The sequence below is a fragment of the Prolixibacteraceae bacterium genome, assembly GCA_019720755.1.
Classification (GTDB): domain Bacteria; phylum Bacteroidota; class Bacteroidia; order Bacteroidales; family Prolixibacteraceae; genus Halosquirtibacter; species Halosquirtibacter laminarini.
Window position 1 is genome coordinate 3,553,529 of the sequence record CP081303.1, and the last position, 57,671, is coordinate 3,611,199.

Here is a 57,671-nt window from a genome sequence, read left to right on the forward strand (position 1 = left end):
TCCTGCACCTGCACCAGTAGGTCCCATTGTTCCGAATCCATGAGCATCGTCAACTAAAAGACGAAACTTGTATTCATTCTTCAATGCAACGATCTCATCAAGTTTTCCAAGGTCTCCTGCCATTCCGAATACCCCTTCAGTTATAACAAGGATTCCTCCACCTGTCTTTTCTGTTAAGCGAGTTGCGTGATTCAACTGCTTTCTAAGGCTATCCATGTCATTATGTTGGTAAACGTAGCGTTTCCCCATATGAAGGCGTACACCATCTAGAATACAAGCATGAGACTCTGCGTCGTAAACGATCACATCGTTTCTACTGACAACTGCATCGATGATTGAAACCATTCCTTGGTAACCAAAGTTTAACAAGAATGCATCTGGTTTTCCTACGAAATCAGCAAGTTGCTTTTCTAGCTCTTCGTGTTTGCTTGTCTGGCCTGACATCATTCTAGCTCCCATTGGATAAGCCATTCCATATTCTGCTGCCGCTTCAGCATCTGCTTTGCGAACTTCAGGATGGTTTGCCAATCCAATGTAGTTATTCAAACTCCAAGTTAAAACTTCTTTTCCTCGGAATTTCATACGAGGTCCAATCTCTCCCTCTAGTTTAGGAAAAGAAAAGTAACCATGAGCCTGTTTCTGATACTGGCCAATATTACCTTTGTCGGTTTTTATTTTTTCAAAAATATCCACGATCGTATCAGTTTAAATTTAAACAGTGCAAAAGTAATCTTTTTTGAGTGGAAACCAAATGATAGAAAGGGGCTAAAAGGTGTAATTTTTGTCTCACTGTGATAGTTCTAGAGATATGTAAATAGGAAGTTTATTATGTTCCTATCATCTTATATCAACGTTTCGTGCCTACTTAGTAGTTACTTTTAACTATCAGAGATTGCATCTTTATGAATGAATAAGGTTGTGTGTACACTCTTTTTTATTCGTATGAATAATGAACATTAAGTAATTAGTTTTTTCATTATGTTGCTCATAATAACCATTGCTTCGAGACTAAACTTGTTTTAAATATATGACTAAAGGGGTTCAAATCGATATATTTCTTAAGCTCATCTATTGTTTGGATTTTATATCTGTGTTGTATGATTTAGTTTCTATTGAAATAATTGACATTGATTTCACTGATAATTTTATTGGTATCAGTAGGTGAGACTTTTTTGATCTTTTTAAATAATATTTATAGTTGTATTTTAATTTCATGTCAAATTTATCCTCTTAATTACTCTTGCTCATTCATCTTCAGGAAACGATTTTTTTTGATCCTGTAAAGTGTTGAATATTATCTATAATGGATTAATGAATAGTTAAAGTCTTATCATAAGCCATTTTTTCTTTCCTTAGTTCTTTTTTTTTTGTTAGTTTTCGTTGGTTTTCTGTTTTTTGTACAAAAACAATGGAACTTTAAGAAGTAATTTTTATGAAATAATATATCTTTGCAGAATGAATCGTATTTTTCGTTTTTTATTGATCGCATTTTCAGTGGTTATTGTTGTCTCTTGTGGAGAGTATCAAAAGGTGCTAAAAAGTACTGATTATGAGTATAAGTATAAAAAGGCACGTGAGTATTATGATGCCAAACAGTATGCTAAGTCTGTAACTCTATATGAAGAGTTGGTACCTATCTATAGTGGTACAAGTAAAGCTGCTGAGTCTTATTACTATTTTGCCAAGAGTTATCTTGGACAAAAAGACTATTATAGTGCAGCGATGTACTTTCGTTCTGTCTTGGAGAAATATCCTCGTTCAGAATATGCTCAAGAATCACAGTTCTTGGTGGGTTACTGTTTTTATAAATTGTCTCCTTATGTGCGATTGGATCAGTCGGATACCAATATTGCAATAAGTGCATTGACAAGATATATGATGTTGTATCCAGAGACTGAAAATGCAAAGGAAGCGGAGCATATGGTTCAGAAATTGAATGAGAAGTTGGTTTATAAAGCGTATCTTAATGCAACGTTATATTATGACTTAGAGGATTATAAAGCCGCAGTTGTGTCACTTAATCAGTGCTTGCGTGATTATCCAAAGTCGACGTATGAAGAAGATTTGATGTATAAGCTTTTCCGTTCAAAGTATTTGTTGGGGAAAAATAGTGTGGTAGAGAAGAAGAGAAAGAGAATGATGAATGCGATGGATGAATATTATCGTTTCATTGATGCTTTCCCAAATAGCAAACATCGTAAAGAGGTGGATAGAGCATTTGCGAATATCAAAAAGATGTTGAACCTAAAAGAAGAAGATTTAAATATCAAATAAAGTCATGGTAGATTACAAAAAGACTAAGGCTGCACAAAGTACGGTTGCAAGAGACTTAGAGTTATTGGGAGACAAAACTGGGAATATTTATGAAAGTATTGCTATTGTTTCAAAAAGAGCTAATCAAGTTGGTGCTGAGTTGAAAGACGAATTAAACCAAAAGCTTCAAGAGTTCGCATCTGTTACGGATAACCTAGAAGAGGTGTTTGAAAATCGTGAACAGATTGAGATCTCTAAATATTATGAAAGACTTCCTAAACCATCTTTGATTGCTTATCAAGAGTTCTTAGATGATGAAGTTTACTATCGCAACCCTGCAAAGGAGAATAAAGAAGCATAGTTTTTTAATTTCTAAATTACTATTTGCATGCAACTGCAAGGAAAAAATATTATAGTGGGAATCACGGGAAGTATCGCAGCTTATAAGGCTGCGACTCTTGTTCGTGGCTTAGTGAAAGAGGGGGCTGAAGTGGTCGTTGTAATGACTCCTTCATCCAAGGAATTTATCACCCCTGTAACGCTTTCTACTCTTTCGGGGAAACCTGTAGTGAGTGAATTTTTTGATTCGAAAGATGGGAAATGGCATAGTCATGTTTCTCTAGGCTTATGGGCTGATTTGATGGTTATCGCACCAGCATCTGCTTCTACTATGGGAAAAATGGCAAATGGTATTGCAGATACGCATCTCGTGACAACTTATATGTCTGCTAAATGTCCAGTTATGGTGGCTCCTGCAATGGATCTAGATATGTATAAGCATCCTGCCAATCAGCGAAATATGAAAACACTTCAAGAATATGGTAATATATTGATTGAACCTACGTCAGGAGAACTTGCAAGTGGTTTGATTGGAAAAGGTCGTATGGAAGAGCCTGAGGTGATTGTTTCTCATGTTATCGATTTCTTTAAAAAAAAAGATCTTTAAAAGGTAAAAAGGTCATGCTAACTGCTGGACCTACGCATGAGAAGATTGATCCTGTACGTTTTGTTGGTAACCATTCTTCAGGGAAGATGGGGTATTCTATTGCTGAGGAGTTGGCTTCTCGGGGTGCAGAAGTGACACTTATTTCTGGGCCAAGTCAATTAAAAGTTAACGATACTTCGATAAAAGTGACCTCTGTTACTTCTGCAAAAGAGATGTATGAGGCTTCCATGGCTTGTTTTGATCAGATGGATGGGGCAATAATGGCAGCTGCTGTTGCTGATTATGCTCCTGCAGATTATTCAGACAAAAAGATAAAAAGAGATGGAGAGGAGATGGTTATACGTCTTGTCCCTAATCCTGACATTGCAGCTTCTATTGGAGAGATTAAACGAGATAATCAAGTTCTAGTTGGTTTTGCATTGGAAACCAATGATGCCGTAGAAAATGCTAGTAAGAAGTTGAAGAAAAAGAATCTTGACTTTGTCGTAGTGAATTCTTTAGAGAATAAAGGAGCCGGTTTCCAAACAGATACTAATATTATTTCGATTATAAATCGTTATGGAGATAAAACAGATTATCCATTAAAAGTAAAATCTGCAGTGGCAATGGATATTGTTGACTATTTGGAACAATACTTTTAATATAAGAATAGGATAATGAAAAGAGAGAATACAATTTGTGTATTCTCTCTTTTTTTGTTCTATACTAAAATTGTAAATATTGCGTTTATAGAGTAATTACAAATGGGCTACTTTTTTTTGAATAGTTAATTATGATACGTAAATTTTTGTTCTGTATGATTCTTCTTTTTATAGGATCTTTTGCTGGTATATCTCAAGAGTTAAGATGTAGTGTCAGTGTTTCTGGTTCTGGAATAGAGGGGGTTAATCAAGAGATATTTGGGCAGATGCAGAAGCAGATTTCTGAATTTATCAATAATACCCAATGGACTACAGATAAGTATCGAACAGAAGAACGTATTGTTTGTAATATTACGATACAGTTGACTAATCAATATTCTGATGATGGTTTCAAGGGGTCTATTCAGGTGCAGTCACGTCGCCCCGTATATGGATCAAGTTATGAGTCAACTATGCTAAATCTTAAGGATAATGATTTTGACATTCGTTTTGATCCATACAAACAGATTGAGTTTTCTCAAAATAGTCAAGGAGATAATTTATCTAATATACTAGCATATTATGCTTATATCATCTTGGGTGTAGACTATGACTCTTTCTCTAATATGGGAGGACAGTCCTATTTCGAGAAAGCTATCGAAATTGTAAATAGATCACAAAATAGTAGAGAGAGGGGATGGAAGTCATTTGAGAGCGATTATAATCGATATTGGTTGGTAAATAATATAATGAACTCTTCTTATAGTGATTTTCGAACACTTCAATATGAGTATTATCGTAATGGGTTCGACATGCTTTCGTCAAAACTAGAGTTGGGACAACAGAATATTGTTGAGAGTCTAAAGAATCTTCAGAATGTAAATCGCGTTCGATCTGGTTTGTATATTGTGCGTGCTTTTTGTGATGCCCATCGTAATGAAATTGTATCTATGCTTAAAGGTCTTGGTGGATCAGAGAAGAACGTTGTATATGAAATAATGATGGAGTGTGATCCTTCCAATAGTAGTTCTTATGAAAAAGCGATGGAGTCGAAGTAGTTTTATCTCGGATTCATGAAACATTTGGCCCTTTTTTAATATTTTTGAGTCTACTAAATTTACATGATTTAAGTATGCTCAAACATCTTTCTATTTCAAACTATGCGATTATATCAGATTTGTCTCTCGATCTTGGGAATGGTTTTTCAATCATTACTGGAGAAACAGGTGCTGGTAAGTCTATCATTTTAGGTGCTCTTTCTCTTTTGATGGGTGCACGTGCAGATGTATCTGTCTTAAAAGACAAGCAGAGTAAATGTATTCTTGAGGCTCAATTTGATGTTGATGCTTATGGTTTACAGTCTCTTTTCGAATTATATGATCTGGATTGGGATTCAATTTGTGTGATTCGTCGTGAAATAACCCCAAAGGGTAAGTCTCGAGCATTTGTGAATGATAGCCCTGTAAGTCTTAAAGTACTGAAAGAGGTTTCTGGAAGGCTTATTGATATTCATGCGCAAAATGAAGCATTGAAGATGAATGAATCGGATTTTCAATATGAAGTATTGGATTCATCTTTGGCAGATACTTGTTTGCTTGCAAATTACAAATCATGTTATAACCAGTGGCGAAAAATTACTTTAGATCTAAAAGAGAAAGAAACTGCTTTAGAGAAGGCATGTGCCGATTTTGACTATTATCAGTTTCAAGTAGATCAGTTAAGTGAAGCTTCATTAAAAGATGGAGAACAAGAAGAACTAGAGCAAAAGAGAGATTCAATGGAAAATGCTGAGGCGATTCATTCTGCTCTTTATCAGACGGCGAACGGGCTCTCAATGGATGATGTGGGGATTACTTCTCGTATTAAAGAGATCTATCATCTTATTTCTAAAGTAGAGGATCACTCTCCTGAGGTGAAAGAACTGAGTAGCCGTATTGAGAATGCGTTATATGAACTTCGTGATATAGCGAATGAATCTGAATCCCTGACTACTAGTTTTATTTTCAACCCAGTAGAATTGGAGGATATCAATCAACGTCTTGATTTGATCTATACATTAGAGCAGAAGCATAGAGTGAATAGTGTTGCTGAGCTTTTAGATATTGAGTATAATTTTTCTCAAAAGATTGGTTCTGTATCCGATCTTGAGGAGAGTATCGCTTCGTTAAAAAGTGATTTAGAATTGAAATTGGTAGAGTTGACTCACTTGGCATCATGTCTAACAGATTCAAGAATGGGTATAGTGGAAGCTGTTGAGATATATGTACATGATATACTTCAAGATCTGGGGATGCCAAATGCCCAATTTAAAGTTAAAATAGATATTCAAGATGGATTCAACCAATGGGGACAGAACAATATTGAATTTTTACTTTCAGCAAATAAGAATCAACTATTGGAACCAGTAAATAAGGTTGCATCAGGTGGCGAAATTTCTCGTTTAATGTTAGCATTAAAATCACTTTTAGCACAGAAAAAAGCACTTCCTACGTTGATTTTTGATGAGATTGATACAGGTATTTCTGGAGATATCGCAAGAAAGATGGGATTATTACTAAGAAAAATGGGGACATGTATGCAGGTTATCAATATCACTCATCTTCCTCAGGTTGCCTCTCTTGGAGATCATCACTTTTTTGTTTATAAATCCGATTCAAAGACGGAGACCAACTCACATATTCGAGAGCTTAATTATGATGAGCGTATCGTGGAAATTGCAAAAATGCTCAGTGGAGAGGTGGTTACTGAAGCAGCTTTGAACAATGCAAAGGAGTTATTGATTGTTTCATAATTTGGGTTTTATTAGATTTACTTAGAAAATTTAATAGATATGTTAATGAGTATTCTTCTGCGTTAAAGTTTTTCATCTTCTTGATAAAAGTGGACTTTTTATTAATTCTATTTTATACTTTTAAAGAAGATAATAACCAATAAAACTGAAATGAAACATTTAATATTAAAGTCTTTTGTGGCGTCCCAAGTCTTATTATTTGGAGCTGCTGATGCTTTTTCTCAGGAGAGTACTAACCCCAATGTCATTTTTATCCTTGCTGATGATTTAGGATATGGAGATGTCGGGTATCTTGGTCAATCTAAGTTCCCAACACCCAATATTGATAAGCTTGTTTCAAAAGGAGTTGTTTTTACACAACACTACTCTGGATCTACGGTGTGTGCTCCTTCACGCTCTGCTTTGCTAACAGGATTTCATACGGGACATACCCCTATACGGGGAAATGCAGAGGTAAGGCCTGAAGGACAGAAACCAATTCCCTCTTCTTCTTTCACTATGGGAGAACTATTTCAAAAGCATGGTTACTATACAGGAGTTTTTGGAAAATGGGGGTTAGGATATCCAGGATCAGAAGGAGTGCCATCTAAACAAGGGTTTGACTACTTCTATGGTTATAACTGTCAGAGAATGGCACATAATTACTTTCCCGAATATCTTTGGGAAAATAACCATAAGGTAGAGTTGAAAGGCAATCTTAACAATCAAACGAATGATTATGCCGTAGATCTTATTCATGATAAGGCCATTGATTTTATTCGTGAGCATAAGAATGAGCCTTTTTTTATGTACTATGCAACACCACTACCTCATGCTGAACTTTTTATGCCAGAGAAGTATATTGATCCATTTAAAGGGAAATACCTTCCAGAGAAGAAATATAAGGGGGTTGACTCTGGTCCAATGCTAAAACAGGGTGGCTATCGTTCACAGAATAATTGTCATGCTACTTTTGCTGCAATGGTCACTTTATTAGACAAACAGGTTGGTGATATCATGGCTGAAGTGAAGCGTCAAGGTTTAGAAAAGAATACAATTATTGTCTTTACCTCAGATAATGGTCCTCATATGGAAGGAGGTGCCGATCCAAGATATTTTGATAGCAATGGTCCATTTAAAGGATTTAAAAGAGATCTATATGAAGGAGGTATTCACGTACCGATGGCAATTGTTTGGGAAGGTAAAATAGCTAAAGGTAGTTCATCTGATCACTTATCCGCTTTTTGGGATTATATGCCGACTTTTGCCGAGCTATTAGATGATGATACAGATATTTCTTATGATGGAGTGTCTATGTTACCTTCTATATTAGATAAGGGGCGACAAAAGAATCATGACCTTCTTTATTGGGAATTTCATGGTGTTAACGGTCGTATTGCTTGCCGTAAAGGAAAATGGAAACTCGTTATCTATGACGTGACAAAGGCGAAAGATTCAAAAATATTTTTATATAATCTAAAGAGTGATCCTTATGAAAAGACTGATTTGGCTGCTAGTCATCCGTCTATTGTAAAAAGAATGTTGAAAGAAGTGAAAGCATCTCATACTAATAGTAAGTTATTCCCAATGAATAGTATCTACTTTTAATGAGTCTAAGAAACATAAGAGGTATATTTTCAATACACCTCTTATGTTTTTGTATTAAGTATCTTTTACTTGAAAAGTTTACTTAACTTATTTATTGAGTGAGGAAGACAAAATATGATAACTCGATCGTCCTGTTGTACTTGAGTCGATCCATTTGCGATAATACCTCTTTCACTTCGAATTACTCCACCGACACTAACCCCCTCTGGAAGTCGAATATCCTTTAGAGGTCCTTTGGTGATCTTAGAGTTCTTTTTGGCAACAAATTCAAAAACTTCAGCATCTGATGCAGTAAGACATTTGACATGTGTTACTTCTGTATTCATTGTAAAACGATAGATATAACTTGCAGCAATACGTTTTTTATTGATTACCCCTCCGATACCAATGTTTTCAGCAAAATCAAGATAATCCATATTCTCGACTTCTGCTACCGTACGTTTGACACCCATCTTTTTTGCCATTTGACAAGATAGAATATTTGTTTCGGCATTTCCAGTAACTGCAACGAAAGCATCTACTTTTTCAATTCCTTCATCTTTTAAAAGATCTAAGTCTCTACCATCTCCATTGATTACCATTGTATCATCAAGTTTCGACGCAATTTTATGACTCTGTTTTTTGTCCACTTCAATAATGGTTACTTTGAATTGATCTTTCAATCGTAGTGCTGTTTTAACCCCGATTCGGCTTCCTCCAAGTATCATTATATTCTTGATTTCATACTTCGTCTTCCCTGCCTTTTTAAGTATTTCATCTACTTTGTTTTTCTCTGAGATAAAGAAAACAAGGTCGTTAAGAAGAATTTGATCTGATCCTGTAGGAATTATTGTTTCTCCATATCTGCTGATCGCAACCACTCTAAAGTCTGAGAGTGTCTTAGACATCTCTTCTAAAGTTTGCCCAACAAACTCTCCACGTTCACGTATTTTAATACCAAAAAGAATAAGTTGTCCTGATGAAAACTCAAGAACCTGTCTTGTATTTGTCAGTTTAATATATTCTACAATTTCTTTGGCAGCAAGGTGTTCTGGATAGATAAGTTCATCGATCCCCATTCGAACAAACTTCTCTTTGTTGTGAGAGAAAAGGTATTCTTGGTTGTCAATTCTTGCAATTGTTTTCTTTGATCCAAGATCTTTCGCTAGTTGACACGCAATGAGATTTCTCTCCTCGTACGGGGTTACAGCAATAAAAAGATCTGCTTGAGCAGCACCACTTTCACGTAAGTCTCTAATAGAAATGGCAGAGCCTTCTACAGTCATTAGGTCTAAAGAGGATGCTAGCATAGTTAGCTTTTCTTCATCTTCATCGAGAACGACAATTTCATGATTTTCGAAAGTGAGCATTTTAGCAAGATGACTTCCTACTTCACCAGCTCCTGCGATTACAATATTCATAATAAGTTACTCCTAAAATAAAATGATTCTAACTCTAGGTCACATTGTAATGACAAATATATGTTTTTAGATGGACATTATCTCTTTACCGTCCTTTATTATTGGTTCGTAATATAATTACTTAAAGAATTATTTAACTGTTTTGTTTGGGATGGGAATATTTTGTTTTCCTGCCATGGAATTGTTTGATCTATATTTTCAATTGTCCATGTGTTCGTTTTGCAGTCTTTCTGAAATATCTTAACTGAACGAGGATATCGATCATTTATAAATATTAGGTACGGATATTCTTCAATTATTCCGTTTTCTTCAATAGAAGTAGAGTCAATAGACAGAGTTATCTCTTTTGAAAAAGGTTTTTGATAAGAAGTTAAAAATGGGATGATTTTCTCTTTGTAATAGGGGATATTTGGATGTGTTTGTGTTGGTTTTACCCATAATTTAGCTCTGTCTCTTTTTATAATCATTACCCAATGTTCTGTCGCATTATTCTTCCAGACAATTATAGGCCTACTGTTTGGAATTGGAATCACTATTGCCCAAACAACTAAAAGCACATAAATGCAACCTCTTCTATATTGTTTTCTTAATGGAATAGATAAAACAATAATAGTGAACAAAAGTATGATTGACTGTAGTATGTTTATGTTAAATGACTGTAACCCGTGCGGAAATATTGAGTCTATATAATGACATAAATTAAAGAATATTTCAGTACATCTATTTATGATATTGGATAGAAGTAGGTCTAAATTATGAGGCAGTAGTAATAGTATAAATCCTGAGTATATCTCTAGGGTGACAAATGGGATTGCAATAAGATTCCATATTATGGATAGAGGATTCCATTGATTGAAATAGTATAATACAAGTGGAAATGTTGCTATTTGTGCTCCTACAGAGGCTAAAATCATCCTTATTATCATTGGAGAAGTCTTGTTCTTATACATTTTACTCTCAATCATAGGGACAAAATATATAATACCCAAAACTGCCGCTATAGACAGTTGAAAGGAGACTGAGGTGATAATATATGGTTTGATAATCAGTATAATACAGACAATCAATGACCAGATATGTAAAGGCGATTTTTGTTTTGATGAAAGGGTGAATAGTATTCCAATTAAAAGCATCCATGTTGCTCGTTCTAATGAGGGAGTTACATGGATCATATTTACATATATCAGAACTGCGACACCTGAAAGTATCATTGCTATTTTTTTGCCCCAATATAATTTCCTTAGTGGAAATAGTATAAGCATTATTAAGGTCCAGATAATACTTATATGCAGTCCGGACATGGCAAGAACATGTGATATTCCGAGTCTCCTAAAAAGATCTGTCTTATCTCTTTCTAACTTACTTCTATCACCCAATAATAGTGCATTATATAATGCACTCTGTTCTTCTGTTAGCACCTCGTTATTCCATTGTCTGGCAACGAACTCTTTTAAGGGATGGTGTGTATGGGGAATATTATTTGTAGATATTTTTTTTATGTAATATCCATAATAAGAAGAGACTATATTTTTGCTGTGTAAGTAATGTTGGTATCTGTCATTATTTTTAACCGAACATATTTTTTTTTTGAAAGGTTGAATGTTCGCAGATATTATTTCTCCTTTATTGATCTTATGCTTTCTTCTTGTAATAAGTATAATCTTTGTCTGACTATTTAATAGTTCTACGAGATATGCATTTGAATGTTTTCCTTCTTTCTCTTTTTGAATAACCTTAAGTAGACATCTCTCTTTTTCGGGCATCTTAAATAAATTGTTTGGATAGTGAAGATATCCCAATGTAAATATACCTAAATGGAGTAGTATATATTGTAATGAAAGGCTTTTGGATTGCATCATAAACAACAGTAATAAGATACAACCAATCCCTATAATTATTGCCAAATGGTTAAACTGATAAGCTACTGCAATTAACCCAAAGCTAAACATTATACAGAGGCTTATTATTGGTGCTGGTTTTGATGTCATTCCTCTATCATATTATGCTTGTTTAGGTTAAACAATTTTGTAATAAAACTGTTTAACTTTTCTTTTATTTAATGCACAGAACATTACTTTGCTATTCAATATATCTCAATGGTCTTTCTCTTGTTTTTCGTCTATGTCTGTATGATTTGGGCTATTTATAATTTTCTATTTTGTGTCTTAATTTATAGTCTATTGATAGTTCTGTTTTTTAATATCCTGTTAATATTGAATCTTGATGGTTTATTTATAGTTGTTTTAAGAATATATTATACAAATACAATGTGATGTTAAAAAATATAAAATATATCAGTATACGCTTTATGGCTAATTTAAGTATCTTTGTTTTTAAATTATTTAATCTATTTAAATGCTAAATATAACACCTGTGTATAGTTCTATATATGCAAGTACAAGTAAAACTCAATATGAAAGTATATTACTGTTTTGGAGATTATATTAACATAGCAAAAGCCCTCAGAGAAGCCGTATTTGTTATCACTCCATGGGGTGAAATACTTTATTGTAATTCGTATGGAATCCATATGTTTGGTTATGATAGTTTGGAGCATATTCGGAATTTTAGGGTAAAGGATCTCGTGCCAGATGAATTTGCAGTCTATTTTCCCAATGAAATCTCTGATGAACATCTAACTAATAATGAGTATTTAGATCGAGTAAATAAAAAGTTTGAAGGTACTGAGTTTGGGTCTTATGTGAAAACTATTAAAATTGTGATAGATAATACAATATATATAGAGACTCGAGTCAGGTACAGAGACGTGGTTGATGAGTCTAATTTAAGTAGAGATAAATTAGAACAACAGGTTCAACTACTTTCTTGTGAATTGAATGCTGAAAGAAATCGTTTGATAAGATTCGTTGGAAATAAAGAGATGAAGTATTGGGACCATATACTTGTACGTAAGCTTTTAAATTATGAACCAACCCTTTCTGAAAGTGAATGTAAATTAGCAAGTATGATTTACCACAACTTTAATAGTCACGAAATTGCTCAAAATCTAAATATTGCGACAGATTCTGTCTATACAGCAAGAAAGAGATTAAGAAAGAAAATTTCAGTTCCACAAGGAGATGATCTAAAATCATTTTTATGGAAGATTTCTCAAAATAGACTCTAAATAGTAGTAATATAAACCTTCGCATTTCAACTGGCCCTTGTTCCCGATGTTTTAACGTTATATCTATAAAATATATTTTGTAGTTGATTGGTATTGATGTCAATTCACATTATTTATAATATAAGATATAATTATTTAGACCTTGTCCCTTTATTGTACCTATCAGGGCTTGTTCATGAATTATTTAAATGAGAAAAGGTCGACTATTCATATTATATTTGGATTTGTAAAAACAGATATAAATTATGGATAACGACCTTTCAAGTGCCGAAATTAGAAGATTTTATGAGAAATTACAAGTCAAATTGGTAGATAATAGGAGTCATGTAGGACTTAAGCACGAATTGGCTTTTGTTATCACTCTTTTTATTATCTCAATTCTGACAAGTTATGGTCATCTAAGTATGAATAAAATTCATCGCAATATGGTTCGTCATTACGAGAAACTATGTATCTGTTTGCATAAAGATATCGACAGTTGTATAAGTCGAGTTCAGTTAACAAGAATCCTATCTGAATTTGATTATGATTCCTTTTTGACAATTTGTGATGAAGTATACTCTTCTACAGAATGGATATCTATTGATGGGAAGGAACTTCGAGGAAGTATAGATTCTAAAAGCAATAAAAAGAGAGGGTTAAGTATTGTTTATTCTATTGGTCATAACACAAATATACAGCAGTTATTAGGCTTTTATGATGGAACAAAAGAGAGTGAAAAGAACATTGTTTATGATCATATTCTTGAGTTGCCAGAGAAGGCAAAGGTAACACTAGATGCAATGCATAATTCAGAAAATCTGTTGTCTAATATTCACCAAAATAGTCGATTCTATTTAACTCAAATAAAGTCCAATCAGCAGAAATTAAAGGATGACTTAGTACATACATCCAATCATATAAAAGTAGATGATGTGATGACAGAAATAGACAAGTCACATGGAAGAATAGACTCTAGGAGGTACGAAATATACCCAATAAATACAGAAATGTTAGATCCTAGATGGTGTAATAGTGGCATATGTAATATGATTAAAGTGACAAGAGAGAGTTATAATGTAAAGAGAGATAAAAGGAGTACAGAAACACGATATTATATCACAAATTATAATGGGAAAATTGATGAAATTGCTGGAGCTATTAGAGGTCATTGGAAAATAGAAATAATGAATCGTATTCGTGATGTTAATTTTGGAGAAGACAAATTAAAGTCTTTAGATCATGGATTGCAAAAATCGATATCCTCTATTATGTTATTTATATGCAGTAAGTTAATGGAAATAAATAGTTACAACAACTTAAATATTTTAAGAGAAGAACTTGTGCACAATACTGATAAAATACACGATGTCTTCGCTGCTTAAATTTCATGAACAAGCCCTGTTGTACCTATAATAGAATATTATATAAGTCAAATAAGTTGTAAGTTTGTACCTCATTATTGATGAAACAATCAAGTTTTTGATATATATTAAAAAAATACACCTCAAATATCCCTTGCTTTAACATCACAAGTTAAAGCTTAATGAGTCATCCAATTAGATTTATTATCTTCTTTATGACCTTTAAATTTAAGAATCGAGAGAGAAACATATTGTTTTCTCTCTCGCCGTTTAGACAGTTTCCAATTATTCTTATTAAATTGCTAATCACTTCAAGTCTCCTGTATTTGAAGGATTCTTACTGTTGTAATAGACGGAATTTTAATACAAACAATCAATTTACATGCTCTTCTCATGATGTTTTAAAAGTTTCATATTAAATTTATAATATAGGAATTCTTGTTGAATTGAATGCTTTTTTTCTTCTCTATATAGAATGTAATTTTTTTTTTTCTTTTATACCATAGTAATATTATTTTAAAATCAATATATATAGAGAGATGGCCCCTCTTTTGTGCAATTCTTCATGTTGCTATTTTCGTTGGATGTGTAACTTTGCTGCGTGTTTAATGATAACCAAGTTAGTTTGAATGGCTCTAGTTAATAATACTATGATTATCAGGCGTCAGCTTATCTCAAGGTTGGCCCAACTAATCAGACAAAAAGAATTGTCTAAAATAATTGATCGCATTCCTTTGGAATTGGCTCCTCGTAATATGGAAGCACAACGTAGATGTTGTATCTTCAAGGAGCGTGCAATTGCACGTTATAAGACTTTCCCTCTGTTAGGTTTTATACCTAATGATGAGGATGATGAACTCATAACACTTTCTCAGTTAGTAGAGGATGCTTGCCAAAGAGAAAAACCATCTTCAAAGATTTTAACTGTTGTAGATGAGGCATGTAGTAACTGTGTAAAGGTGAATTATGTGGTTACTAATTTATGTAAAGGTTGTGTCGCGAGTCCTTGCTATATGAACTGTCCTAAGAGTGCTATTCATTTCAATCGAAATGGGCAGGCTGAGATTGATCATGAAAAGTGTGTAAACTGTGGTATTTGTCAAAAGGCATGTCCTTATCACTCGATTGTTTATGTTCCAGTTCCTTGTGAAGAGTCATGCCCTGTTGGTGCAATATCTAAAGATGAGAATGGGAATGAGCGCATTGATGACGAAAAATGTATCTATTGTGGTAAGTGTGTAAATGCATGTCCTTTCGGATCTATTTTTGAGATCTCTCATATTATTGATATTTTTCGTGCTATGGAAATTGGAGAGAAGGTAATTGCATTACCAGCTCCTTCTATTATGGGTCAATATCGTGAACCAATGAGTAAGATTGCTACTGCATTAAAAAACCTTGGTTTTCATGACGTAATTGAGGTAGCTGAGGGTGCTACAATTACAACCAATAATGAGTCTGTTGAACTTCAAGAAAAGTTAAATGAGGGGCAGTTATTTATGACTACTTCATGTTGTCCTAGTTATGTTCAAGCTGTAGAAAAGCATATGCCTGGAGTGAAGCCATTTGTTTCTCATACTAAATCGCCTATGTATTATGCTGCGGAGATTGCTAGAGAGAAATACCCTGATGCTAAATTGGTCTTTATTGGACCTTGTATTGCGAAAAGAAAAGAAGCACAGCAAGATCCTAATATTGATTTTATCATGACATTCGAAGAAGTGGATGCGTTCTTTGATGGTTTCAATATTCGTGTATCTGATCAAGAGATGTCTAAATTAGAGACTATTGACCATGAGAGTCGAAATTACGGTCAGTCTGGTGGGGTTGCTGCTGCAGTATTGGCACGTGATCTCAAAGTAGATGTCAACGAGATGAAGATTAATGGTATCAATAAAAAGTCGATGGCTCTATTGAAGTCCTTTGCTAAAGGACGTGCTACGGCCAATTTTATTGAAGTAATGGCATGTGAAGGCGGTTGTGTCGGTGGACCTTCTGCTAATGTAGATGCTGTGAAAGGGCGCAAACAACTTGATGCGTCAATAAAACAGTGTTATTCTGACTAGAAGAATTGAATTATAACGATAGATATAGAACGTCTTATGTGTAAACATAAGACGTTTTTTATTACATATTAAATAGATTGTCAATCTCGAATAAATGCTCCGTGATATTTCATCTGTACTTTACATCTTCTCTTTTTTACTTCCTCTTTATAAAACACAAATAGGTCTTTTATTCTCTTGTTAATTTAAGAGAATGGAATGATTCAATTTGTCTCTTTAATGACATTTGAGAATATGCCAATAAATGAAAAATGTTATCGTAAGTGATATATAATTAGGTTATTGTGTGTGTTGCTTTAATTCTGTTGTTCTCTTTTGACTAACTGTCATTCCGAAACTAAGATAGTGTGTTTTCTCATCTCTTTGTCTCTGAATATTTTTTCGTTTTATTTGTTAAATGGTTCATTTGCGTAATTTATCAACAACTATAAATACACTATATTTATATTATATTTAAAAATGTTAATTATTAGTGTGAGTTGAAAGCTTATATTTTGTATCTTTGTATCATTATTGGTTTCATTATGCTTTTTAGCGTAAGGATTAAAAGGGAATACCGTTAGAATCGGTAACAGTTCCCGCTGCTGTGAATCCTGTTTAGAACGTGAATGTTTTGAACATGATTACTAGAGTATTAACCACTGTTCTCTCGTAGAATGGGAAGGTTCTAGTAATTGGGATAAGTCAGAAGACCTGCCAATGAATATGGATTTCTACAGTCTGCGGTGAACAGATAGAGGATCAGTACTTCATAATGAGATACATTGGCGCGCACTCCATGCTATTCATTGTTACTGTAGAGATAATTTTATAATTAACCTAATTATGTAATAATGAATCGTGCTTATGATTTCTTCTCTACCTCTGACAAATCGTTATCGTGTATGGAAATACTTTATCTGTATTTTCCACAAGAACGAGTCATTCCCACTTCATATTACAGTATTTAACTTTTTTAAAGAGTAAATAAATTGTAATTACGTGATGAAAAAGATTTATGCTTTTATAGTCGTATTGGTGTTTGTCCTTAATGCTGAGGCACAAAACCGTTTTCAGTTAATCGCAAAGATTCGTAAAGAATCAAGAGAAGTTGCCTCTTTTATCCAAGAAGATGTCGATACTTATAAATATTTTAATGGTTATTTTAAGGATAGGGAACTGCAAAATTTTGGTTCTATCTATGCTGTTGTGGATCAGGTTGTTTATACATTTAAAAGTGGAGTTATTTGGGGTTATAGTCTTCAAGATGGAGAGAATGTATTTAAGAGTGACGTGCTTGGTGTAACATCTACATATCCATCATTCCTAAAATACAGTCGTGTCAATAATTCGCTCTATTTAGGGTTTACCGTTTATGGTGATAAAGAAGACTATGTTTATCGTTTAAATTTAACTAATAAGAATTGGATTCAGGTAGCTAAGTTGCCTTGTAATTTCGATTTGGATATATTCGGCGACAAAATCTATATCTCTGGTCTAGGCTATTCTAACTGGAATGGAAAGACCGATAAGAATAGTATCTGGATGATGCCTATAGATGGGAGTTCCGAACTTAAAAAGATTATTGAAATTCCGGGGAATTCCTGTGGTTTGGCTATCTCTTCTAATGGTTCGATTGTTTGTGGTTCTTATGATCTTGCAAACAACTCTTTTGGAATCTATATGTGGCCTTGTGTTGCCGATAATAGGAATAAGTTAAAGGGCCGTACTCTTACGATCGAAGATGCTGTCTGTATTGCAACACTTCCTTGTGGTATTTATGATTGCGTGTTCGATAAATACGATAATCTGTATTGGAATATGAATAGTTATAGTGCAACCTGTAGTGTGGTTAAGTGGGATGGTGAATCACCTGCAAAATACATCAAAGTAGCAGAAGCTCCTGCGGGGACATGGTTTACAACCCTTCTCGCTTCTAGTGGTAACAACGATTTTTCTTTGTGGGCAGACTCTTTTATGAATTCTCCTGTGAAGATCTCTCATAAACAAAAGAAGTTTGCTTCTGATTCAGAAGCTGCTTTTAAACCAAACTTTGCAACCAAATTAATAGAGTATTGTCCAGCTCCAGGTCAATTTGTAAATACCTCTGCTTTTGGTACAAAAGAGGTTGCGGAGAAGACGCTTGGTCACAATATGATCAATCCTTTTGGACGTAAGATTGTTACTTTGGGAGCATGGGGAGGCTATATCGTATATGGTTTTGATCGTCCTATTGTAAATGATAAGGACAATCCTTATGGTGTAGACTTTACGTTGATTGGAAATACCTTTTTTGGAAGTGCAGAACCTGGTATCGTGAAGGTGATGAAAGATGTTAATGGCAACGGAAAAGCGGACGATCAATGGTATGAACTTAGGGGAAGTGATCACTATCTTAAGACCACAAAAACAAACTACTCTATCACATATACAAATCCTCGTGGGTTAAAAGATGTGCCCTATGTGACTTCTGATGGAGAGTCTGGTGTGATCAAATATATGGTGGCTTTTCACAAACAAAATCATTATCCACTTCCAGAGAACTTTCCAAATATTTCTCAAGATGAATATACCTTAGAAGGAACTAGACTAAAGTCTCGTACAAGTATCAAAAACTTTGTGATCAATGCACCTTTTGATTATGGTTATGTGGATAATGTAATGTTTAATGCGATGTCTAACAAATCTTACATTCCAGATAATCCATATACATTTGAAGTTCAGGAGAATTATGGTGGAGATGCTTTTGATATTAATTGGGCTGTAGACAAAGATGGCAATCATGTGAAACTTGATCAGATCGATTTTGTGGCAGTATATAATGGAGTATTACAGAATGGGGCTGCTCTAGGTGAAGTGTCTACTGAGGTAGGTGGTGTTTGTGCCACAAAACCAGATCCTTCAATCAAAGGGGTAACAGAATGTATTGTTTCCAGTCAACCCGCAAATGTTGGCAACTATCCTGTACAAGACAGAGGAGAGGTGTATCTTGGATCTCCTTATAAGTTTGATGCAGTGGTTTTAAGCTATGGAGTGCCTGCTGACGACCAAAAATTGAATTGGAAATGTAGTGATAAATCCATCGCTACTATCTCTAATGAGGGGTTTTTCAATGGATTAAAAGCAGGAGAGGTGACGGTAACATGTACATGGAGTAAAAAACCTGATATTGAAAGATCTTTTGTCGTTTTGGTATCTCAGCCCAAATCAACTCCTGTGTACGAACCAATATCAAGTAAATTATACGCCTACCCAAACCCTACCACGAATGAATTTAAAATTAAGGGAACTTATCAGGCTAAAGTGTCTATCTATAATTGTGTAGGAACACTTGTTGGAGTAATTCCAAATTATCAAACTTCAGAAATCATTTCGCTTCAGAATATGCCTTCTGGTGTATACTATATTGAAGTGTCTGCTAATGGAGTGCTTGAGACTATAAAAGTTATTAAGAATTAAGATTTATATTTAATTGGGGCTTTCTTTTGTGGAGAGCCCCAACCTCTTTGAGAAATGAAAAAACTATTAATACTTTCTATCTTGTATCTCTACTCTATGATTCTCTTTGGACAAGGGATACGAGATAGTATTTATGTGATTCCTACTGTGGATGTAAATGCCAAATACATCTTCGATGTAGAAGAGGCTGGTATGGTGAAGACTCATGTAGACTCTGCTGTAATGTGCCAAAAGATACAAAGTTCGCTATCTACTTTGTTGTCTGAGAATACTCCTGTTTTTATTAAAACAAAAGGGAAAGGGGCTTTGGCGACTGCTTCTTTTAGAGGAACTGCTGCATCTCATACCCAAGTTCGGTGGAATGGACTAAATATCAACTCACCGATGACTGGAATGGTTGATTTTTCTCTTATTCCAGTTTTCTTTGTCGATGCAGTCTCACTAGAGCATGGTGGCTCTTCTATTGCATCTCAAAGTGGTGGTCTTGGAGGAGTGGTAAACTTGGACAATGAGCCTACATGGGATGATCCTTTTGAAATACAGTACGTCCAATTTGTTGGAGATTTTCATACTTATCAAGAATATGGCTCTTTAAGTTTTGGTACTAAAAATTTTCAATCGAAAACACGATTATATCATAATAAATCGAAAAACGATTATCAGTTCTTGAATCGACAAAATTATGACTATATCGATCCCAACACTGGCGAGTTTGTTCATCCAGTGGATACCTATAAAAATGGGCAATACCTAATGTATGGTTTGATGCAGGAGTTCTATTGGAGAGTGAATGAAAACAATGTGATATCTGCTTGTTATTGGGGACAAAATGCAGACAGGGGAATTCCTAAGGTAATCTCTAATGAAGGACCTGAAGATACTAATATCAACAACCAAATTGATAATGTCTCAAGAGGGGTGATACAATGGAAACATTATGGAAAGAGTAGTACCCTTGAATTTTGTTCTGGAGGATCTAAAAAAGATCTAGATTATACACTTCAAAATCAAGTGAATGGAGAAGGTCTTATTTGTGCTATTAATTCTAAAAGTACTTCTTATCAATTTCAAAATAGCTTAAATTACACCAAAGAGTTCTTGAACTCTCTTCATTTTACAGGATCTATAGATTATAATAGAAGTTGGGTAGATACCCATGAGTCTGTTAAAATGACTGGTTATAAAAAGAGTAGAGAACAGATCTCTCTATATGCCTCTTTGTCAAAATCGATCACGGAAAGGTTAAATATGAAAGTACAGCTGCGTAATGAATGGTACGATAGAGATTACACCAAGCCAATATGGTTTGCTGGATTTGACTATAAGATTAGCGATAATTATGGTTTGATACTACAAGGAAATGTTTCAAAAAACTATCATACCCCCACGTTAAACGATCTTTATTGGCAACCAGGAGGAAATGTTGATCTTCAGCCAGAAGATGGAAATACTGCCGAACTTGGATTGAAAGGTAGCATTGGTAATAAATATCACTCCTTAAACTGGAGTGTTACTGGGTATTACTCTGATATAGACAATTGGATTATTTGGATCCCAAGTTTTAAAGGATATTGGGAACCTCGTAATGTGAAGAATGTGATCTCTAAAGGAGTAGAGAGTCAAATTCTTTGGAATAGAGATTGGGGAAATTGGAAAATGAAAGTGAAAGCCAACTACTCTTACACGAGATCTATAAATATGGAGAAAAGTGATGTTTGGGGGGACGAATCCTATAAGAAGCAATTAGTGTATATTCCTGTACACTCTGCAAATGTATGGTTTCGTTTAGATTATCGTTGGTTGAATTTTACTTATCAATACAACTATTTCAGCGAACGATTTACCACCACTAGTAATAAGCTAAATGAACGTCATTGGTTGTACCCTTATCATATGAATGAACTTGATTGTGGTGTTCGTTTTTATCAAAAGAACGACAGATCAGCACAAGTTCGTTTTAGTGTGATGAATCTATTTGATGAAGTGTATCATTCAATTCTTTTTAGTCCTATGCCAAGACGCAACTATGGAGTTACGTTGATTTTTAATATTTAATATTATGCAGAGAATAAACATATTTTTGTTATTGCTTTTGCTTATTGGTTTTGCTTCATGTATGAAAGATGAGGTTTTGTGGCAAAAGGGACGAATGAATCATAAGAGTCGTTCTGCTGGATTGTTTATTACCAATGAAGGAAATTTTATGTATGGAAACTCCTCTCTTTCTTATTACGACATGGAGGAGGAAACAGTAGAGAATCTTGTGTTCTTCGAAACCAATGGTTTCCCAATGGGAGATGTGGCTCAATCTATGGTGATTCGAGATACATTGGGGTATGTGGTGATTAATAACAGTAGTAAAATATACGTAATCAATACCAATACTTTTAAGTGTGTTGGAAAGATTATAGGATTGAACTCCCCAAGATATATTCACTTTCTTGGAAAACACAAAGCATATGTGACAGATCTTTATGCAAAAAAGATCTCTATTATTGATCCACTGGGTGACTATGAAAAGACAGGAATTGTAAATGGAAAGATTATCGGTTCTATTGATGTAAGTAATGACGATACTGAGTTTTATCAGCACCCCACGGAACAGATGGTTCAATATAAGCAATTTGTCTTTACCAACTGTTGGAGCTATGACAATAAAATTCTCGTTATTGATACTAATACGGATAAAGTGGTAGATACGATTGAGGTCCTAAAACAACCTACCTCTTTGGTCATCGATCGATTTAATCATATATGGACTATTACTGATGGAGGGTACAAGGACTCGCCTTATGGTCAAGAAGCTCCAGGTTTGCAATGTATTGATGCTGAAACACGAAAAGTATTAAAAACATGGCGTTTTGAATTTGATGATTGGCCCTCTGAAGTACAAATAAATGGAACCAAAGATATTCTGTATTTCATAAACAAACATGTTTATCGTATGCCTGCTTCACTTACCGCAGAGCCTGAGTGTTTTATTAAGAATCCGGATGTTGACAAACAAAATGGTGGTTTTTATGGACTAACGATTGACCCTAATACAGGTGAAATTTATGTGGCTAATGCTATCGACTATCAGCAACAAGGAATTGTATATCGTTTTGATAGAACAGGGATTCCTGTAGATACTTTCAAAGTTGGTATTATTCCTGGTGCTTTTTGTTTTAAGCCTTCCCTCGATTAGATGGCTTAAGCAAAACCTCTATTTCTTACTCTTTTCAAGAGTGTTTGCATACTGACTGTTTTTTGTTTTAAGTCTTTCTCTTTATAGTGACTTAACAAAATCTTTATTCCCTATTTCTACTATAATTTAGTATGCTAGTTCGACAATTCAGATAGCTGTCATCTTTTTGACAGCTATCTGTGTCTTTTAATTTTTAAACATTAAGTGTCCATTCTCAGCATCCAAAACAATTTTTTCGTTTGCCGTAATAGACTGTTTTAGGATCTCCTTAGAAAGAGGATTTAAAACAGATCTTTGAATTTCTCTTTTTATGGGACGTGCTCCCATCTGAATATCAAACCCAGCTTTTGTAATTGCTGATACTGCTTCTTTAGTGTAATCCAATTCAATCTGGTTTTCCACCAAACGTTTTTGTAATATCTGTAATTGTAGCTCTACAATAGCATGAATGTCCTTCTCAAATAGAGGTGTAAACATGATTACATCATCAATCCTATTTAGAAATTCTGGACGTACTGACTGTTTTAATCGATCTAATAGCGCACTCTTGGTATTTTCAACCACTTGGTCAACCTCTCCCTCTTTAAATTGATTAAAGTTATTCTGTATAATATCAGAACCAATATTGGAGGTCATGATGATAATGGTATTTTTGAAATTCACCATTCTTCCTTTGTTATCTGTTAACCTACCATCGTCCAACACTTGTAATAGGGTATTAAAAACATCTGGATGTGCTTTCTCTATTTCATCAAATAGAACTACAGAGTAAGGTTTGCGACGAACTGCCTCTGTCAACTGCCCCCCCTCATCATATCCAACATAGCCTGGAGGCGATCCAATAAGTCTAGTGACAGAGAATTTTTCTTGATATTCCGACATATCAATACGAGTCATCATATTCTCATCATCAAAAAGAAAATCGGCTAGTGCTTTTGCAAGCTCCGTCTTTCCTACACCAGTAGACCCTAAGAATATAAACGACCCTATTGGTTTTTTCTCATCTTGTAATCCTGCCCTACTTCGTCGAATGGCATCGGAAACAGCCGTGATCGCTTCCTCTTGTCCTACGACTCTCTCATGAAGAGCCTCTTCCAAGTGAATAAGCTTTTCTCTATCACTCTTCATCATTTTGGTGACAGGGATACCCGTCCATTTCGCGACCACTTCTGCAATATCTTCGGAGTCAACCTCCTCTTTTATCATTTGGTCTTCACTGTTTTGATTGACCACCTCTTGCTCTAGTTCACGAAGACGCTTCTCGCTCTCTACTATCCGACTATAGCGTAGTTCTGCAACCATCTCATAATCAGCTTGACGCTCTGCAATCTCCGCTTGGGTTTTTAAGTTTTCAAGCTCTAGTTTACACTCTTGTATCTCGTCAATAGTGCTCTTTTCATTCTGCCATTTGGCTTTTTGAGTATTAAGTTGATCTTGTAGTTCGGCAATACTCTTTTCTAGAGAACCTAGCTTATCGCTGTTCTTTTCTCTTTTAATTGCTTCTCTCTCAATTTCAAGTTGCATGATCTTACGTTGCATCTCATCGATCTCTTCTGGAACAGAGTTGATCTCTAAACGCAATTTAGATGCTGCTTCATCCATTAAGTCAATTGCCTTATCTGGAAGAAAACGATCCGAGATATATCTATTAGACAGTTCTACTGCAGCAATTACTGCTTCATCTTTAATACGAACTTTATGGTGAGTCTCGTACTTCTCTTTGATTCCTCGAAGAATAGATATGGCACTTTGTACGTCTGGCTCGTTCACCATCACTGTTTGGAAACGTCTCTCAAGCGCTTTGTCCTTTTCAAAATATTTTTGATATTCATCTAAAGTTGTTGCACCAATAGAGCGAAGTTCTCCCCTTGCAAGAGCAGGTTTCAGAATATTGGCTGCATCCATAGCACCTTCTCCTTTTCCTGCCCCCACTAATGTATGGATCTCATCTATGAAAAGAATAATTTCGCCATCTGCCTGTATTACTTCATTTACTACCGATTTTAGACGCTCCTCAAACTCTCCTTTATATTTTGCTCCAGCAACCAATGCTCCCATATCCAAACTAAAGATCTGCTTGGTTTTTAGATTCTCAGGGACATCTCCTCTAACAATTCTATGTGCTAGTCCTTCGGCAATAGCCGTTTTTCCTGTCCCAGGTTCTCCAAGAAGAATCGGGTTGTTCTTCGTTCTTCGACTTAAAATCTGAAGTATACGACGAATCTCTTCATCTCGACCAATCACAGGGTCTAATTTACCGCTCTGTGCCTGCTGGTTAAGATTTATAGCAAAACGTTGAAGTGTATTAAATTGATCTTCTGATGTTTGACTGTCTACACTCTTCCCTTTCCTTAGGTCCTTGATCGCAACCATCAACTCTTTCTCTTTAACTCCAGCATCTTTTAATAGTCTAGAAATATTACTTTTTATTTTGACCAATGCCAATAGAAGATGTTCTACACTCACAAACTGATCTCCCATCTTTTGAGCTTGACTTTGTGCTTCAATAAGGATATTATTGGTGCTGTTTGAGGCCCTTACTTCTCCACCAGCTGCTTTAGGATAACTCTCTATTTCTTTCTCTAATACAGCAGTTATCTGTTGTAGAGATACATCTAGTTTCTTAATGAGAAATCCTGTAATATTCTCTGCACTAACCAAAATCCCTTTTAGCAAGTGCCCTGGTTCTAAGGCAGCATTGCCATTGCTTTGAGCAATGGTAAGTCCATGTGACAATGCTTCTTGCGCTTTAATTGTCAATTGATTTGTGTTCATATATATTGTTTTTGTTTTTTCTATTATGATGTATAACAAACCTTGTACCATTGTAGTTTAAGTGTCAATATGACGTATTTTAAAGAGTTGTTGTGTGACAATATGACTATTGTGGGTGCCCTGAAATCACTATGTTGTTGAGGAAATATGTTGAATTACAGTGTGTTGTGATTTATTGTTGTGGTCTTATTATTAAATTAGAGTAGTCTGACTCCAAGAATACCCTTAATAAGTAGATTCTAAATGATACCTCCTGTAAATATTTGAGATTAAGCTACGTTTATCTTTTATATATCGCCATACAATTGAAATATTGCTTTATATATATTGATTGTTGGAAGTTGATTAATTGATCAGATTCTGAATTAGAGAATTCTCTATTGTTAATTTCATTGAGATTATTGGAAAAGTAATTTATTTTGCAGAGAGATTGAATGCCTTCATATAAAGTGTAAATTATATCAGAGCCATGTTCTATGGAGAGATGGTGATTTATGAGGAATACTTCAACGAGGATTTGATAGTGGTAAATGAAGTGTCTTATGATAGTGGTTGTGGACATCCAAACGGTGAGTCGTTCCGTCATTCCATCGCTTGAGAACTATAACATAAATTAGGAGGGGTAGATGCTGAGAAAATGAGCTTTCGGTGATAGAAAAGGATTTACTTTTAATATAAAATAGGAAGGGGGGCTATTTTAGCCCCCCTTTATAATCAAATATTAATCTATATCAACTATTATATGTTATACTACATCACTATACTTTTGGTTAATACTATGTTTATTTCAGAATGTGTCTGTAATTTTCATTTAGAAGATCAGGAAGATAAGCTGCAATAAGGTTTAGTGCTTTCGCATCGCTGATTCCTACAGGACAAATGATACGTTGGTTGTTCATTTGGTTCTGATCAATTACTGCTGCAGTAATTTGACGATTAACTTTCGCTTTGTATCCTTTTAATTGTCTTACTCCAAATCCGTGTTTTGTGTTTACATATCTTACTTCGAAATACTCACCACGAACGATATATTCTGTTCCGTTGTTTGTGAAATTCTTTTCAATATGTACTCCTTCATTTATATTACCATAATTTAGTTCCCACATGTTCAAAGCATCAGTATCAATACTAGATACTTCCGTGATCTGGAAATTATTCATGCTCGCACTATTATCTAAATCATTTGCTTTTACCATGTTTACTGTAAAAATGATTGCAACTATTGCAACAAAGCGACCGAATTTTAAATTTAGATTTTTCATAACGTCCTGCTTTTTGAGTCTCTACCGATTCTCTCGTTTTTTTGAATAAAAAATAAATAATAATATAACTCTTTATGGTTGTCGTTATCACTGTGTTTGTTTGTGATTGACAATGCAAATCAAGACAAAATTGGTAGAGTGGCAAATTTAAAAGATGTGCTAAAAGACATGTTTTTTTTATTTAAAAGCAGTTGCTTTTTCTAAATATGTACTATTATGGTTATCATGTTTTACATCTTAGATTACTTTACAATACAACCTGTTTCATTCTATTATCAAACAGCCTTACTTTGCTTATAGAATGATATTTGACAGGTCGTGGTTGCATAGTGTAAGTTGTTGTTTTTCAGAATATCTATTCACTTGTGTTATGAAAAAGTTGTATAATCTTTCTAAAACAACTAAAAAGTAGTTGAATCGCTTACGTTTTTATTGTGAAGGGGAGTGTTCTGTAGAATAATGAAAAATGCTATCTAGAGATGCTAAAAAAGAATTGAGTTAAACGTTTTATAATATACTTATACTTTATCAAATTAATCATGACTTTTCTTACATTCTGATGAAATCAGAGTTTTTATTAAAAAAAACTATTTTTCTAATCGCAATTTTCTTTTTCACTCTTTTTTTGATTCAATACATTCTCTTTCGCGAGATATTAAGGCCACCCATTACTATTTATGGTGACATAATGAGGAATTTTCTGTAGCTATTCCCAGTTTTATTCAGGACGTTCATAACTAGTCGGTTATGTGAAATATTTTTTACTCTGTTTATGCTGTCCTAAAATTAGGAGAGCAAATGAAGTATGGATTCAGTGTATTACAATCCTAGTTGTATAATTTTAATACCCAATAAGCATAATGAAACGATGTATATCCATTATAAAATCCCATTTGATATGTTTATCCAGGGCTTATGTTTCTTATATTTTTAATTTCAAATCGTAAGCTGTCACGATAAAAATGGCGATCTCTTCTAAATTTTACTACTATTTGTCGGGTATATTGTATACCCATTGTTCATGGCTTGTTCATGCTTCATTCATCGAATCGATGGACAAAGCATGGACAAAGCATGGACAAAGTATGGACAAAGTAACTATGAAACCTTACTTAGCCTCTTTTTAAGGCAGTGGATGTGGTATATTTGTACGGATAGCAGGTTAAACCCCTTATTACAGAAAAATAATAAATTTGTATTATGGGAATACGAAAAAGAAAGAGTTACGAAAGAGAGTTCAAGATGATGATTGTTAATCTTGTAGATAGCGGTAGAGATGCTCGTTCGGTTGCTGAAGAGAACGACATCGATGCTCATATGGTACGACGCTGGGTTCGTGAGTTTCATACATATGAAAAAAACTCATTTCATGGTAATGGCAATCTAGTTCAGACAGACGAAGAAGCAAGAATCTCACAACTTGAAAAAGAGCTGAAGCAAGTTCGTATGGAACGAGATATCTAAAAAAAAGCCATCAACATATTCTCCAAGAGCGACAGCTAACTTATGAGTTCGTATCAGATAATAGTACGATGTTTTCTGTCGAGAGTATGTGTAAAACACTAGACTTAAGTAGCTCAGCTTATTATGAATGGAAAAAAGATATACCATCCCAAAGAAAAATAGCATGGGAGAAGGATACAAAGCTCGTGTTGAAAGAGTATAATGAATCGAAACGTCGTTACGGTAGCCATAAGATTACAGCAGTACTTAATCAAAATGGTGTCACTACATCAAGAAACCGTATTGCTCGGATAATGAAACGAAATGGTATAAAAAGTTGTATTTGTAAAAGTTACAAACCCCAAACGACTAGGTCAGACCATGGTAAACGAGTTGCATTAAATCATCTTAATCGAGAATTCAAGACTAACGAACCATGTAAAGTTTGGGTATCTGATCTTACATATGTTCCAACAGAGCAAGGTTGGCTATACCTTACTACAATAATGGATCTCTTTGACCACTCTATTGTTGGGTGGTCAATGTCTGAGGACATGACGGCAGAAAACACTGTAATGTAGGCTTGGAAAATGGCCAAACGCAATCGTAAACCTAAGGCCGAAATGCTATTTCACTCTGATCAAGGGGTGCAATATGTAGCTGAAGAATTAAAAAAAGAATTTAGAAAGGCGAATGTAATTCAAAGTATGAGTAGAAAAGGAAACTGCTGGGATAATGCAGTAGCTGAAAATTTCTTTAAGATAATTAAATCTGAAATGATTGATCATAGACACTATTACTCTAGATTTCAGGCAAAGACAGAAATATTTCATTTTATTGAAGTTTGGTATAACAGGAAAAGAATACACTCAAAATTGGGATACAGATCGCCATTGGAATTTATGGAATTATATAATCAATGTGCGGCTTAACTTTTTGTCCGGTAAAAAGTTGCATATCCACAGTGTCCAAATGCTGATAGGGCACTGTCCAGAAAAGTGTGTAAGTCTCCTTGATGTATATTTCAAATGTTAGAGATCGTATTAATATGGTCAACAATGTCAAATGAAATATACTTCTATGATGAGATGCAGTTGGGGATTATAGTGTTTTGTGGTGTTTTGGATGGAACTTGAGTCGTGAATAAAATGTATTGTTTACACCAGTTCTTATTTTAAATATTAAAGTTTATAATACTCCTACATTTTAGCACCACTTTCTTAATTGAATTTTAATTCTTAAATTAAGAGTTATGGGAACATTGAAAAGAAGTCGTCGGAAATTTAGTTCCTCATTTAAATCTAAGGTAGTAATAGAGGCACTAAAAGAGCGAGAAAGCTTGCAAGAGTTAGCTTTACGCTATGAACTACATGTGAACCAAATATCCAAATGGAAACAAGAGTTCCTGTCTAACAGTAGTATTGTTTTTACTCAAAAGAATAGAGAGAAAGATGATTCTATCAATAAAGACGAGCTGTACTCTAAGATTGGACGCTTGGAAATGGAGAATGAGTTTCTAAAAAAAAACTTAAATCTCTTCGAGGATCTATAAATATAGATCTTCTCATTGAAAGAGAGTCTCCTCTTAGTATTCGTCAACAGTGTAACATTTTAGATGTTTCTAGATCGTGCTACTATTATAAGTCCAAAGGAGAATTTGATGAGAATATTGAGATAATGGATCTAATGGATAAGTGTATTATGGAATATCCAACATTTGGAGTTATTCGAATGCAGTCGATGTTACAAGATAATGGGTTATCTGCATCATATGAACGTGTAAGAAGGTTGATGCGAAAAGCAAGAATTAGACCTATCTATCCACGAAAGAATCTAACGAAGAAAAGAGAAGACAAGAATATCTATCCATATTTGTTAAATGGATTGAATGTCACAAGGAGAAATCAGGTCTGGCAAATAGATATTGTAACTACTCAGGTTCTTTTTGAGTCTAATAATCACACAAAAGTTCCAAACACGTTGTTTTAGTGATGATTGTTAATAATAATAGGCCGTATTGTTGATTACTTTCTGTTATAATATTTTCTAATTTGTCAAGATCGATGAATCTTTGTAGTCATGAGAACAATTGATTGTTTAGAAGAAGAAAATAGAGCTTTAAAGAAGCAGGTTGAGTCCTTAAAGGAAGAGCTAGACAGAGTGATGTCACGAGTTCAAGCTTTGTCACAAGAGAATACTATGCTTCATGAAAAAGTAAAGGATCTAGAAGATAAACTATCGCGTAATCATAAAAACAGTAGTAATAGTAGTTTTCCACCTTCAAGAGATTTACATACAGTAAAGAAAAATCAATCACTTCGAAATAAATCCACTAGGAAACCCGGAGGTCAACCCAAACATAAAGGATCGACATTACAACAGAGTGATTTTCCAACAAGCATAGAGTCATATTATCCTCCATCGACATGTCAGTGTGGTAATACATTAAATCAAGAAGACGCTAGCTTGTTATGCAAACGTCAGGTTTTTGACATACCACCTGTTCTTGAACAAATCTGTACTGAGCATCGTCTTTATGAAAATAGATGCAGTTGTGGTCAACTACACAAAGGTTCTATGCCCTCGAATATAAAAGCACCTGTCCAATACGGTTCTCATTTACGATCACTAATTGTAAGCTTGTATGTTGAACATTATATCCCTTTAAACCGTATTGGTTCACTAGTGGAAGAGATAACATCATTTAAAATTGGAGATGGGACTATTACTAATATTTTAAATAAAGCTCAAGAGGTGATGACTCCTTTATATGAATCACTTCGTGAATCGATATCCAAATCCACTGTAGTTGGCTCAGACGAAACAGGTTGCAAGATCAATGGAGGCAAAGGGTGGATGTGGGTATGGCAAAATCCTGAGGTAACATTCATTACAGCCAACAAGTCTAGAGGGTATAAAGTTGTTGTAGAAAACTTTAAAAAAGGATTTATTAATGCGACCTTAGTCAGTGACTGTTATGCTTCACAATTAAAAACTCCAGCCAAACATTATCAACTATGTTTAGCACATTTACAACGAGAATTAATCTACATTAAACAACAAACGAATAACAGTTGGGCAGAGGATATTTTGAATATATTCTATAAAGCCATGAAATTAAAGAGAGAATCAGCCAAGAACCAATATCCTTTAAAAGAAAAATCAATATTTAAAGAACAGCTTTTATTACTGTTGGAAAATGACGAGTATGACGATCAGCTAGATGAGATCAAGACATTACGGAGTCGATTAATTAAAAGGATTGATAGTGTGTTTACTTTCTTAGAGTATTACGAAGTTCCTTTTGACAACAATGCATCCGAAAGGTCAATACGTAATATTAAAATAAAACAAAAAGTATCTGCAGGTTATCGAACAGAAGAAGGAGCCCAAAGGTATGCCATGTTACGCTCTATTGTTGATACACTTAAAAAACAAGGAAAGAGTGTAGTGAGAATGATTGCTCATTGGTTATCTCAAAACCATCTTAAGGTCAGTTGGCAATAAAATAATTTACACATTATATATTTTCTGAACCTCCATTCTTTAGCGAATGGAGGCTAAACTATAAATGAAGCTGAGTAGTTACTAGATATTACATATATTCCACTTCTAAAAGGTTTTATGTACATGACAGCAATTATTGATGTTTTTAGTCGATATATTGTAGGTTGGAATTTATCAAACTCTCTTGATGCATCTGCAAGTATAGATGTTGTAAAGAATGCAGTAGAGAAGCTTGGTAAGCCTGAAATACTTAATAGTGATCAAGGTAGTCAGTTTACTTCAGAAGCTTATTTAAATATATTAAAAGAGTATTGTATCGCCATAAGTATGGACAGTAAAGGTAGAGCTCTGGATAACATCTATATCGAACGGTTTTGGAGAACAATCAAATATGATTACATTTATATCAATCCACCTTCTGATGGAATAGCCTTATACAAAGGTACAGGGCTTGTTCATGAATTGCTGAAATGATAAAAGGTCGACTATTCATATTATATTTGGATTGCTAAAAACAGATATAAATTATGAATAACGACCTTTCAAGTGCCGAAATTAGAAGATTCTATGAGAAATTACAAGTTAAATTAGTCGATAATCGGAGTCATGTAGGACGAAAGCATGAATTGGCATTTGTGATTACGCTTTTTATTATCTCAATTCTAACAAGTTCCGATCATCTTAGCATAAATAAGATTCATCGTAATATGGTTCGTTATTATGAGAAGTTATGTATCTGTTTACATAAAGATGTTGATCATTGTATAAGTCGAGTTCAGTTGACAAGAATTCTGTCTGAGTTTGATTATGAGTCCTTTTTGACAATTTGTGATGAAGTATACTCTTCTACAGAATGGATATCTATTGATGGTAAAGAACTTCGAGGTAGTATCGATTCTAAAAGCAATAAAAAGAGAGGGTTAAGTATTGTTTACTCTATTGGTCATAACACAAATGTACAACAGTTATTAGGTTTTTATGATGGGACAAAAGAGAGTGAAAAGAGTATTGTTTATGATCATATTCTTGAGTTGCCAGAGCAGGCAAAGATAACACTCGACGCAATGCACAATTCAGAAAATCTGTTGTCTAATATTCACCAAAATAGTCGATTCTATTTGACTCAAATAAAGTCAAATCAGAAGAAATTAAAGGATGACTTAGTGCATACATCCAATCATATAAAAGTAGGTGATGTGATGACAGAAACAGACAAATCGCATGGAAGAATAGACATTAGAAGGTACGAAATATTCCCAATCAATACAGAGATGTTAGAGCCTAGATGGAGTAATAGTGGTATATGTAATATGATTAAAGTGACAAGAGAGAGTCACAATGTAAAGAGAGGTAGAAGGAGTACAGAAACACGATATTATATCACCAATTATAATGGGGAAATAGGTGAAATTGCTGGTGCTATTAGAGGTCATTGGAAAATAGAAATAATGAACCGTATTCGTGATGTTAATTTTGGAGAAGACAAATTAAAGTCATTAGATCATGGATTACAAAAATCAATATCCTCTGTTATGTTGTTTATTTGTAGTGGATTAATGAAAATAAATAGCTACAATAACTTGAATATTTTAAGAGAAGAGCTTGTGCGCAATACTGATAAAATACACGATTTCTTCGCCGCTTAAATTTCATGAACAAGCCCTGTACAAAGGTATACAGAATTGGTTAGAACATTACCATTACAGAGCACACCAAGGAATTAATAGAAAAAAACCATTTGAGCTCTATAGTAAAGTGGCATAATACATTAATTGTTTATGAAAGTTGGTTCAGTAAATCGAGGGTATTATACTTTTCTTTCTCTGTAGAGAACATTTGTTTGGTGAAGTATCGGTAAAAAAAAGAAGGATCCCACATGGAGATGCCTTCATAAGTATATTAACCCTAAATTACTTTCATTGATAGAATATAAAAAGAAGTGAACCAATATAGATTCTAATGAGTTGTCGTATAGCAGCCTACTCTTCTTACTTTTTATTGTTGTTACAAATCAAGTGAAAATTGTTCTCTTATCAAACCTATATTCATATGCTTCATGACATCTTTTTTTTAGATTTAAAAATGGGGTATTAGAAAATGATTTTGTATTGAAAAAACTTGGTAACTGTTCTTTACGAGGAGATCCGTTTCTGTATAATGTTATTACTAATGCGAATCAAGAGTTGGATTTCATATCTAACCAAGTGGTTTAATTACCTATATAATAGACATTTATATTGTTTTTATCCTTGAAAATCAGTATCTTATAGTTGTTTTCAAAGCGACTTTAAAATATGATAATCAAGGATAAGGACTTCAATTTAATAAAAATATACGATCTAATTTGTTATTATTTCGATGAGTTAAGATATTATTGTGAACGATTTAGTAACAATAACTCCCCTTGCTTTACTGATCAAGAGGTGATGACAATATATCTTTTTGGTGTTCAATATCAAGAATACACCAAGATAAATCAGATTCATAAATTTGCATGTGATTACTTGTCTGACTGGTTTCCAAATTTAGGATCTTATCAAGCATTTTGTAATCGCCTTAATCGTTTAGGTGGAGCTTTTACAAGATTGTCTGAGTTATTACTTGAAGACACTCAGCCTAATGATTGTATTATCGATCAATGTTTACTTGATTCGATGCCAATTATAACGTGTTCTGGCAAACGAAAAGGCAAGGTGGCCAATGAAGTAACCAATAAAGGCTATTGCTCTACGAAAGGAGTTTACTATTATGGCATGAAGCTTCATATGCTGGGGATAAGACGACAAGATGCTTTACCATTTCCAGAGCAAGTCCTTTTTACCCCTGCATCTGTGAACGATATTGTCGTCTACAAGGAGAGATGGTCAGAGATGCGGAACAGAACCTTCTTCGGAGATAAAATTTACATGCATAATGAATTTAACCAACAAGTGAAGAGTCAGTATAATTCAGAAATGTTGACACCTATTAAGGCAATAAAAGGGATGCCTTTGATAATCAAACAAAGAATAAAAGCAGCAGATGATTTGTATAATAGAGCTGTATCTAAAATTAGACAACCTATTGAAGCAATGTTCTCTTGGCTAATCGAAAAAACAGATATACAAAGAGCTAGTAAAGTAAGTTCTACAAAAGGATTAATGGTACATGCATTCGGTAAACTAACTGCAACGTTTCTTAATTATGTTTTGAACCCTTGATTCGCATTACTATTTATTAATTTTCGATTTAGATCTGTTATTGATGAAACTGATCTGTTTTATCTTTGCAAGACCCTTAAGTTCTCTTTTTATTTTGTTCTATTGTTATTTATCTAAGTCTAGTCATTCATTCAAATGAAGATAATTTAGCGTAAATACATTTACAATTTATTATCTTTGGGATGTTTTGTGAGACTGTTCGTCTTAGACATTAAATTTTATTTTCATGAGAAACATCGATATTCCAAAACTTCTATTATTTATATTGATCTTTTTTATTTTTGGATCGATAGTTTTTTCTATCGTGGTAAGTTATATTTTGATTGCCTCTTTAGATCTCTTTCATATCAATATTGTAGAAACTACCTCTGCTTTTATGGATTCTATGATTGAAAAATGGGGAAACCTGGGAAGATATGCTGCGATTGCTAGTATAGTGATTTACTATTTTGTATTTGCAAAATGGGGATATCGACTTTACAGATATTTTGATAATAAGTAAATGAAGAGTCATTACTGACTTCTATACGTATGTTACCTTTTAGTCAATTATTCTAGTTGGCTACCTCCCGTTTTTTTAGTCAGAAATCTAGATTGAGTCTCATTTGTCCTACGTCTACTTGTGTCTGTTTACTCTGTATTATATGTTTTGTGTAAACATTTGCCAATAAAATTTTAATTATCGTACTTATCTTATAATAGATAAAATTTCTGAGTTCAGATACCTTGTTTTTATCAAGTATCTTAATTTTGCTATCTAGCAACAACCTTAGATGCATGGACTCTAATGTGTTATAAAGGATTCCCATTGCAATGGTTAAAATTGCCAACATGCATTGCAGTCCATCAAACTTCTTTATTTGTATATTCTCTAAATCATAGCTTGATTTGATATGTCTATGGTATTCTTCTATTTTCCAACGAAAGCCATATGCTTGAAAAGCTTCACTAATAACTTCTGTTATTGTATGCTTCGGTGAGTTGGTTAATAACCAATATTTCCCTCCTGATTTGCGTTTTGTAGCAACAAGCCATAGCTCAAATTCCCTCTGCTTTATTCTATATTTAACCTTAACAGCACCACACTCAAAGTTTATCTTTTTACTTTTGTTTTTGCCTCTTTTATTGGCAGTTAATTCCATGAAGAATGGAATCTTTTTCCCAATTGTAGATACAGTAGTTTCTTTGCCTTTGTATATTAATTTGGTATTCTTTTTCAATCTGATTATGAAGTTATTTTGTTGACTAACAACATAATCCTTAATAATCTGACGATCAAATCCTCGATCAAACACACAAGTTACATTCTTTGAAATAGCATTATCTACTTCTTTTAATGCTTCGATTGCTTCATTATCTTCACTCTTGGCTCCATGATCGAAACTGTACAGCTTATTATACAAAGGTGTCATCTTATTGGCCTTATCAATATGTACAACATTCATAAGCCAATAACCTAATCCAACCTTATTTTTCTCATCTCCATCTTTTACAAAATCCAGACCTTCCATGGTCTTAGCATATTTCTTTTGAATATCTGATCCATCAAATAGAATGTAGTCTCCTTCATGAATTGTATCTGACACACAATCCATATGGCCTCTAAGAAGTTTTAAAAAGAAACCTTTTTTATTGTAATGATTTCGAAGCCTTTTGGTTGTTTGTCTATAGAATCCCCTATAGCTGTTGCTATTTGATTGATAATAACAGACCCTGTCTTAAGAATACCTGTTGTTATCTCGCGTGTACAACGTAATTCTGGTTTGGTTAAATGACTATTTAATTTACAAAAATATAGACTTAGCTTGTTCTGTATTTGTTTTGTAAGTATCTTGTTCATGAGCTAGGTTTTAAATGATTATGTTTACACACTTAAAATAACATTTTTAATCTAGCTTTCCTCGTTTTTATACATATATTATATTGTGAATGTCAGATACTTGCAGTAATAATACAACTTTTTTCGGGAGGTAGTCAATACGGTTTAAAGGGATATAATGTTCAACATACAAGCTTACAATTAGTGAACGTAAATGAGAACCGTATTGGACAGGTGCTTTTATATTCGAGGGCATAGAACCTTTGTGTAGTTGACCACAACTGCATCTATTTTCATAAAGACGATGCTCAGTACAGATTTGTTCAAGAACAGGTGGTATGTCAAAAACCTGACGTTTGCATAACAAGCTAGCGTCTTCTTGATTTAATGTATTACCACACTGACATGTCGATGGAGGATAATATGACTCTATGCTTGTTGGGAAATCACTCTGTTGTAATGTCGATCCTTTATGTTTGGGTTGACCTCCGGGTTTCCTAGTGGATTTATTTCGAAGTGATTGATTTTTCTTTACTGTATGTAAATCTCTTGAAGGTGGAAAACTACTATTACTACTGTTTTTATGATTACGCGATAGTTTGTCTTCTAGATCCTTTACTTTGTCATGAAGCATAGTATTCTCTTGTGACAAAGCTTGAACTCGTGACATCACTCTGTCTAGCTCTTTCAGTAATGTCTCAACCTGCTTCTTTAAAGCTCTATTTTCTTGTTCTAAACAATCAATTGTTCTCATGACTACAAAGATTCATCGATCTTGACAAATTAGAAAATATTATAACAGAAAGTAATCAACAATACGGCCTATTATTATTAACAATCATCACTAAAACAACGTGTTTGGAACTTTTGTGTGATTATTATACTCAAAAAGAACCTGAGTAGTTACGTCATATTTAGTTGTTTTGTTCGTATATTTATGATGTGATAAATGACATATCAGATGTCATTATACGCTTTCTAACTATTTAACATTATGCTGAAAATAAACACATTTAAAGCTTCTATGCTTTTTGCATCGGTGGCTTTGTTTTCGTGTGGAACGAAAAAGAAGACTCCTAAACAACCTAATATTATCTTTATCATGAGTGATGATCATGGATATCAAGCTATCAGTGCATACGGTCATCACTTAAATCATACTCCAAATATTGATAGGATTGCTAATGAAGGAGTCCTTTTTACGCATGGATATGTCAATAATTCCATCTGTGCTCCAAGTAGGGCCGCAATGCTTACGGGAAAACACAGTTTCAAAAATGGAAAGGTAGATAATTTCCAAAGATATGATTGGTCGCAGGACAATGTGGCTAAGGAACTTCGTAAAGGAGGATATACCACTGCTTTGATTGGAAAGATTCATCTTAAAGGTTTGCCGCAGGGATTTGATTATTCTAATGTGCTACCTGGTCAAGGCCAGTACTATAATCCTGAATTTATAGAGAATGGGAAACAGAAAAAATATCACGGTTATTGTACCCAAGTAACGACTGATATTACGCTTGATTGGTTGAATAATAGGCGTGATAAAACCAAACCTTTTTTCTTAATGTACCATCAAAAAGCCCCACATAGAACCTGGATGCCTGATCTAAAGTATTTGGGTAAGTTTGATGATGTTGATTTTAAATTGCCTGCAAATTTCTTTGATACCTATGAAGGAAAGACAGCAGCAAAGCATCATGAGATGGGTGTTCTTAAGCATATGGATGTTGTTTATGACTTAAAGATGCTAGATAAGGAGGGGGATATCAAGACAAAATATCGTGGATACGCTCAAAGTATGTATAATAGAATGGATCCTGAACAACGTAAAAAATGGGATGCATATTATGATCCTATTATTAAGGCATTTAAAGCTTCAAAACTTACTGGAGAAGATCTTGCAAAGTGGAAGTATAACCGATATATGAGAGATTATCTTAGCACGGTTCAATCAGTAGATGATGGTGTGGGTGAAGTACTAGAATATTTGGAACGTGAAGGTCTTGCAGAAAATACGATTGTTGTCTATACTTCTGATCAAGGCTTCTATCTTGGGGAACATGGTTGGTTTGATAAACGTTTTATGTATGAAGAATCTTTCAGAACACCTATCTTAATTAGATACCCTAAAGGATTTAAAGGAGCAAAGATCGAAGATCATCTTGTTCAGAATATTGATTTTGCTCCTACATTCTTAGACTATGCCGGTCTTGAAATACCAAAAGATATGCAAGGAGAATCTTTAAAATCTCTTTTAGATGGCTCTGCCAAGAATTGGAGAGATGCTCTATATTATACTTATTATGAATATCCAGGAGAGCACAGTGTAGAGAGGCATTGTGGAGTGCGTACAGATCGTTATAAGCTCATACATTTTTATTATGATTCTGATACATGGGAGCTGTATGATTTAAAAGAGGATCCTTCTGAGATGAAAAACCTATATGGTCTGCCTGATTATAAGGAGATTCAAAAAGCAATGCATGTTAAACTTGACTCACTACGTGCTAAGTATGGTGACTCTGAGCAGATAGAGAACGAAAACCTAGATCGTTATTTGAAGAAGAAAGGTTTAAAAAGAAAAGTGATTAAAAAGTAATTTGATTTCAAGATTTATTTTTTTTGATATTAATTACTTTATAATATAATAGGGTTTCACTGAATACAATGTGAAGCCCTTCTTTATTGAGGGTCTTGATAATTATATCCTAGGGATTTATATATTGTAAGAAGAAATGGCAAATACAACTAATGTATTTGCCATTTTTAGTATGTAGTAAAATAGTCTAAAGACTCTATTTAGCAGGAATGTGCTTTAGTGTCTCTTTGAGGTATTCCCAAAATTTAGATACTGTTTCGATATTTACTTTCTCATCAGGTGAGTGAGGAGAACGAATAGTTGGTCCAAATGAGATCATATCCCAGTTAGGATAATGTGACCCTAAAAGTCCACACTCAAGACCTGCATGGATTGCTCTGATTTCTGGAATTTTTCCCCAATTTGTTTTGTAAACTTCTTGCATCTCTTTTAGGATAGGAGAGTCAAGGTTTGGTTTCCATCCTGGATAAGAACCAGAAAGAATAACCTCAGCATCTGCTAGTTCGAAAAGACTCTCGATCCTTTCACTTAACTCCATTTTTGCTGTTTCTACAGAGCTACGAATAAGCATGTTTACTTTAATCACTCCATTCACAGATTTTACAGAAGCAAGGTTTGACGAAGTCTCTACCAATCCTTCCATATCGTCACTCATACGTATTACTCCATTAGGACATGCGTATACAGCGTCGATTAGGTTGTCTTGAGTATATTCATCAATCAAAGAATCTGGCTTGTCACATCCTTCTATTTTGAAAGATAGATTTGGTTCTTTCTTAGAAAATTCTGATTTATAGGTGCTCTCAAATTCTGAAACTTTTGCTTTTAATGCCTCTACTTGTTCAGTAGGAACAACGATCTCAGCGAATGCTTCACGAGGAATCGCATTTCTTAGGCTACCTCCATCAATATTTGCTAAACGTACATCAAGTTCTCTAGTTGCATAACGAAGGAAGCGAACCATTAACTTGTTTGCATTAGCCAACCCAAGGATAATATCCATCCCAGAGTGTCCTCCTTTTAACCCTGTAATAGCTAATTTGAATGGTTCAAAGTCTTTGGGAACGATAAGTTGATCATACTCAAATTGTACAGAAGCATCTATACCTCCAGCACATCCAACATAAAGCTCTCCTTCGTCTTCTGAATCTAAATTAAGAAGAATGTCTCCTTTAACCCAGTTTGGTTGCAAACCGAAAGCACCAGCCATACCAGTCTCTTCTTCAGCAGTAAAAAGAGCCTCTACTGGACCGTGTTCCAAATCGTTTGATGACAAAACAGCCATTGCAGCAGCAGCACCAATACCATTGTCAGCACCTAATGTTGTTCCTTTTGCAGTAACCCAATCTCCATCAATATATGCATCAATAGGATCTTTTGTAAAATCGTGTTTAGTATCGCTATTTTTTTGAGGAACCATATCGAGGTGTCCCTGAAAGATAACCCCTTTACGATTTTCCATACCAGGAGTTGCAGGCTTGCGAATCAATACATTTCCTGCTGCATCTTTTAATGTCTCTAAACCAAGTCCTTCTCCAAAGTTCACCATAAACTCTTGGATTGCATCCTCGTGCTTTGAAGGGCGAGGTATTTGTGTCAAATCATAAAAGTGTTCCCAAACAACTTTGGGATCTAGGTTTTTTATTTCAGAACTCATAATACTTTAGCTTTATTATTTTTCTTAAATCTACAATTTAATTTGGAACAATTCTATGATAATTAGTCTTAATATTTGCTTTTTCTTGCTACTCTTTTAATACCATATCAATAGACATAACCGATGCCATAATTAATGTTCTAGCTACAGAGTTTTCTACAACTCTAGGGTCGATTGTAAGAAGATAGTTGTCTGCTGTGGTGAATAACTCTTTTGCCATTCCTGCAAATTTCTTTGATACAAGTGCTAATTGTACATCCTCTTTTTGGAAAGAAAATTCCCACGAAGTCCATTTTCCTTGTAATTGACATATTTCAGTCTCATTTACATCAAAAACTCTAAATCTACCCCCTAGTGATAGTAGCTTCTGTCTCATAGTGCCGATAAGTTGGTCGTTTTCATCAAGAACCTCTACTTCGGATCTCCAGAAAGTCCATCCTCTTTTAACTGTAAGTACCTTATTGTCTTGTTTATCTGTGAGAACGATTTCGAATGGAGTCATTCTTTTATAATCTTTATTGAAACGAAGGAGTTTTGCAAATCCTGATAAATTAACCTCGCGGCATTTAATGATTGGATCTGTGTGATCTCCTTCAGGGTCAAAGATATCATAGTTGTTACTCGCTTTAAATACACCAGTGTGTTCTTTTACAAAGAAACTATTTCTATTAAGTATAGGATTCATATATTAAATTTTATTGTTTCAAAAAATAGAGTGCGAAATTATGTAAAAAATATTGGTTGTTGTTATCAACTATGGTAAATTGTTATTAAATGTCCTCTAATGTCAAATTTATACTATAATGAATGACATTTGTTGGTCGTGTTTTTCAACAGGGACTTTATTTATTTTTTGAAAGTATAGTCCTAACCCTATTTTGGTTCCGTCAAACTTTGTCAGAAGCCTATCGTAGTAGCCTTTGCCTCTTCCTAACCTTGCCCCTGTTGAATCAAAAGCGACTCCTGGAATGATTATAAGGTCCATTTTATTCAAGGATATTGAATTAGATAGAGAAGGTTCATATACACCAAAAGTATTCTTATCATCTAACTCTTCGTCTGTTGTATAGGGTGCTATATGAAGAGAATCACCAACCATAACAGGAAGGAAAATATTTTTACTCTTTGCCTCGTTTCTTATAAAATCATGAGTGTTTATTTCGTCAGGAAGAGACCAAAACATAAGAATATTCTGTGCGTTCTGAAATGAAGAATTTTTTTTCAACTTAGAGAGTGTGATCTTTTCTGCTTCTACTCTATCTTGAATGGTAATATTTGCCCATTCCTCTTTTATCTGTTTTCGTAATACCCTTTTTTCTCTATGGATAAGTCTTTTCTGATTCAACTCATCACTGTATTCAAGATGATATATATCTTTTCTTGCATCTCGTGATTTATGGTTAAAAGAATTTAATTGCTTGTTTCTAGAGATTGTCGTATCTATCTCTCCATAAAGGATCTCTTCCTTTTGAACTGATGCTTTGCAGATGAGTTCAGCTGATGGGGAAATAATTGAAGATAGTCCAGTAAATGACAGGTCTCTTTCAGCACCAACTCTGTTTACTTGAGCGATATAGTAGTGGTTCGAAAACGCGTAAGTTTTGACCATTTCTTGAGCATGTGGCATGACAAGGTTGCAGATGTGGCATATAACATCTACCTCTTCTTTAGCCATCAATTGCCACATTTCAGGGAAAGTCCAATCATAGCATATCATTAAACCTATACGAACATTTTTCCATGTAAAAGTAGGGGCTATGGTTTTACCTTGTGTAAAGTATTTATTTTCGGTATTAAAAAGATGTAATTTTCTATAAGTATGTTCTACTCCATTAGGTGTAATCCATAGTGCACTATTGTAGCGTTTTGTGTTTTCTTTTTGACAGAAACCTATTCCTATTGCACTGTCTTTTTTCTTTGCATAATCGATTAAAAACTCGACTAGTAAGCTGTTGTCTACTTCTTCAGCAGATGCTTCAGCTTGTTCTATATTTTCAAAATGGTATCCGGAGTTGGATAGTTCGGGGAAGAGAATGACGTCTGCCTCTTCTTTCATATTGTTGAGGATAGACACAATACGATTATAATTGGTCCTATTCTCTCCGAGGATGGGAGAGAATTGAACCATTGCTATCTTTAATTTCATATAGTTTCTGTTTTTTACCGATCAATCTCCAAAGGAGACCCCAAGGTTTCTTGCTTTCAGAATAAGTTTGTTATCTGGTTTTACCAGACTAAGCTTTCCTCCAACATCTGAAAGAGGGACTCCGATTAATTCATTGTTATGGAAAGCAACCATCTTACCATAGTCTTCATTCGCAATTAGGTCGGCGGCATATGCACCATATTGAGTTGCTAAAATTCGATCCATTGGAGTTGGGCTACCACCTCTCTGAACATAACCTAACTGTGTCTGTCTTGTCTCAATACCAGTCATTTCATTAATACAATAGGAGACGTAACTTGCAGCATTCGTTTTATTGGGCTTGTCTATTCCTTCAGCTACAACAACAATTGCGTATGGTTTTCCTTTTTCGAACCTTTTTCTTATCGTATTACAGACTTTCTCCATACTAAAGTTAATCTCAGGAAGGAGAATTACATCGCCTCCGCCTGCGACCCCAGCATAGAGAGCAATCCATCCTGCATGGTGTCCCATCACCTCTATCACCATTGCTCTTTGATGTGAGTTTGCTGTTGTGTGTAGTCTATCAATGGCATCTGTAGCAATATTCACCGCAGAGTCAAATCCAAATGTTCTATCCGTACCATACACATCATTATCGATTGTCTTAGGTAGTCCCACAACATTTAAGCCTTCTTGTTGTAGTTTGTTGGCTGTTTTCATCGTTCCATTACCACCTAAACATACGACACAATCCAAGCCAAGATCCTTATAGTTTTGTTTAATCAGAGCTACTTTATCAATAGGGTTTTCTTTGTCAACTTTAAAGGGCTTCTCACGGGATGTACCTAAAATAGTTCCTCCAAGAGTTAGTATTCCTGAAAGTTTGGAGGCATCTAGAACCTGGTAATCTTTTCTTATGAGTCCACTGTATCCTGCATTGAACCCCAACACCTCCATATCATAATTCAATATTGCTGTTTTTCCTATGCCTCTTATGGCAGCATTTAATCCTGGGCAATCCCCTCCAGCTGTTAGGATGCCAATTCTTTTCTTCTTATGTCCCATATTATTAAATTTTACAGAATAGAGATGATCTCTAAATAAAGCTGAGAACAGGTACTGTTATATTTATTATAACAGATTGCCATCAAAAATGATTCATTATAAAAGTAAATAATATGATTTTAAACATGCTAATCTATCAATAGCTTTACAACAGGTATTGGTATTGTAAAGTCTTTGTCTTTCGAAATGTCAGGAATTTCGATGAAATGAGACTCAGGAAAATTATCCTTTAAGTATGTTTTAATTACTCTTGCACTATCCCTGATCATCAAGTCATGAGTGTCAGGAAGATGATTGTAGAGTACCCCTTTCAGATTGATCTGATAGTGTTTGATTAGTTCTAAGGATATCAGAGTGTGGTTGATACTACCTAGTTTGGATGAAGAAACTAGGATTAAAGGGATTCCACTATCCTTAATAAAGTCTAAAGTATTATAGCTTCTCGTTATTGGCACCATAAGCCCTCCTGCTCCCTCTAACAAATTATATTCGTATTTCTCTTCAAGATCGTTCATGGACGCATAGACCTTCTTTATGTCTAACTCTCTTTTGTCAATCTCTGAAGCAAGATGTGGAGAAACAGGAGTACTGAAGATAATTGGAGCTGTTGTATGGTTTAGATCCTCTATCGTAGGATCTATTCCCATTACTTCTCTATGTTTGGTAATATCTTCAGAAAAATCAGTACAGCCTGTTTGTACAAACTTTTGGGTTATGATTGAAGTTCCATTTGCTGCGATACTTTTTGCTAAAATTCCTGTGGCTATAGTTTTACCACAATCTGTGTCTATGCCTGATATAAAAAATGTTTTACCCATGAGTCTATTTCTTTTTTAGTATAAAGTATGATGGATTATATTTAAGAGTGTAGAATTTCCCATCTTTAGGGTAGTTCTTGATAAAATTTAAATGCTTCGACTTAGTCCACTGCGTCCCAACCCCATTAACTCCAGTCTCTTTCATATGGAGGAGAATCTCTCTAGGGCTCTCAAATTGGAGTTCTATTGACTCATTGTAATCATGAATAACTTCATATTTTTTTTCAATCATTTTGATGATCTCCTCATGTCGGTGGTATTGTAAACCGCAATCAGCTGCTTTATGAAATGTGGAAAATGTCCCTTTTGTATAGATCGAGAAAGCTAAATGATCTCCACTACGTTGTGTTTTAGATAATTTATCGAAAAGTTTATTGAGATTCTCAATCCATTGGAAAACAGAACTAGAGATTATTAGTGTTGCACTGTTCGGTACTTGTATCGACTCAATGTCTCCCATACACCTTTCAATTAATGGCACTTTATAGGTGCGAACGATGGATTCTACAGTAGGGAACATATTTTGGACTATATCGTTTATGGTATATTTATTAGGCGAAAATTTTTGAAGATAATAGTTCGTCAATTTGCCTGATCCTGATCCTATTTCAAAAGTGTGTTGTTGTTTTTGTGGAAGAAATGAGAGTTGTTTAACCAAGTTTTGTGCTACCATATCTTGTACTGTCGCTTTGTCATCATATGTGGTAAATCCTTTTTCAAAGCACTTACTTACATGTGATTTCTTAATGGTTATATTTAGATCCATTGGTCCCATGATTTTGTGTCAATAAATACATTATGAAACATGTCATCTATGAAAAACAACTGTTGTTTTTTCCAACAATTCAACAAGTTGTCTATAGGGTATATTTTCTCATTTCTACTGATATATATTTTAATTTTTGGATCGTTTTCTTCTAGACGAGACGATTGGATATTATCCTCGTTTTGTATAAGATATAGAAGTTCATTTTTTTGGTCTTTGCAGCTTCTTTGACTTAATGATGAATCTTTTTGTATGCCATTCATTTTTGTTTCAAATCTTTTACGTACCTCAGGATTCCATCTATTTGCCGTTAGTTTAGCCATTGTTATAGGTAGTCCACTCTCTTTGTTGAAACCATCACAAGAGCCATTAAATATGATATATTTAGTAATATGTTTACCATTCTCTAAATAGAAGCTCGTAGCCTTTTGTGCTCCCAAAGACCATGCAATTAAGATGACCTCACTAGCTTCTTCTACAATCTTAGGAGTAGTGTATTGGTGATACCTATTTATCTCTGTGATAATGGTATTCTTATCTTTATGGATATGTACTATATTGTTGATATCCATGCCCCAGCCATTAAAGAAAATTATCTGTTTCATACTTGTATTGTTTTAAGAGTGTCTATTACTTTACTCAAATCTTGCTCAGTCAATGTAGATGTTAAGGAAAGACGTAATCTTGCTGTTCCTTTTGGCACAGTTGGATGACGAATTGGTAATGAGGATATCCCATATTTTGCTAATCGTTCTGAAAACAGCATTGCATGCTCATTGCTTCCTATAAGGTAAGGTATGATATGGGAGTCGGATACTACATTTAATCTTTTAGCGAAGTCTCTGGCAAGGTTTTGAAGTCTCTTTCTTTGATCCTCTTTGGTATATAGATATTCAATTACATATTGAGACCATCGAATATTTATCTCAGGAAGTGCTGTTGTATAGATTAAAGATCTTGACTTTTGAGTGAGCCACGTTTTAAAAATTTTATCGCATACAACAAATGCGCCCTGAGAAGAGATTGCTTTGCCAAAAGTCCCAATAATGAAATCGATCTCTTGAATTATACCTTCTTCCTCAGCATTCCCTAATCCATATTTCCCAGTTACACCAAATGCGTGTGCCTCATCCACATATAACAAACAGTGAAACCTATTTTTTATCTCGACTAGCTCTTTTAAATTGGCATGATCTCCATCCATACTATAAATCGATTCGACCACAATAATCACTTGGTCATACTCTTTTCTGTGATTTTCAAGATATTGTGATAATTGGGTGTAATTGTTGTGTCTAAAACGCCATTTTTGAGCCTCAGATAGTTTAATCCCATCTAGGATACTAGCATGAATAAACTGATCAGAGATGATAAGATCTCTTTTGGTGGTTAGTGTTGGAAGTATTCCAATATTTGCATGATAACCGCTATTATACAACATGCACTCTTCCTTCTTATAGAGTGATTGAAGTAGGTTTTCTAACGATTTAAAGGCAAGATGATTTCCAGTTAATAGTCTCGAAGAACATGCCCCCATAACAAAATCATCTTTGGATAATTGTTCAAAAAAAGATCTCTGAAGAGAAATATTCTGTCCAATCCCCATATAATCATTTGACGATAGTTCGATAGCTTTATTAGGTGGTTCTGGTAAGACCCTACAGTTATCATTTTCTATCAGCTGTTGAATCTTATTATGAAGTCTTTCTTTCATGGTTTACATTCATTAAAATGTTACTTGAAATATTTCAGAATAGATGTTCTTTAGGCCTGAGATTAGTTTGGTTAGTTCTTCACTTGATATAATATATGGAGGCATCATATAAACAAGTTTGCCAAATGGACGTAACCATATACCATTCCTCACAAATGCCTCTTGAAACTGTTCCATATCTATCTCTTCATACATCTCTATCACACCAATAGCTCCTAGTACTCTTACATCTTTTACGATAGAGAGATCTTTAAAAGGATTGAGCCCTTTGACTAACTCTCTCTCTATTCTATGAATTGATTCTAAGGTATTAGGCTGCATGATAAGATCAAGGCTTGCATTGGCACAGGAACATGCAAGAGGGTTTCCCATAAAAGTCGGACCATGCATCATTACTCCAGGGGTTCCTTTAGAGATGGTTGTTGCAACATGGGCCGTAGTAATTGTTGTGGCAAAGCTGATCATTCCACCTGTTATTGCTTTTCCTAGGCATAATATATCAGGAACAACTTGTGCATGTTCCATTGCAAACATTTTACCTGATCTACCAAAACCTGTGGCGATTTCGTCAAATATTAAGAGTATATCATGTTTAGTACATAATTTTCGTAGCTCCACAAGATATTGAGGGTGGTAGAAACGCATTCCTCCAGCACCTTGTACTATTGGTTCTAATATAACTGCAGCAATTTCAACTTGGTTTTCTTCAATTATGTTTCTCATGGAATTGAAATCTGAAGAGTCCCATTTTCCATCAAAAGTTGTTTTGGGAGAATCAGCAAAAAGGGTTGGTGCAAGTCTATTTTTGTAGATAGCATGCATCCCATTTTGAGGATCACATATTCCCATTGCATGCCATGTGTCACCATGGTATCCATTTTTAATTGTAGCAAAACGGGTACGCTGTTCATTTTCTTTCCCCATCTGATATTGAAGAGCCATCTTTAGGGCTACTTCAACAGCTACTGATCCAGAATCGCAATAGAATATCTTGTTTAATTCAGCAGGTGTAATATCCAATAATTTTTTTGCTAACGCTACAGCCGGTTCGTGTGTTAGTCCTCCGAACATGATGTGTGACATTTTTGAAAGCTGTGAAGTGATCGCTTCATTAAGCTTAGGATGTTGGTAGCCATGAACTGCTGCCCACCAACTAGACATCCCATCTATAAGTTCTTCTCCTGTTGTTAGTTTTATTGTAACCCCTTTGGCACTTTCGACTGGGTAACATGGAAGTGGATTATCCATTGAAGTATATGGGTGCCATAAGTGTTTTTTATCAATGCTGGTTATATCCTCTGTATGCATCATGGTGTTTAATAGTTGAATCCATTGTTTTTAAATGTCTCTAAGTCTTCACTAACAGAAGATCCCATGGTAGTTAGTAGATCTCCTACTATGGATGCGTTGACCCCTGCTTTTAATAATTGTTCTTCTAGATGTTTTATTTCACATCTACCTCCTGCCAAGCGTATTTGGGCTGTCGGATTGATTAAGCGAAAAAGAGCAAACGTTCTTAATACCTCGTCATCTTTTAGTTTGGTACTTTCTGAAAGAGGGGTTCCTTCAATTGGCATGAGTATATTGATAGGGATAGACTGAATATTCAGTTCTCTAAGTTTAAGAGCCAATTCTATGCGTTGTTCCATTGACTCTCCCATGCCAATAATTCCGCCAGAGCATACCTTCATTCCTGCTTTTTGAGCATGTGTAATAGTATTGATCTTATCCTCGATAGTGTGCGTTGTACATAGTTGAGGAAAATATGATGGGGCTGTTTCTAAATTACAATGGTAATGGTCGACCCCTGCTTCTACTAAATCCTGTATCTCCTCTTCTCCAATGAGCCCTAGAGATGCACAATATTTTAATTTAGGAGCCTCGTTCTTAAGCACTCTATATGTTCCAACCAACTGCTTCAGATTGGCTTTACTAAGACGTTTCCCACTAGTAACTAAGGAGTGGCGGTGAACTCCCTGAATCTCCAATTTCTTAGCCTCTTGTACAACCTCCTTCAGAGGAACAAATTCATATTGTGATACATCGGTATTGAAGTGCATCGATTGAGAACACCATTGGCAGTCTTCACCACACAAGCCAGATCTTGCATTGGTTATAGAGCAGAGATCAAAGTTATTACCACACATTTTTGCTCTAATTATATTTGCATAGTTGCATAACTCTTCAATATCCTCATAATGTACTATGCGGTTTGCTTCAATTTCGGATATCAGATATCCATCAAGTATTTGATCAATAAGTACTTTTAGTTCTTTTCTATTCATCTTTTTAGGCATAAAAAAAGGGTTGATTCCCGTTTAACTGGAAATCAACCCTTCATATGATTTTATAATAATTTTTAATGCAATACTCTTTGCTTTGGTTTAATAAAGCGTAACTCTCCCATGCAAGCATTTCTAATAAATTCGTTGCTAAATCAAATTCTTCATCTAAAGACTCATCTTTATCTAAGTTTAATAAACATTGGAGATGTTGTTTAATTGTGGTTATCTCGACCTTCGCTAAGTCTATTTTCAACACACCAATTCGTACTCTTTTGCCAATTACTGCAAAAAGAGCATAACTTTTTCTACTCCAATGAGAGAAAGTGATAAGTCTATTCTGATTATGTGTAGCGTTATATCTCACGATAAGGTCCTTTCGAATATATGATAACAAAAGAAAATAATATTATTAATTTTTCATAGCAATAAGCATAGATATTGATAAAAATTCTGTGGTAAAAACATAAGTTAGAATCATTCTTAACATGATATACGCCTATTTAAATTGGATTAAATGTCGATCTTAAACAAACCTTTCGAATAAGTTTCTATTTTGGAGAAAGCATTATATTTGTGCCTTAAAATATAGGAAAAATGAACTTCACAGGAATAACTCCGCAATCTATTGTGGAACTTTCAAAACAAAATAGTCAAGAGATAAAAGAGCTTTTTAAAAAGCTTAAGAAGAAGAAACCAAAGAATTTAGATGCTGTCATTCATTCACTTCATCAAGAAGCTTTTGAATTGTATGATTGTTTAGATTGTGGAAACTGCTGTAGTAGTATCAGTCCTATTGTGAAGGAGAAAGATATCGATCGCTTGAGTAAGCACTTTAGAATCAAATCTTCAAAATTTATCGATGAATACTTGCAAGTGGACGATGAGAACGATTTTGTCTTTCGTAATCAACCGTGTCCTTTTTTAGGAAATGATATGTATTGCATGTGTTACGAGAGTCGTCCTAAAGCTTGTCGCGAATATCCACACACTGATCGCTCTAAAATGCATCAAATACTTAAATTGACTGAAACCAATAGATCTTATTGTCCTATCGTTTATGTAATCATAGAGGAATTGCTAAAAATGAATTGGTAAGAGACAATATAACACAGATTATTTGCGTTAAGTTGATGAATAAGTCTGTTCAATAAATCAACTATGACTAAAAAGTTTTTTTTTATAATTCCCCTTTTAGTTTTATTTTGTGTGAATACATCAGCACAAGATAATTCATATCAAACCTATCCTATTTTAGATCTTTCTATAAGTCCTGCCTCAAAGGCATTGGGCGGTTTGTTATATAGTGATACGGAGACTAATTTTGGGGCCGCTTTCTTCGCTCCTAGTGTGCTTGATAGTACCTATAGCAAAAAGATACAGACTGCATATACTTCTCTTTTTAAGTCTACAAAACAGACCTCTATTGCAGCTGCTTGGGGATTGACTAGTTCTGATATTTTTGCCGTTCAATTTCAAACAGTTGATTATGGTACATTCGATAGGAGAGATGCAGAAAATGTTTATTTAGGTGAATATAAAGCTGCAAGTTATGATGCCTCTCTATCCTATTCAAAACGATTAACTCGAGAATGTAGGGCAGGAGTCTCTTTTCACTCCATTTGGTCTCAAATGGATATCTATAATGCTTTTGCAGTATCGTTTAATGCTTCAGTAAGTTATAAGGTGAAAAACTTTTCGGGTACTCTAGCAATTCGAAATGTAGGAACCTCTATTAACAATCTTGGTCAAGAAAGTGTCTCTATGCCTTTAGACGTTGGTTTTACGATTGTAAAATCACTTGAACATGCTCCTTTTGCCTTTTTTATTACAGCCCACCATTTAACAAATTGGGATGAAGCCTTAGAACAAGAAGGAATATCGAAAGGCTATGACTATAAAGAGTGGACCAACCATCTGAATTTAGCAACTCGTCTTCGTCTTAGTTCTCATTTTGCTTTGATGTTGGGTTATAATAATCAGGAACGCAATTTAGCAGGTTTATCTTCGTCTAAAGGTACCTCAGGATTATCATTTGGAATTCAGATTGATAATTCTAGGTTTCAATTAGGTTACAGTATGTCTCCATTGCATAAAAGTACAACACAGCACAACTTTGGCTTTCAGTTAAAACTTTAAAATAGTTCTCTTTGTTTATATTGGGCAGCCTAAAATCTGTATCTTTGCAGACGTTTTTTTAATTATTTATATCTATTTATGGAAGGCAAAAAGACTAAGTTGGTAATTGCTATTGATGGATTTTCATCTTGTGGAAAAAGTACAATGGCAAAAGATATTGCAAAACGAATGGAATATATTTATGTTGATACTGGCGCTATGTATCGTGCTGTAACACTCTATGCTATTCGTCACCAAATGATTCTAGAGGATGAAGTAAGTAAAGAGGCACTTGTTCAGGACCTTGATAAGATTGTCATCACCTTTCAATATGATGAAAATAGCAAGTCTAATGAAACCTACCTTAATGGAGAAAATGTAGAAAACGAAATTAGACAACTTGAGGTATCTAATAGTGTTAGTCTTATTGCTGCAATTGCCGAGGTGAGACACCATTTAGTTCGACTTCAACAAGTGTTTGGTAATGATTCCGGAGTCGTGATGGATGGTCGTGATATCGGAACCGTTGTTTTTCCGAATGCCGACCTGAAAATATTTATGACTGCCGATCCTATGATCAGAGCAAAGAGACGCTTTGATGAGCTAACGGAGAAGGGAGAGATGGTCTCATTAGAAGCTATTTTAGCCAATGTAGAGAAAAGAGACCATATCGATCAAACTAGAGATGAAAGTCCTCTTGTAAAAGCTGATGATGCTATCGTCCTAGATAATAGCCATCTGACTCCGAAAGAACAAACTGCTCTAGTAATGCAATGGATTGAAGATAAAATAGACAAAAAGGACCTGTAGGTCTTGTTTTAGAGCTGTACCTTTTGTAAAATTGTAAGGTAATCTATGACGGTATCGTTGTAGATACTTATACCTTAAAAATCAATCTTACCGATTATGATCATAGAGATAGACGATAATTCAGGCTTTTGCTTTGGTGTTATAAAAGCAATAAACAAAGCCGAAGAAGTGTTGAAACAAGATAGCACATTATATTGTTTAGGTGATATCGTTCATAATAGTTACGAGGTAAATCGCTTGGAGTCTTTGGGATTACAGACGGTTGATCGTGAACAATATTTTACGATGTCTAATTGTACGGTGTTGTTACGTGCACATGGAGAACCACCGGAAACTTATATGTATGCAAAGGAAAATAATATAAAGCTTATTGATGCCACTTGTCCAGTAGTCTTAAGACTACAAAAAAAGGTTAACGAGGGGTACCAAGATATAGAATCTAAAGAGGGACAACTGTTGATATTTGGGAAAAAAGGACATGCAGAAGTGAATGGTCTGGTTGGACAAACGAAAGGTAATGCAACTGTCATTGAGGGGCCAGATGATCTATCTCATGTGGATACGAATAAAAAAACATTGCTCTTCTCTCAAACGACCAAATCATTAGATGGATATCATAAGTTGATTGAAAATTTACAAAGCAAAATAGGACAAGAAAATCTACTTTATCATGATACCATTTGTCGTCAAGTAGCAAATAGAATTCCTAAATTGCGTGAATTCTCTCAAAAATATGATATTATTGTTTTTGTCGGGGGTGAAAAAAGTTCTAATGCAAGAGTGTTATACAACATGTGTAAGGAGAATAATACAAATAGCTATTTTATTTCTAACCCCGACCAATTAGACTTCTCTTTGTTTCACAAAAACAGTAAGATAGGAGTGTGTGGTGCTACCTCTACTCCTCGTCATTTGATGGAACTTGTTGCCTATAAAATTAGATCATATTTTGAAAATTAATGTTTTGGTCCTATTTATTTAACCTTAAATTTTTGTCATTTCAATCGATTGCAAGTAATATTGTAAAAAGGAAAGCTTTTCGACTAGAAAGCAATTAAGAATAAGAATTAGCGATATATTTTAATCATGGTAGAATTAGGAAATACAACCATAAAAAGAATTGGTCTTCTAACTTCAGGAGGAGATGCACCAGGGATGAATGGTGCGATTCGTGCAGTAACTCGTAGTGCAAACTATCATGGGCTTGAAGTGGTCGGAATATCTCACGGTTATCGTGGTATGATCAACAAAGCATTTAAGACTTTAGAATCTAAAGATGTTAGTAATATTCTTCAGCAAGGCGGTACAATTTTAAAGTCTGCTCGTTGTATGGAGTTTAAAACAATAGAGGGTAGAAAGAAAGCTTATGATAATCTTATTGAAGCTAAAATTGATGCTTTGGTAGTGATTGGTGGTGATGGTACTTTTACTGGTGCTGGACTTTTTGCAAAAGAGCATAACTTCCCAGTGGTGGGCATTCCTGGTACTATTGATAACGATTTATACGGTACGGATTTTACCATTGGTTACGATACTGCTTTAAATACCATTGTGGATTGTGTTGATAAGATCAAAGATACTGCAACGGCTCATGAGCGCCTATTCTTTATTGAGGTAATGGGTCGAGATGCCGGTTTCTTAGCTCTTAATGGTGGTATTGCCGCAGGTTCTGAAGCTGTACTTATCCCAGAGATTCCTACTAGTTATGCAGACCTTAAATCCTACTTGGCTAATGGATATCGTAAGTCAAAGAATAGCTCTATTGTTCTTGTTGCTGAAGGTGAAAAAGAGGGTGGTGCTTTTAATTGGGCTAAACGTGTTGAGAAAGATTTCCCAGATTATGATGTTCGCGTAACGATCCTAGGTCACATTCAGCGTGGGGGTACTCCATCTGCTTCTGATCGTATTCTTGCAAGTAGATTAGGGGCTGGTGCTATTGAGGCTTTAATGGATGATCAAAAGAGTATTATGATTGGTATTGAAAATGGCGAAATTGTACATGTTCCATTTACAAAAGCGATCAAAAATCAAAAAGGAGTGAAGCAGCAGCAATTAGATTTGGTAAAAATATTATCGAACTAAGAATAAACTCTTTGATATAGAAGAAAGGCTCTCATATTTATGAGGGCCTTTTTTGATAATCTACACCTTAATATGATAACTTAGAATTAAATGTTAAATAATGTGACAAAAGTTGTTTCATGACTAGAAAACTCCTCTTATATTTAGCGAAAAATGAATAATAATCATGAACACTTTTTTCAAATCAACCATTCAAGTCTTTGGATTACTTTCTCTTTCGATCTTTATTTGTTGTTCGAGCCCTCAGAACAATAAAACCAAAGACGATAACAAGCACGTTGTCTCAGAAAAAAAATCCTTTCCAAAAGATTTTAACAAACTATTTGATGGCGATCCTTTAGTGGGAGGAACTCGTGTTGCTGTGGACAAGCTTATAGATGCAGTAGTTTTTTCTAATGTAATGAATTGTGAACTTAATGATCACGGAAAGAAGTGGTCCTTTCACCTAGCAAAGAATTCCATCAATGAACTAGTCGACAATAAAGCAGACCTGACCATGATGGTGTGGGAATACCACAATGAGCATTCCGTAGAGCAATCCAATCCTGATATTGAGTTTGTTACTTCTATATCGACTTCTGCAAGAGAGGGGTTTGTGGTCCCGGATTATAGTGGCGTGCTTTCTTGTAATGATCTAAATATCAAGCGAGAATCATTCAATGACACAATTTTTGTGTTAGAGAATTGGGATTTTCACATAAAACAAGCCAAAGACATCAATAATTTTTTGGATGAGAAGATGATCATTAAAGAGTGCTCTGAACTAGAGTTGCTTTCAGATATAGAGCGTTTGTATCAGAATAATAAGAATTTTGTAGCTTCTGGATGGTATCCTAGTGTCATGTTTGGTTTGATGGAGCTTTCTCTGATAGATAGACCCAATAGAAGTGCGTCTGGGATAGTGGACATCAATATCTATGCAAGAAAAGATTGGGTTAGGTCACACCCTCACGAAATTATAATGATGAAGAAACTACGATTAAATAATGATTTCTATCTTTTTGCTATTGATGCAATACTTAAAAATAGAGATGATCTTTCTCGTGCAGCTAGGGTTATTTATGACTCAAAAAAAGTCGATTTTGAACGTTTAATGCACTCTCATTAATCATACATTATATCGATTCTAAGATGTGATTTATATACCATTCTATAAAAAATATCATTAGAGTAATACCTCAATTTGAGACAATGAAAAAGATATTTGTATGTTTATTTTTGACTTTCTTTTATCCAAAAATATTCAAAATTATACAAGCTCAGGAGTTAAGTTCGCCCTCATTTTTTAAGAGGAATTTATCTATGCCTTTGGATGTGAATTTTGAATTTCTTAAAGAATCCAGAGATATTGATTACGGTAGATTTAGAGACAAACAACGGTTTTATTATACCAATTTTCAGTTTGACATAAAGGGGGCTCTGAATCAAAATATAGGGTTTAATTTTGAAACACTTTTAAACTCCACTACTTTAAATGAGAGTGATATCCTGGAAAGCATTACCAATGCGAATATTGTTGTAAGATCAAATAATCATAAATGGAGTTTCTGTTTAGGTCGGTACATTGTCAAATTTGGATCCTGTGAACAGTATTATAGTGGGAGTGATGTTGCTGTTTATAGTTTAGTAGGAGGTGCAATTGGGGTCTTTAAAACTGGAGCTAGTATAGCTTACACTCCCAATGATCATCAGGATATTGGCTTTCAAATAGTCAATGCCGATAATGATAATACGGTTCTGTATATGGAGTATAATCTCTATTGGAGAGGAGATATTTTTCCAGATCTTTTGCGGACATACATGAGTGTTTCTACAGTTCAAAAGGGGCAATTAGACCGATTTCCTTATGCACTGAATATTGGTTTGCAATGGCATATCGATGATTTCGTTTTAGATACCGATTATCGACAATTGAAGAATATGACAAACTTTTATAAGGGGGTGCGGTATGCCAGTATTCCCATAAAACTACAATACGAAACAAACCATTTTTGTCCATACGTCAAGTATATTTATAATAGGGTTGACTTTAATGGATTGAATTTTAATGTGGAAAATAGTCTTTCTTCTCTAGATGCATTAGATGATCTTTCAAGCCATACTTATTTGCTTGGTTTACAGTTTTATCCAAAGCAAGATGGGTGTCTAAGTTTTTATCTTATTGGAGCGTATACTTCGGAAGAGGATATTCTTTCTAGTATCCCAAATTTAGCTTCTTCCAATTCAAGAGGTGTACACTATGGAAAATATCAAATTCAGGCTGGTCTTAAGTTGAAGCTTGACTTTTTGAAATCACGAACTTAAGAAAGTGTTATGAGTCGGTGGTGTTTGGTCTATTGTATTCGTTGTTTTCCTTATGACTTTTTGTGCCATTCTTAATATCCAAATCGACTTCAAATAAGCAATAATCGTTTCGTTATGATGGCGAACTAATAGTTGTTTGTTTTTGTTTAATACTTAGGTGCCAATGTTTTATATAAAAGTTTCTTCCTATGAAAAATATATTAGTAACTATATTTCTTACATTTTACCTATTGGGAACCTCCATGATGGCGAATGGTCTGGAAAAGAATAAAGATTATAAAAGCTTTTTTTTTGATAACCTTTATATGCCTGTGAATGCTAGAGTAGATTTTAACGAGCTCCATTATGAAGAGGACTATAAAGTGTTTCAAGATCAACAGAGGTTTCAGATGTCGAACTTAATCTTTGGCATCAATGGTCTTTTGTCAAATAATGTTGGATTTAATTTTCAAACTGTATATAATTCAACCCAATTGAACTATAATGGTATTTTAGAAAACATACAATGTGCTAATGTAACCTATACGACAAACGACGCACATTGGTTCTTCAGTTTAGGTC

Annotated in this window: 49 protein-coding genes, 1 pseudogene and 1 riboswitch (2 of these 51 running past the window's edge); of the genes and pseudogenes, 31 read left to right on the forward strand and 19 right to left on the reverse strand. The window is 34.5% G+C overall.

The window, feature by feature from the left end; genetic code table 11:
• A protein-coding gene (locus tag K4L44_14085) for a pyridoxal phosphate-dependent aminotransferase family protein (protein ID QZE13682.1) crosses the window boundary here: on the reverse strand, positions 1-693 show its 5' portion. Its footprint begins 552 nt before the window's first position; only the first 693 of its 1,245 coding nucleotides appear in the window; it begins with the start codon at positions 691-693; its stop codon lies off the left edge, out of view.
• A 762-nt stretch (positions 694-1,455) separates the two neighbouring features.
• Between K4L44_14085 and bamD the strand changes: the two genes are divergently transcribed.
• The 6 genes and pseudogenes from bamD (at position 1,456) to K4L44_14115 (ending at position 8,197) form a co-directional block, all read left to right on the forward strand.
• A complete protein-coding gene (gene bamD / locus K4L44_14090; protein QZE13683.1) occupies positions 1,456-2,274 on the forward strand; it encodes an outer membrane protein assembly factor BamD in 819 nt (272 codons plus the stop codon).
• A 4-nt stretch (positions 2,275-2,278) separates the two neighbouring features.
• Positions 2,279-2,614, forward strand: coding sequence for a DNA-directed RNA polymerase subunit omega (locus K4L44_14095; protein QZE13684.1), 336 nt, complete (start codon positions 2,279-2,281; stop codon positions 2,612-2,614).
• A gap of 27 nt (positions 2,615-2,641) precedes the next feature.
• Positions 2,642-3,840 (forward strand): annotated as a pseudogene (gene coaBC, locus K4L44_14100) (bifunctional phosphopantothenoylcysteine decarboxylase/phosphopantothenate--cysteine ligase CoaBC).
• A gap of 131 nt (positions 3,841-3,971) precedes the next feature.
• Positions 3,972-4,877: a DUF4835 family protein gene (locus tag K4L44_14105; GenBank protein ID QZE13685.1), complete on the forward strand. Its 906-nt coding sequence runs from the start codon at positions 3,972-3,974 to the stop codon at positions 4,875-4,877.
• 74 nt (positions 4,878-4,951) lie between these two features.
• Entirely contained in the window at positions 4,952-6,610 is a 1,659-nt protein-coding gene (gene recN, locus K4L44_14110) for a DNA repair protein RecN (protein ID QZE13686.1), read from the forward strand.
• Positions 6,611-6,760: 150 nt separating this feature from the next.
• Complete coding sequence (locus K4L44_14115; GenBank protein ID QZE13687.1) at positions 6,761-8,197, forward strand: arylsulfatase; 1,437 nt, start codon at positions 6,761-6,763, stop codon at positions 8,195-8,197.
• Between the two features lie 65 nt (positions 8,198-8,262).
• Here K4L44_14115 and trkA read toward each other — a convergent pair whose 3' ends face one another.
• Together trkA and K4L44_14125 are read right to left on the reverse strand one after the other, a co-directional pair.
• Positions 8,263-9,597 carry a Trk system potassium transporter TrkA gene (gene trkA, locus K4L44_14120; GenBank protein QZE13688.1) on the reverse strand — a complete coding sequence of 445 codons (1,335 nt, stop codon included), beginning with the start codon at positions 9,595-9,597 and terminating at the stop codon, positions 8,263-8,265.
• Between the two features lie 98 nt (positions 9,598-9,695).
• Positions 9,696-11,585, reverse strand: a complete 1,890-nt coding sequence (locus K4L44_14125) for a ComEC/Rec2 family competence protein (protein QZE13689.1) — start codon at positions 11,583-11,585, stop codon at positions 9,696-9,698.
• 401 nt (positions 11,586-11,986) lie between these two features.
• On the opposite strand from K4L44_14125, the gene K4L44_14130 reads away from it, so the two are divergent.
• The 6 genes from K4L44_14130 to K4L44_14155 all read left to right on the forward strand — a co-directional run bounded on the left by K4L44_14130 (position 11,987) and on the right by K4L44_14155 (position 22,758).
• A complete protein-coding gene (locus K4L44_14130) occupies positions 11,987-12,724 on the forward strand; it encodes a helix-turn-helix transcriptional regulator (protein QZE13690.1) in 738 nt (245 codons plus the stop codon).
• A 245-nt stretch (positions 12,725-12,969) separates the two neighbouring features.
• A complete protein-coding gene (locus K4L44_14135) occupies positions 12,970-14,088 on the forward strand; it encodes an ISAs1 family transposase (GenBank protein ID QZE13691.1) in 1,119 nt (372 codons plus the stop codon).
• 608 nt (positions 14,089-14,696) lie between these two features.
• Positions 14,697-16,133 carry a monomeric [FeFe] hydrogenase gene (locus K4L44_14140; protein QZE13692.1) on the forward strand — a complete coding sequence of 479 codons (1,437 nt, stop codon included), beginning with the start codon at positions 14,697-14,699 and terminating at the stop codon, positions 16,131-16,133.
• A gap of 497 nt (positions 16,134-16,630) precedes the next feature.
• A riboswitch (cobalamin riboswitch) is annotated at positions 16,631-16,849 on the forward strand.
• Between the two features lie 268 nt (positions 16,850-17,117).
• Positions 17,118-19,571: a T9SS type A sorting domain-containing protein gene (locus tag K4L44_14145; protein QZE13693.1), complete on the forward strand. Its 2,454-nt coding sequence runs from the start codon at positions 17,118-17,120 to the stop codon at positions 19,569-19,571.
• Between the two features lie 54 nt (positions 19,572-19,625).
• A complete protein-coding gene (locus tag K4L44_14150) occupies positions 19,626-21,626 on the forward strand; it encodes a TonB-dependent receptor (protein QZE13694.1) in 2,001 nt (666 codons plus the stop codon).
• A gap of 4 nt (positions 21,627-21,630) precedes the next feature.
• Positions 21,631-22,758 carry a YncE family protein gene (locus K4L44_14155; protein QZE13695.1) on the forward strand — a complete coding sequence of 376 codons (1,128 nt, stop codon included), beginning with the start codon at positions 21,631-21,633 and terminating at the stop codon, positions 22,756-22,758.
• A 186-nt stretch (positions 22,759-22,944) separates the two neighbouring features.
• On the opposite strand, the gene clpB is transcribed toward K4L44_14155, so the two are convergent.
• Both clpB and K4L44_14165 read right to left on the reverse strand, forming a co-directional pair.
• Positions 22,945-25,533, reverse strand: coding sequence for an ATP-dependent chaperone ClpB (gene clpB, locus K4L44_14160; protein ID QZE13696.1), 2,589 nt, complete (start codon positions 25,531-25,533; stop codon positions 22,945-22,947).
• Between the two features lie 782 nt (positions 25,534-26,315).
• Positions 26,316-26,795 (reverse strand): hypothetical protein, encoded by a 480-nt coding sequence (locus K4L44_14165; protein QZE13697.1) that lies wholly within the window; start codon positions 26,793-26,795, stop codon positions 26,316-26,318.
• 1,200 nt (positions 26,796-27,995) lie between these two features.
• On the opposite strand from K4L44_14165, the gene K4L44_14170 reads away from it, so the two are divergent.
• The 10 genes from K4L44_14170 (at position 27,996) to K4L44_14215 (ending at position 35,447) form a co-directional block, all read left to right on the forward strand.
• Positions 27,996-28,259, forward strand: a complete 264-nt coding sequence (locus K4L44_14170; GenBank protein QZE13698.1) for a transposase — start codon at positions 27,996-27,998, stop codon at positions 28,257-28,259.
• Between the two features lie 17 nt (positions 28,260-28,276).
• Positions 28,277-28,819 carry an IS3 family transposase gene (locus tag K4L44_14175; GenBank protein QZE16014.1) on the forward strand — a complete coding sequence of 181 codons (543 nt, stop codon included), beginning with the start codon at positions 28,277-28,279 and terminating at the stop codon, positions 28,817-28,819.
• Positions 28,820-28,828: 9 nt separating this feature from the next.
• On the forward strand, positions 28,829-29,170 hold the full coding sequence (locus K4L44_14180; protein ID QZE13699.1) for an integrase core domain-containing protein: 342 nt from the start codon (positions 28,829-28,831) through the stop codon (positions 29,168-29,170).
• A 320-nt stretch (positions 29,171-29,490) separates the two neighbouring features.
• Positions 29,491-29,790, forward strand: coding sequence for a transposase (locus K4L44_14185; protein ID QZE13700.1), 300 nt, complete (start codon positions 29,491-29,493; stop codon positions 29,788-29,790).
• 134 nt (positions 29,791-29,924) lie between these two features.
• Entirely contained in the window at positions 29,925-30,227 is a 303-nt protein-coding gene (locus K4L44_14190; protein ID QZE13701.1) for an IS3 family transposase, read from the forward strand.
• Between the two features lie 90 nt (positions 30,228-30,317).
• Entirely contained in the window at positions 30,318-31,745 is a 1,428-nt protein-coding gene (locus tag K4L44_14195; GenBank protein ID QZE13702.1) for an IS66 family transposase, read from the forward strand.
• Positions 31,746-31,868: 123 nt separating this feature from the next.
• A complete protein-coding gene (locus K4L44_14200) occupies positions 31,869-32,219 on the forward strand; it encodes a DDE-type integrase/transposase/recombinase (GenBank protein ID QZE13703.1) in 351 nt (116 codons plus the stop codon).
• A gap of 53 nt (positions 32,220-32,272) precedes the next feature.
• Positions 32,273-33,391 carry an ISAs1 family transposase gene (locus K4L44_14205; protein ID QZE13704.1) on the forward strand — a complete coding sequence of 373 codons (1,119 nt, stop codon included), beginning with the start codon at positions 32,273-32,275 and terminating at the stop codon, positions 33,389-33,391.
• A 648-nt stretch (positions 33,392-34,039) separates the two neighbouring features.
• Positions 34,040-34,945 carry a transposase gene (locus K4L44_14210; GenBank protein ID QZE13705.1) on the forward strand — a complete coding sequence of 302 codons (906 nt, stop codon included), beginning with the start codon at positions 34,040-34,042 and terminating at the stop codon, positions 34,943-34,945.
• A gap of 226 nt (positions 34,946-35,171) precedes the next feature.
• Positions 35,172-35,447, forward strand: coding sequence for a hypothetical protein (locus tag K4L44_14215; protein QZE13706.1), 276 nt, complete (start codon positions 35,172-35,174; stop codon positions 35,445-35,447).
• A 79-nt stretch (positions 35,448-35,526) separates the two neighbouring features.
• Here the strand turns inward: K4L44_14215 and K4L44_14220 are convergent, their stop codons facing one another.
• The 3 genes from K4L44_14220 to K4L44_14230 all read right to left on the reverse strand — a co-directional run bounded on the left by K4L44_14220 (position 35,527) and on the right by K4L44_14230 (position 37,518).
• A complete protein-coding gene (locus K4L44_14220) occupies positions 35,527-36,540 on the reverse strand; it encodes a transposase (GenBank protein QZE13707.1) in 1,014 nt (337 codons plus the stop codon).
• 17 nt (positions 36,541-36,557) lie between these two features.
• Positions 36,558-36,785 carry a hypothetical protein gene (locus tag K4L44_14225; protein QZE13708.1) on the reverse strand — a complete coding sequence of 76 codons (228 nt, stop codon included), beginning with the start codon at positions 36,783-36,785 and terminating at the stop codon, positions 36,558-36,560.
• 67 nt (positions 36,786-36,852) lie between these two features.
• Positions 36,853-37,518 (reverse strand): hypothetical protein, encoded by a 666-nt coding sequence (locus tag K4L44_14230; GenBank protein QZE13709.1) that lies wholly within the window; start codon positions 37,516-37,518, stop codon positions 36,853-36,855.
• Positions 37,519-37,758: 240 nt separating this feature from the next.
• Between K4L44_14230 and K4L44_14235 the strand changes: the two genes are divergently transcribed.
• Positions 37,759-39,366 (forward strand): sulfatase, encoded by a 1,608-nt coding sequence (locus K4L44_14235; protein ID QZE13710.1) that lies wholly within the window; start codon positions 37,759-37,761, stop codon positions 39,364-39,366.
• Between the two features lie 196 nt (positions 39,367-39,562).
• Here the strand turns inward: K4L44_14235 and K4L44_14240 are convergent, their stop codons facing one another.
• From K4L44_14240 to K4L44_14290, 11 genes are all read right to left on the reverse strand, one after another.
• Positions 39,563-41,023 (reverse strand): aminoacyl-histidine dipeptidase, encoded by a 1,461-nt coding sequence (locus K4L44_14240; protein QZE13711.1) that lies wholly within the window; start codon positions 41,021-41,023, stop codon positions 39,563-39,565.
• An 88-nt stretch (positions 41,024-41,111) separates the two neighbouring features.
• Positions 41,112-41,708, reverse strand: a complete 597-nt coding sequence (locus K4L44_14245) for an LURP-one-related family protein (protein ID QZE13712.1) — start codon at positions 41,706-41,708, stop codon at positions 41,112-41,114.
• A 108-nt stretch (positions 41,709-41,816) separates the two neighbouring features.
• Positions 41,817-43,169 carry a 5-formyltetrahydrofolate cyclo-ligase gene (locus tag K4L44_14250; protein QZE13713.1) on the reverse strand — a complete coding sequence of 451 codons (1,353 nt, stop codon included), beginning with the start codon at positions 43,167-43,169 and terminating at the stop codon, positions 41,817-41,819.
• A gap of 21 nt (positions 43,170-43,190) precedes the next feature.
• Complete coding sequence (locus K4L44_14255; protein QZE13714.1) at positions 43,191-44,216, reverse strand: 6-phosphofructokinase; 1,026 nt, start codon at positions 44,214-44,216, stop codon at positions 43,191-43,193.
• A 128-nt stretch (positions 44,217-44,344) separates the two neighbouring features.
• Positions 44,345-45,034, reverse strand: coding sequence for a dethiobiotin synthase (bioD, locus tag K4L44_14260; GenBank protein QZE13715.1), 690 nt, complete (start codon positions 45,032-45,034; stop codon positions 44,345-44,347).
• Between the two features lie 4 nt (positions 45,035-45,038).
• A complete protein-coding gene (locus K4L44_14265; GenBank protein ID QZE13716.1) occupies positions 45,039-45,800 on the reverse strand; it encodes a methyltransferase domain-containing protein in 762 nt (253 codons plus the stop codon).
• Positions 45,791-46,405, reverse strand: a complete 615-nt coding sequence (locus K4L44_14270; GenBank protein QZE13717.1) for a DUF452 family protein — start codon at positions 46,403-46,405, stop codon at positions 45,791-45,793. Before K4L44_14270 ends, K4L44_14265 begins: the two co-directional genes overlap by 10 nt.
• Positions 46,402-47,514 (reverse strand): 8-amino-7-oxononanoate synthase, encoded by a 1,113-nt coding sequence (locus K4L44_14275; protein ID QZE13718.1) that lies wholly within the window; start codon positions 47,512-47,514, stop codon positions 46,402-46,404. Before K4L44_14275 ends, K4L44_14270 begins: the two co-directional genes overlap by 4 nt.
• A 12-nt stretch (positions 47,515-47,526) precedes the next feature.
• Complete coding sequence (gene bioA, locus K4L44_14280) at positions 47,527-48,822, reverse strand: adenosylmethionine--8-amino-7-oxononanoate transaminase (GenBank protein QZE16015.1); 1,296 nt, start codon at positions 48,820-48,822, stop codon at positions 47,527-47,529.
• Positions 48,823-48,830: 8 nt separating this feature from the next.
• On the reverse strand, positions 48,831-49,799 hold the full coding sequence (bioB, locus tag K4L44_14285; GenBank protein QZE13719.1) for a biotin synthase BioB: 969 nt from the start codon (positions 49,797-49,799) through the stop codon (positions 48,831-48,833).
• 52 nt (positions 49,800-49,851) lie between these two features.
• Complete coding sequence (locus K4L44_14290) at positions 49,852-50,163, reverse strand: hypothetical protein (GenBank protein ID QZE13720.1); 312 nt, start codon at positions 50,161-50,163, stop codon at positions 49,852-49,854.
• A gap of 230 nt (positions 50,164-50,393) precedes the next feature.
• Here K4L44_14290 and K4L44_14295 point away from each other — a divergent pair, with 230 nt between their 5' ends.
• The 8 genes from K4L44_14295 to K4L44_14330 form a co-directional block, all read left to right on the forward strand.
• Complete coding sequence (locus K4L44_14295) at positions 50,394-50,894, forward strand: YkgJ family cysteine cluster protein (GenBank protein ID QZE13721.1); 501 nt, start codon at positions 50,394-50,396, stop codon at positions 50,892-50,894.
• A 111-nt stretch (positions 50,895-51,005) separates the two neighbouring features.
• On the forward strand, positions 51,006-51,935 hold the full coding sequence (locus K4L44_14300) for a hypothetical protein (protein ID QZE13722.1): 930 nt from the start codon (positions 51,006-51,008) through the stop codon (positions 51,933-51,935).
• 78 nt (positions 51,936-52,013) lie between these two features.
• Positions 52,014-52,724: a (d)CMP kinase gene (gene cmk, locus K4L44_14305; GenBank protein QZE13723.1), complete on the forward strand. Its 711-nt coding sequence runs from the start codon at positions 52,014-52,016 to the stop codon at positions 52,722-52,724.
• Positions 52,725-52,817: 93 nt separating this feature from the next.
• Positions 52,818-53,684 (forward strand): 4-hydroxy-3-methylbut-2-enyl diphosphate reductase, encoded by an 867-nt coding sequence (locus K4L44_14310; GenBank protein ID QZE16016.1) that lies wholly within the window; start codon positions 52,818-52,820, stop codon positions 53,682-53,684.
• A gap of 126 nt (positions 53,685-53,810) precedes the next feature.
• Positions 53,811-54,806, forward strand: a complete 996-nt coding sequence (gene pfkA, locus K4L44_14315; GenBank protein QZE13724.1) for a 6-phosphofructokinase — start codon at positions 53,811-53,813, stop codon at positions 54,804-54,806.
• Between the two features lie 166 nt (positions 54,807-54,972).
• Positions 54,973-55,914 (forward strand): hypothetical protein, encoded by a 942-nt coding sequence (locus K4L44_14320; protein ID QZE13725.1) that lies wholly within the window; start codon positions 54,973-54,975, stop codon positions 55,912-55,914.
• 83 nt (positions 55,915-55,997) lie between these two features.
• Complete coding sequence (locus K4L44_14325; GenBank protein ID QZE13726.1) at positions 55,998-57,110, forward strand: hypothetical protein; 1,113 nt, start codon at positions 55,998-56,000, stop codon at positions 57,108-57,110.
• Between the two features lie 188 nt (positions 57,111-57,298).
• Positions 57,299-57,671 carry the beginning of a hypothetical protein gene (locus K4L44_14330; protein ID QZE13727.1) on the forward strand. The gene runs 743 nt beyond the window's last position, so the window shows 373 of its 1,116 coding nt (coding positions 1-373); it begins with the start codon at positions 57,299-57,301; its stop codon lies off the right edge, out of view.

Coding starts and splice junctions, on each gene's coding strand:
- K4L44_14140 (QZE13692.1), top strand. CDS start 14,697: ATGGCTCTAGTTAATAATACTATGATTATCAGGCGTCAGCTTATCTCA.
- K4L44_14210 (QZE13705.1), top strand. CDS start 34,040: ATGATAATCAAGGATAAGGACTTCAATTTAATAAAAATATACGATCTA.
- bioB (QZE13719.1), bottom strand. CDS start 49,799: ATGAATAGAAAAGAACTAAAAGTACTTATTGATCAAATACTTGATGGA.
- recN (QZE13686.1), top strand. CDS start 4,952: ATGCTCAAACATCTTTCTATTTCAAACTATGCGATTATATCAGATTTG.
- bioA (QZE16015.1), bottom strand. CDS start 48,822: ATGCATACAGAGGATATAACCAGCATTGATAAAAAACACTTATGGCAC.
- K4L44_14195 (QZE13702.1), top strand. CDS start 30,318: ATGAGAACAATTGATTGTTTAGAAGAAGAAAATAGAGCTTTAAAGAAG.
- K4L44_14275 (QZE13718.1), bottom strand. CDS start 47,514: ATGAAAGAAAGACTTCATAATAAGATTCAACAGCTGATAGAAAATGAT.
- K4L44_14225 (QZE13708.1), bottom strand. CDS start 36,785: ATGAACAAGATACTTACAAAACAAATACAGAACAAGCTAAGTCTATAT.
- bamD (QZE13683.1), top strand. CDS start 1,456: ATGAATCGTATTTTTCGTTTTTTATTGATCGCATTTTCAGTGGTTATT.
- K4L44_14230 (QZE13709.1), bottom strand. CDS start 37,518: ATGAGAACAATTGATTGTTTAGAACAAGAAAATAGAGCTTTAAAGAAG.
- K4L44_14185 (QZE13700.1), top strand. CDS start 29,491: ATGGGAACATTGAAAAGAAGTCGTCGGAAATTTAGTTCCTCATTTAAA.
- K4L44_14255 (QZE13714.1), bottom strand. CDS start 44,216: ATGGGACATAAGAAGAAAAGAATTGGCATCCTAACAGCTGGAGGGGAT.
- clpB (QZE13696.1), bottom strand. CDS start 25,533: ATGAACACAAATCAATTGACAATTAAAGCGCAAGAAGCATTGTCACAT.
- K4L44_14240 (QZE13711.1), bottom strand. CDS start 41,023: ATGAGTTCTGAAATAAAAAACCTAGATCCCAAAGTTGTTTGGGAACAC.
- K4L44_14200 (QZE13703.1), top strand. CDS start 31,869: ATGACAGCAATTATTGATGTTTTTAGTCGATATATTGTAGGTTGGAAT.
- K4L44_14105 (QZE13685.1), top strand. CDS start 3,972: ATGATACGTAAATTTTTGTTCTGTATGATTCTTCTTTTTATAGGATCT.
- K4L44_14125 (QZE13689.1), bottom strand. CDS start 11,585: ATGACATCAAAACCAGCACCAATAATAAGCCTCTGTATAATGTTTAGC.
- K4L44_14235 (QZE13710.1), top strand. CDS start 37,759: ATGCTGAAAATAAACACATTTAAAGCTTCTATGCTTTTTGCATCGGTG.
- K4L44_14220 (QZE13707.1), bottom strand. CDS start 36,540: ATGGATTGTGTGTCAGATACAATTCATGAAGGAGACTACATTCTATTT.
- bioD (QZE13715.1), bottom strand. CDS start 45,034: ATGGGTAAAACATTTTTTATATCAGGCATAGACACAGATTGTGGTAAA.
- K4L44_14325 (QZE13726.1), top strand. CDS start 55,998: ATGAAAAAGATATTTGTATGTTTATTTTTGACTTTCTTTTATCCAAAA.
- K4L44_14115 (QZE13687.1), top strand. CDS start 6,761: ATGAAACATTTAATATTAAAGTCTTTTGTGGCGTCCCAAGTCTTATTA.
- K4L44_14130 (QZE13690.1), top strand. CDS start 11,987: ATGCAAGTACAAGTAAAACTCAATATGAAAGTATATTACTGTTTTGGA.
- K4L44_14165 (QZE13697.1), bottom strand. CDS start 26,795: ATGAAAAATCTAAATTTAAAATTCGGTCGCTTTGTTGCAATAGTTGCA.
- K4L44_14270 (QZE13717.1), bottom strand. CDS start 46,405: ATGAAACAGATAATTTTCTTTAATGGCTGGGGCATGGATATCAACAAT.
- K4L44_14170 (QZE13698.1), top strand. CDS start 27,996: ATGGGAATACGAAAAAGAAAGAGTTACGAAAGAGAGTTCAAGATGATG.
- cmk (QZE13723.1), top strand. CDS start 52,014: ATGGAAGGCAAAAAGACTAAGTTGGTAATTGCTATTGATGGATTTTCA.
- K4L44_14215 (QZE13706.1), top strand. CDS start 35,172: ATGAGAAACATCGATATTCCAAAACTTCTATTATTTATATTGATCTTT.
- K4L44_14265 (QZE13716.1), bottom strand. CDS start 45,800: ATGGATCTAAATATAACCATTAAGAAATCACATGTAAGTAAGTGCTTT.
- K4L44_14190 (QZE13701.1), top strand. CDS start 29,925: ATGGATAAGTGTATTATGGAATATCCAACATTTGGAGTTATTCGAATG.
- K4L44_14245 (QZE13712.1), bottom strand. CDS start 41,708: ATGAATCCTATACTTAATAGAAATAGTTTCTTTGTAAAAGAACACACT.
- K4L44_14135 (QZE13691.1), top strand. CDS start 12,970: ATGGATAACGACCTTTCAAGTGCCGAAATTAGAAGATTTTATGAGAAA.
- K4L44_14320 (QZE13725.1), top strand. CDS start 54,973: ATGAACACTTTTTTCAAATCAACCATTCAAGTCTTTGGATTACTTTCT.
- K4L44_14155 (QZE13695.1), top strand. CDS start 21,631: ATGCAGAGAATAAACATATTTTTGTTATTGCTTTTGCTTATTGGTTTT.
- pfkA (QZE13724.1), top strand. CDS start 53,811: ATGGTAGAATTAGGAAATACAACCATAAAAAGAATTGGTCTTCTAACT.
- K4L44_14250 (QZE13713.1), bottom strand. CDS start 43,169: ATGAAATTAAAGATAGCAATGGTTCAATTCTCTCCCATCCTCGGAGAG.
- K4L44_14145 (QZE13693.1), top strand. CDS start 17,118: ATGAAAAAGATTTATGCTTTTATAGTCGTATTGGTGTTTGTCCTTAAT.
- K4L44_14205 (QZE13704.1), top strand. CDS start 32,273: ATGAATAACGACCTTTCAAGTGCCGAAATTAGAAGATTCTATGAGAAA.
- K4L44_14295 (QZE13721.1), top strand. CDS start 50,394: ATGAACTTCACAGGAATAACTCCGCAATCTATTGTGGAACTTTCAAAA.
- trkA (QZE13688.1), bottom strand. CDS start 9,597: ATGAATATTGTAATCGCAGGAGCTGGTGAAGTAGGAAGTCATCTTGCT.
- K4L44_14095 (QZE13684.1), top strand. CDS start 2,279: ATGGTAGATTACAAAAAGACTAAGGCTGCACAAAGTACGGTTGCAAGA.
- K4L44_14150 (QZE13694.1), top strand. CDS start 19,626: ATGAAAAAACTATTAATACTTTCTATCTTGTATCTCTACTCTATGATT.
- K4L44_14180 (QZE13699.1), top strand. CDS start 28,829: ATGGCCAAACGCAATCGTAAACCTAAGGCCGAAATGCTATTTCACTCT.